At 61.9% G+C, this 57212-nt stretch carries 53 protein-coding genes (1 of these 53 running past the window's edge); 32 read left to right on the plus strand and 21 right to left on the minus strand.

Going from position 1 to position 57212, the window contains the following annotated elements:
- Positions 1-409: 409 nt before the first annotated feature.
- Both ABEA02_RS01115 and ABEA02_RS01120 read right to left on the minus strand, forming a co-directional pair.
- Positions 410-1756 (minus strand): GAF domain-containing protein, encoded by a 1347-nt coding sequence (locus tag ABEA02_RS01115; protein ID WP_345530977.1) that lies wholly within the window; start codon positions 1754-1756, stop codon positions 410-412.
- Positions 1753-2235, minus strand: a complete 483-nt coding sequence (locus ABEA02_RS01120) for a hypothetical protein (protein ID WP_345530978.1) — start codon at positions 2233-2235, stop codon at positions 1753-1755. Before ABEA02_RS01120 ends, ABEA02_RS01115 begins: the two co-directional genes overlap by 4 nt.
- Before the next feature lie 370 nt (positions 2236-2605).
- Between ABEA02_RS01120 and ABEA02_RS01125 the strand changes: the two genes are divergently transcribed.
- Together ABEA02_RS01125 and ABEA02_RS01130 are read left to right on the plus strand one after the other, a co-directional pair.
- Complete coding sequence (locus ABEA02_RS01125) at positions 2606-2773, plus strand: LiaI-LiaF-like domain-containing protein (RefSeq protein ID WP_345530979.1); 168 nt, start codon at positions 2606-2608, stop codon at positions 2771-2773.
- On the plus strand, positions 2770-3873 hold the full coding sequence (locus ABEA02_RS01130) for an aminopeptidase (protein ID WP_345530980.1): 1104 nt from the start codon (positions 2770-2772) through the stop codon (positions 3871-3873). Before ABEA02_RS01125 ends, ABEA02_RS01130 begins: the two co-directional genes overlap by 4 nt.
- Here ABEA02_RS01130 and ABEA02_RS01135 read toward each other — a convergent pair.
- The 4 genes from ABEA02_RS01135 to ABEA02_RS01150 form a co-directional block, all read right to left on the minus strand.
- Positions 3870-4181, minus strand: coding sequence for a flagellar basal body-associated FliL family protein (locus ABEA02_RS01135; protein WP_345530981.1), 312 nt, complete (start codon positions 4179-4181; stop codon positions 3870-3872). The genes ABEA02_RS01130 and ABEA02_RS01135 overlap by 4 nt on opposite strands.
- A gap of 393 nt (positions 4182-4574) precedes the next feature.
- Positions 4575-4880: a hypothetical protein gene (locus ABEA02_RS01140; protein WP_345530982.1), complete on the minus strand. Its 306-nt coding sequence runs from the start codon at positions 4878-4880 to the stop codon at positions 4575-4577.
- Positions 4881-5025: 145 nt separating this feature from the next.
- Entirely contained in the window at positions 5026-5634 is a 609-nt protein-coding gene (locus ABEA02_RS01145; RefSeq protein WP_345530983.1) for a bactofilin family protein, read from the minus strand.
- Between the two features lie 850 nt (positions 5635-6484).
- Positions 6485-7132 carry a hypothetical protein gene (locus ABEA02_RS01150; protein WP_345530984.1) on the minus strand — a complete coding sequence of 216 codons (648 nt, stop codon included), beginning with the start codon at positions 7130-7132 and terminating at the stop codon, positions 6485-6487.
- A gap of 18 nt (positions 7133-7150) precedes the next feature.
- Between ABEA02_RS01150 and ABEA02_RS01155 the strand changes: the two genes are divergently transcribed.
- A complete protein-coding gene (locus tag ABEA02_RS01155; protein WP_345530985.1) occupies positions 7151-7720 on the plus strand; it encodes a hypothetical protein in 570 nt (189 codons plus the stop codon).
- 16 nt (positions 7721-7736) lie between these two features.
- Here the strand turns inward: ABEA02_RS01155 and ABEA02_RS01160 are convergent, their stop codons facing one another.
- A complete protein-coding gene (locus ABEA02_RS01160; protein WP_345530987.1) occupies positions 7737-8663 on the minus strand; it encodes a LysR family transcriptional regulator in 927 nt (308 codons plus the stop codon).
- 134 nt (positions 8664-8797) lie between these two features.
- Between ABEA02_RS01160 and ABEA02_RS01165 the strand changes: the two genes are divergently transcribed.
- The 5 genes from ABEA02_RS01165 (at position 8798) to ABEA02_RS01185 (ending at position 13170) form a co-directional block, all read left to right on the plus strand.
- Positions 8798-9223 (plus strand): DoxX family protein, encoded by a 426-nt coding sequence (locus ABEA02_RS01165; RefSeq protein ID WP_345530988.1) that lies wholly within the window; start codon positions 8798-8800, stop codon positions 9221-9223.
- A gap of 58 nt (positions 9224-9281) precedes the next feature.
- A complete protein-coding gene (gene gstA / locus ABEA02_RS01170; protein ID WP_345530989.1) occupies positions 9282-9890 on the plus strand; it encodes a glutathione transferase GstA in 609 nt (202 codons plus the stop codon).
- A gap of 63 nt (positions 9891-9953) precedes the next feature.
- A complete protein-coding gene (locus ABEA02_RS01175) occupies positions 9954-10667 on the plus strand; it encodes a glutathione binding-like protein (protein WP_345530990.1) in 714 nt (237 codons plus the stop codon).
- Positions 10664-11473, plus strand: a complete 810-nt coding sequence (locus ABEA02_RS01180) for a DODA-type extradiol aromatic ring-opening family dioxygenase (RefSeq protein ID WP_345530991.1) — start codon at positions 10664-10666, stop codon at positions 11471-11473. Before ABEA02_RS01175 ends, ABEA02_RS01180 begins: the two co-directional genes overlap by 4 nt.
- Positions 11474-11688: 215 nt before the next feature.
- Positions 11689-13170, plus strand: a complete 1482-nt coding sequence (locus ABEA02_RS01185) for an AMP nucleosidase (RefSeq protein WP_345530992.1) — start codon at positions 11689-11691, stop codon at positions 13168-13170.
- A gap of 91 nt (positions 13171-13261) precedes the next feature.
- On the opposite strand, the gene ABEA02_RS01190 is transcribed toward ABEA02_RS01185, so the two are convergent.
- Positions 13262-13708, minus strand: a complete 447-nt coding sequence (locus ABEA02_RS01190; RefSeq protein ID WP_345530993.1) for a response regulator — start codon at positions 13706-13708, stop codon at positions 13262-13264.
- A gap of 259 nt (positions 13709-13967) precedes the next feature.
- On the opposite strand from ABEA02_RS01190, the gene ABEA02_RS01195 reads away from it, so the two are divergent.
- The 17 genes from ABEA02_RS01195 (at position 13968) to ABEA02_RS01275 (ending at position 33579) form a co-directional block, all read left to right on the plus strand.
- On the plus strand, positions 13968-15320 hold the full coding sequence (locus ABEA02_RS01195) for an HD-GYP domain-containing protein (RefSeq protein WP_345530994.1): 1353 nt from the start codon (positions 13968-13970) through the stop codon (positions 15318-15320).
- Between the two features lie 108 nt (positions 15321-15428).
- Positions 15429-15932 carry a chemotaxis protein CheW gene (locus ABEA02_RS01200; RefSeq protein ID WP_345530995.1) on the plus strand — a complete coding sequence of 168 codons (504 nt, stop codon included), beginning with the start codon at positions 15429-15431 and terminating at the stop codon, positions 15930-15932.
- An 11-nt stretch (positions 15933-15943) separates the two neighbouring features.
- Positions 15944-18652, plus strand: a complete 2709-nt coding sequence (locus ABEA02_RS01205) for a methyl-accepting chemotaxis protein (protein WP_345530996.1) — start codon at positions 15944-15946, stop codon at positions 18650-18652.
- A gap of 57 nt (positions 18653-18709) precedes the next feature.
- The gene (locus ABEA02_RS01210) at positions 18710-20938 is read left to right on the plus strand and encodes a methyl-accepting chemotaxis protein (protein ID WP_345530997.1); all 2229 of its coding nucleotides are present in this window, start codon (positions 18710-18712) and stop codon (positions 20936-20938) included.
- A 122-nt stretch (positions 20939-21060) separates the two neighbouring features.
- Positions 21061-21963 (plus strand): CheR family methyltransferase, encoded by a 903-nt coding sequence (locus tag ABEA02_RS01215; RefSeq protein WP_345530998.1) that lies wholly within the window; start codon positions 21061-21063, stop codon positions 21961-21963.
- Positions 21932-22555: a chemoreceptor glutamine deamidase CheD gene (gene cheD / locus ABEA02_RS01220; protein ID WP_345530999.1), complete on the plus strand. Its 624-nt coding sequence runs from the start codon at positions 21932-21934 to the stop codon at positions 22553-22555. Before ABEA02_RS01215 ends, cheD begins: the two co-directional genes overlap by 32 nt.
- Positions 22556-22578: 23 nt before the next feature.
- On the plus strand, positions 22579-23664 hold the full coding sequence (locus ABEA02_RS01225) for a protein-glutamate methylesterase/protein-glutamine glutaminase (RefSeq protein ID WP_345531000.1): 1086 nt from the start codon (positions 22579-22581) through the stop codon (positions 23662-23664).
- Between the two features lie 82 nt (positions 23665-23746).
- Positions 23747-24052, plus strand: a complete 306-nt coding sequence (locus tag ABEA02_RS01230; RefSeq protein ID WP_345531001.1) for an STAS domain-containing protein — start codon at positions 23747-23749, stop codon at positions 24050-24052.
- Between the two features lie 200 nt (positions 24053-24252).
- Positions 24253-25911 carry a methyl-accepting chemotaxis protein gene (locus tag ABEA02_RS01235; protein ID WP_345531002.1) on the plus strand — a complete coding sequence of 553 codons (1659 nt, stop codon included), beginning with the start codon at positions 24253-24255 and terminating at the stop codon, positions 25909-25911.
- 250 nt (positions 25912-26161) lie between these two features.
- Positions 26162-27124 (plus strand): chemotaxis protein, encoded by a 963-nt coding sequence (locus ABEA02_RS01240; RefSeq protein WP_345531003.1) that lies wholly within the window; start codon positions 26162-26164, stop codon positions 27122-27124.
- Positions 27125-27138: 14 nt separating this feature from the next.
- Positions 27139-28083 carry a chemotaxis protein gene (locus ABEA02_RS01245; protein WP_345531004.1) on the plus strand — a complete coding sequence of 315 codons (945 nt, stop codon included), beginning with the start codon at positions 27139-27141 and terminating at the stop codon, positions 28081-28083.
- A gap of 13 nt (positions 28084-28096) precedes the next feature.
- On the plus strand, positions 28097-28498 hold the full coding sequence (gene cheY / locus ABEA02_RS01250; RefSeq protein WP_345531005.1) for a chemotaxis response regulator CheY: 402 nt from the start codon (positions 28097-28099) through the stop codon (positions 28496-28498).
- A gap of 45 nt (positions 28499-28543) precedes the next feature.
- The gene (gene cheZ / locus ABEA02_RS01255) at positions 28544-29476 is read left to right on the plus strand and encodes a protein phosphatase CheZ (RefSeq protein ID WP_345531006.1); all 933 of its coding nucleotides are present in this window, start codon (positions 28544-28546) and stop codon (positions 29474-29476) included.
- Between the two features lie 34 nt (positions 29477-29510).
- On the plus strand, positions 29511-31445 hold the full coding sequence (locus ABEA02_RS01260) for a chemotaxis protein CheA (RefSeq protein ID WP_345531007.1): 1935 nt from the start codon (positions 29511-29513) through the stop codon (positions 31443-31445).
- Positions 31446-31639: 194 nt separating this feature from the next.
- Positions 31640-31954 carry a DUF3135 domain-containing protein gene (locus tag ABEA02_RS01265; protein ID WP_345531008.1) on the plus strand — a complete coding sequence of 105 codons (315 nt, stop codon included), beginning with the start codon at positions 31640-31642 and terminating at the stop codon, positions 31952-31954.
- 63 nt (positions 31955-32017) lie between these two features.
- On the plus strand, positions 32018-32926 hold the full coding sequence (gene cysM / locus ABEA02_RS01270) for a cysteine synthase CysM (RefSeq protein WP_345531009.1): 909 nt from the start codon (positions 32018-32020) through the stop codon (positions 32924-32926).
- A 17-nt stretch (positions 32927-32943) separates the two neighbouring features.
- Positions 32944-33579 carry a 3'-5' exonuclease family protein gene (locus tag ABEA02_RS01275; protein ID WP_345531010.1) on the plus strand — a complete coding sequence of 212 codons (636 nt, stop codon included), beginning with the start codon at positions 32944-32946 and terminating at the stop codon, positions 33577-33579.
- Here the strand turns inward: ABEA02_RS01275 and ABEA02_RS01280 are convergent.
- The 9 genes from ABEA02_RS01280 to ABEA02_RS01320 all read right to left on the minus strand — a co-directional run bounded on the left by ABEA02_RS01280 (position 33561) and on the right by ABEA02_RS01320 (position 45747).
- Positions 33561-35249, minus strand: a complete 1689-nt coding sequence (locus tag ABEA02_RS01280; protein WP_345531012.1) for an ArnT family glycosyltransferase — start codon at positions 35247-35249, stop codon at positions 33561-33563. The two genes, ABEA02_RS01275 and ABEA02_RS01280, sit on opposite strands and share 19 nt — an antisense overlap.
- Positions 35250-35393: 144 nt before the next feature.
- Positions 35394-35600 (minus strand): 50S ribosomal protein L31, encoded by a 207-nt coding sequence (rpmE, locus tag ABEA02_RS01285; protein ID WP_345531013.1) that lies wholly within the window; start codon positions 35598-35600, stop codon positions 35394-35396.
- A gap of 83 nt (positions 35601-35683) precedes the next feature.
- Entirely contained in the window at positions 35684-36940 is a 1257-nt protein-coding gene (gene rho, locus ABEA02_RS01290) for a transcription termination factor Rho (RefSeq protein WP_345531014.1), read from the minus strand.
- Positions 36941-37233: 293 nt separating this feature from the next.
- On the minus strand, positions 37234-37560 hold the full coding sequence (gene trxA / locus ABEA02_RS01295; RefSeq protein ID WP_345531015.1) for a thioredoxin TrxA: 327 nt from the start codon (positions 37558-37560) through the stop codon (positions 37234-37236).
- A 123-nt stretch (positions 37561-37683) separates the two neighbouring features.
- On the minus strand, positions 37684-38622 hold the full coding sequence (locus ABEA02_RS01300; RefSeq protein WP_345531016.1) for an AEC family transporter: 939 nt from the start codon (positions 38620-38622) through the stop codon (positions 37684-37686).
- Complete coding sequence (locus ABEA02_RS01305; protein WP_345531017.1) at positions 38615-39160, minus strand: LOG family protein; 546 nt, start codon at positions 39158-39160, stop codon at positions 38615-38617. Before ABEA02_RS01305 ends, ABEA02_RS01300 begins: the two co-directional genes overlap by 8 nt.
- Positions 39157-41223: a YgiQ family radical SAM protein gene (locus ABEA02_RS01310; protein ID WP_425584657.1), complete on the minus strand. Its 2067-nt coding sequence runs from the start codon at positions 41221-41223 to the stop codon at positions 39157-39159. Before ABEA02_RS01310 ends, ABEA02_RS01305 begins: the two co-directional genes overlap by 4 nt.
- A 221-nt stretch (positions 41224-41444) precedes the next feature.
- Positions 41445-42308, minus strand: a complete 864-nt coding sequence (locus ABEA02_RS01315; protein WP_345531019.1) for a response regulator — start codon at positions 42306-42308, stop codon at positions 41445-41447.
- 4 nt (positions 42309-42312) lie between these two features.
- On the minus strand, positions 42313-45747 hold the full coding sequence (locus ABEA02_RS01320; protein WP_345531020.1) for a hybrid sensor histidine kinase/response regulator: 3435 nt from the start codon (positions 45745-45747) through the stop codon (positions 42313-42315).
- A 299-nt stretch (positions 45748-46046) separates the two neighbouring features.
- Here ABEA02_RS01320 and urtA point away from each other — a divergent pair, with 299 nt between their 5' ends.
- From urtA to ABEA02_RS01355, 7 genes are all read left to right on the plus strand, one after another.
- Positions 46047-47306 (plus strand): urea ABC transporter substrate-binding protein, encoded by a 1260-nt coding sequence (gene urtA / locus ABEA02_RS01325; protein ID WP_345531021.1) that lies wholly within the window; start codon positions 46047-46049, stop codon positions 47304-47306.
- A 154-nt stretch (positions 47307-47460) separates the two neighbouring features.
- Positions 47461-48375: an urea ABC transporter permease subunit UrtB gene (gene urtB / locus ABEA02_RS01330; RefSeq protein ID WP_345531022.1), complete on the plus strand. Its 915-nt coding sequence runs from the start codon at positions 47461-47463 to the stop codon at positions 48373-48375.
- Positions 48376-48538: 163 nt separating this feature from the next.
- Positions 48539-49741, plus strand: coding sequence for an urea ABC transporter permease subunit UrtC (gene urtC / locus ABEA02_RS01335; protein WP_345531023.1), 1203 nt, complete (start codon positions 48539-48541; stop codon positions 49739-49741).
- 45 nt (positions 49742-49786) lie between these two features.
- Positions 49787-50530, plus strand: coding sequence for an urea ABC transporter ATP-binding protein UrtD (gene urtD, locus ABEA02_RS01340; protein WP_345531024.1), 744 nt, complete (start codon positions 49787-49789; stop codon positions 50528-50530).
- A 105-nt stretch (positions 50531-50635) separates the two neighbouring features.
- Positions 50636-51325 carry an urea ABC transporter ATP-binding subunit UrtE gene (gene urtE / locus ABEA02_RS01345; RefSeq protein WP_345531025.1) on the plus strand — a complete coding sequence of 230 codons (690 nt, stop codon included), beginning with the start codon at positions 50636-50638 and terminating at the stop codon, positions 51323-51325.
- Positions 51326-51450: 125 nt separating this feature from the next.
- Positions 51451-52680: a formamidase gene (fmdA, locus tag ABEA02_RS01350; protein ID WP_345531026.1), complete on the plus strand. Its 1230-nt coding sequence runs from the start codon at positions 51451-51453 to the stop codon at positions 52678-52680.
- A gap of 56 nt (positions 52681-52736) precedes the next feature.
- Positions 52737-53060, plus strand: coding sequence for an FmdB family zinc ribbon protein (locus ABEA02_RS01355; protein ID WP_345531027.1), 324 nt, complete (start codon positions 52737-52739; stop codon positions 53058-53060).
- A gap of 54 nt (positions 53061-53114) precedes the next feature.
- Here ABEA02_RS01355 and ABEA02_RS01360 read toward each other — a convergent pair whose 3' ends face one another.
- The 4 genes from ABEA02_RS01360 to ABEA02_RS01375 form a co-directional block, all read right to left on the minus strand.
- Entirely contained in the window at positions 53115-54419 is a 1305-nt protein-coding gene (locus ABEA02_RS01360; protein ID WP_345531028.1) for a TRAP transporter large permease, read from the minus strand.
- Positions 54416-55033, minus strand: a complete 618-nt coding sequence (locus ABEA02_RS01365) for a TRAP transporter small permease subunit (RefSeq protein WP_345531029.1) — start codon at positions 55031-55033, stop codon at positions 54416-54418. Before ABEA02_RS01365 ends, ABEA02_RS01360 begins: the two co-directional genes overlap by 4 nt.
- A gap of 231 nt (positions 55034-55264) precedes the next feature.
- Complete coding sequence (locus ABEA02_RS01370; protein ID WP_345531030.1) at positions 55265-56323, minus strand: TRAP transporter substrate-binding protein; 1059 nt, start codon at positions 56321-56323, stop codon at positions 55265-55267.
- A 59-nt stretch (positions 56324-56382) separates the two neighbouring features.
- Positions 56383-57212, minus strand: the 3' portion of a protein-coding gene (locus ABEA02_RS01375) for an amidohydrolase family protein (RefSeq protein ID WP_345531031.1). The gene runs 682 nt beyond the window's last position; the window shows 830 of its 1512 coding nt (coding positions 683-1512); the start codon falls outside the window, past its right edge; its stop codon occupies positions 56383-56385.

Consider the following 57212-nt stretch of genomic DNA (forward strand, 5'->3'; position numbering starts at 1 on the left):
GAGTTATCGAGAACGGGTTGCTTTTCAGGCTTCTGTGGTGAGGCGTTGGCGGCCTGATCTGGGACGTGCGGAAACCTCTTGCCAGCTCTTAATGCCGACCCTTCATGCGCCAGACATCCATGTCGTCGTTCCCGCGCAGGCGGGAACCCAGTGTCTTGAACCGTCGCTGGATTCCCGCCTTCGCGGGAATGACGAGTTATCGAGAACGGGTTGCTTTTCAGGCTTCTGTGGTGAGGCGTTGGCGGCCTGATCTGGGACGTGCGGAAACCTCTTGCCAGTACTTGATGCCGACCCTTCAGGCGCCAGACGTCCATGTCGTCGTTCCCGCGAAGGCGGGAACCCAGTGTCTTGACCGTCGCTGGATTCCCGCCTTCGCGGGAATGACGAGTTATCGAGAACGGGTTGCCTTTCAGGCTTCTGCAGCGAGATCGAGCGGGCGCTGCACGTTGAGGCGGAAGCGTCCGCGACCGGTTTTCTCGATGGCGATGTCGGGGCAGCGCTCGCGCAGGCGGCGGGCGAGCAGTACGAGGCGGGCTTCGAGGTTGTCGTCGATGTCGGGAAGGCGCAGGGCGGGGTCGAGGCGCAGTTCGCGGTTGGTGAAGTCGGCGCGGCCGCTGCGGGTGTATTCGCCGAGCAGCTTCCACAGCACGGCGCCGGCAACGCCCTTGATGAGGTAGTCGTCGTTGGCGAAGACGCAATCGCCATCGGGGTAGTAGCGCAGGCGCAGGGCGCCGGCTTCAGCGGGGGGCCTGGTCGTGGGCGCGGGGCTGGCGGCGTCAAGAGCGTCGCTGCTGTCTTCGTCGCAGGTCTGCATGCCTTGCAGCAGCGCGCCGAGCTGGTGGCTGAGCACGACGAGGGCGTCTTCGTCGAGGTGGTTGAAGCGCATGTCGGCCAGGCTGTCGGCATACAGCACGCCGAGCAGCTGCGTGCCGCAGAGCACGGGCACGGCGACCTGGCTGTGCGGTTCGGCCAGACCGGGAAAGGGCACTTCGGCCGGCGGGTGGTGCGCGGTGTCGGCGGCAGATTCGTGAATGGCGCGCGTGTAGCGGTATTCGCTGGTCATGAAGCCGATGCGGATCGGCTCGCGCTCGGCCGCTGCAACGCCGATGACGCCGATGCCAAGGGCTACCTCGCTGCCGATGCCGGTGGCGTCGTAGCCCCGGCTGGCGACGGTGGCGAGCACGTTGCGGGCGGGGTCAAACAGCAGCAGCATGCTGTGCGGCATGTCGAGCTGTTCGGCCAGCACGCGCAGGGTGGTGTCGAAGAGTTCGTCGAGGTCGCGGCAGCTGGCGAGCTGATCGCTTGCCACGCGCAGCGGGCTGAGCAGGTTGCCGCGCGGTGGCATGGGCGGCAGGCTGTCGCAGTCGACCGTCTCGACGGCGAGCACGCGGTAAACGTCGGCGCCCTGCAGGTGAAAGATGCCTTGCATGCCGGTTTGCGAGGCGATGCCGGCGAGGCGGGCCTTCATGCGTTCGAAGAGCTTGCCGCTGGTGCGCGTTTCGGTGAACTGCAGGCTCAGGCGGTAGCTGGCGCCGGTGTCGGCGTTGGTGACGTAGGCCGTCGCGAAGGGGTGCGCGAGGATGTTGGCGCGCGTCTTGTTGAAGAACTGGAAGCTCAGCGCGACGTGCTCGGCGTCGACGTATTCCATTTGCGACACGTAGCTGATGTTGGGTGTGCCGTCCGGGGCGCAGGTGGCGAGAATGGGGGGGATGGAACCCTCCATGCACTGGCGCAGGGTGTCGAGGTCGAGCTTCATGCGAGGCGGGCTCCGGCGGTCTGGCCGGGTGTCTGGCTGAAGACTTCGTGCGGGGTGAAGCTGATGGCGACGCGGTCGCCGATGCGCGTGTCCATGACGGTACTCAGCAGCTCTTCGCTGAAGCCGAGCGGCATGACCTCGGCAACGAAGGCCTTGAGGTGGGCGTCGCAGCTGGCATGGTCGAAGGGACGCAGCGGCACCACGGCGGCGTCCTTGCCCTTGAGCTGGTAGGTGCGGTGCGTGGTCGGTTCGGTGATGGCCAGCGCGATCTGCCCGCAGGCGGTGATGTCGGCGATAAGGGCGGCGGACTGGCGCTGGCTGACGATCAGGGTGACGCGGCGGCGGTCGGGCGAAATGTGGCAGCCATAGGCGCGCGCCATCGAGGGCTGCAGGTTGGCGTCGCGCGAGGCGACGGCGAGCGAGACGCCTTTATGAACGAAGGCGGCAAGCTCGTCGGAGATGAGCGGGGCGGCGGACATGGGATGGATGGAATTGCGGTGACACTGGCAGCAGGGCTGGCCGCCATTAAACCGCAATTGCCCTGCCTTGTCGTCGGCCCGGCTGGGCAAGTCGGGGGGGGCAGGGGGCCGCAGTTGCTCGAACCCGGCGGCGGGAGCAGGCTGCTTGAACGGATGGCCTTGCCAGTACTGTTCATGCATAACGCATGGCGGGTGACGGCGCGCGGTCTGAACGGATGTTCTGATTGAGGTGCGCGAACAGACAGGGCGGCATCGTGTCTCGCGGTGTGGGCACGGCGGGGGCGTGGACGACAACGTGGCATGCTGGCAAAGTGCCGGGTCGGTTGCCAGCATGCGCTGCTGACCGCTCTGACCAAGGAGGACGCACGTCGTGCAATCCCGTTTCGGCTCCATAGCCCTGATCGTGATCGGGCTGTTTTTCCTGCTGCACAACCTGGACATCCTGAGCTTCCGCTACCTTGGCGAGATCTTGCGTACCTGGTGGCCGGCGATCCTCATCGTGGTGGGCGCCCTGGGCTTGATGGGCAAGCGCAAGTGAATCTGAAGGGCGCCGGCTTGCTTGCAGTGCTGGCCATGCTGACCGGTTGTGCGGGTGATGGCGTCGGGCTCGGGTACTACTGGCAGGCTGTACGCGGGCAGTTCCAGTTGTGGCAGCGCACGCGGCCTGTGGCCGATGTGGCGGCAGACCAGGCGACGCCCGAGGCTTTGCGCAAGCGTCTGCAGCTGGCCATGGAAATCCGTGCGTATGCCAGCCGCGAGCTGGGCCTGCCTGACAATGACAGTTACCGCAGTTATGCGGACCTGCAGCGCAAGTCGGTGGTGTGGAACGTGTTTGCCGCGCCGCCGCTGTCGCTGCAGACGATGAGCTGGTGCTTCCCCGTGGCGGGGTGCGTGGGCTATCTGGGTTACTTTGGCGAGGCGGATGCACGCTCGCGCGCCGACGCGTTGCGCGGACAGGGCCTGGACGTGATTGTGGGGGGCGTGCCGGCGTATTCGACGCTGGGCTGGTTGTCTGATCCGCTGCTCAACACCTTCATCGATTGGCCCGAGGCGGAATTGGCGCGGCTGATCTTCCATGAGCTGGCGCATCAGAAGGTGTATGTGAAGGACGACACCGAGTTCAACGAGTCCTTCGCTTCGACGGTCGAGCTGGTGGGGGTGCGGCGCTGGTTGTCACAGCCGGGCAAGGAGGCGCAGCGGGAGACCTTCGAGCGTGGCCTGGTGATGCAGTCGGATTTCGCGACGCTGGTGCGCCAGGGGCGCGAGCGTTTTGTGGCCTTGTATGCCGAAGCGGAGACGGCGCTGGCACGGGCGGAACCGGCAGAGCGCGATGCGTTGCGGGCGCAGTTCCTGGTGCGCAAGCAGGCGCTCATCGAAACCTTGCAGGCCGAGCACCGCACGATGCGTGATACGCGCTGGAACGGTTACACGGGCTATGACGAGTGGTTCGCCGGCATCAACAATGCGCGGTTGGCGTCGGTGGGGTTCTATCAGGGCTTGGTGCCGGGCTTCGAGGCTTTGCTGAAGGCCGAGGGGGGCGACCTGGGGCGCTGGTACGCGCGGGTGGAGAAGCTGGGTGAGCGCAGCCCGACGGAGCGGCGGACTGCGCTGCAGGCGAATGTAACGCCGATTCCCTAGTTCCCCTGCAGGATGAAGCTGGTGAAGAAGACGTCGTCGATGCCGGTCTTCTCGTCGAGCTTGAGTACCTTGTTCACGCGTTCGATGATGGCGTCGGCGAGTTGGTCCTTGCCGTCCGGCGCGCGCAGCTCCTTGATGCTGAAGCCATTGATGGTCAGATGGATGTGGTGCGTGATCATCGGCTTGTAGAGGTCGAGCTCGTGCTGCGCTTCGGGTTTGGCGGCGTGCAGCACCAGGGTCACCTGCAGGATGCCGCCACCGGTGGGGGTCTCACGGGTGAAGGGGCCGACGTTCACGGTGAATTGCATCGGCGCGGGGCCAGCTGCGCCGCCACCGCCGTTTGCCAGGGCTGGCTGCGCAAGCAGGGCAGCGAGTGCGCACGCAAACGTGACAAGAATGCGGCTTGGCCTGCGAAACAGGGCGTGGCGAACGGAGTTCTGCAGGACGCCAAGTGGGGAACGAGGCTGCGAGTGAAGTTGGAAGTGAGGCTTCAAGATGGGCTCCGCGACGCAAGGAGTGGGACGGGATGAACCGGAAATGGAGCGGCCCGGGTCAGGCCATCACTTGTTATCGGCGCGAGGCGGAGTGTCTTGATGAGTGGAACGGCTTATCAACGGCTTTTCTGTTTCACAATCCGGAAGTGGGCTGAGGAGTTGCGCTCTGGCTGCCTCGGCTTGGTGCGAGGCAGCAGGCACGACGGTTCAGGATCGTGCGCCGAAGGCGTAGCGCTGCGATTGCAGGGCGGCACCGGCGCTGGTGACAGAGCTCTTGGCAGGGCCCTTGGGAGTGCTGTCGCTGGATGAGGGAGTGGTCAGCCAGCCGAGTTTGTCGCGCAGGTCCATGGCGATGCTGACGAGCTCGACGTCTTCGCACTCTTCCGCCAGATCAAGCACTTGGCCGGCATAGGTCTGCTCAGCGAAGAAGCGCTGGGTGTTCAGGGAAATGTTCTGAACCTGACGCAGACGGATCTTGAGGCGGGCGACGAGTTGAATAAGTGCGTTGTCCATGAGATGCAGTCCTGTGTAGCGGGAACCCTCTCTTAGCAATCGATATGCCCGAAGGAGCAGGTCTCGTGAAGGACTGCACGGCGTCCGTGACGGATTTTGGTTTCCGACCCGCGCCGGGCGGGTCGGAGCCATCGTCACTGAACGTTCAACTCGCCAGCGCCGTCGCGACGACCTTGGGCAGAGCCGGGGTGCTGGAGGTGGATTTGAGACCAGTGGTTTCGCGTGTTGACTGGATGTCGCCGGACAGGATGCCGCCGCTCTCGATGAAGACCTGGCCGTAACGGATCTGCCCGCGTACGCGGCCGGTGGCGTGGATGATGAGTTGCTGCCGGGCAGTGAGTTCACCTTCGAAGTCGCCGTGGATCTCGGCGATGTCGATGCCGACCTTGCCACGGAAGGCGCCGCCCTGGCTGATGCGGATGACGCGGCTGTCCATGGTGGCCTCGACGCTGCCTTCGACGATCAGGGTGTCGCAGTCCTGGATCTCGGCGCCCTTGAGTTTGACGTCAGGGCCGACGATGAGGCGACTGCCGGCTTCGTCGTCAGCAGCGCGCGGGGTAGTGCTGGCGGGCGCGACAGCTGCCTGGGCGGACTTCTGTTCGATCATGTTGCGGACTTCTTCGAGATGGGCGCGCGCACCGGGGGAGAGCGAGGTGCTGCCCGAGGTCGCGGGTGACGCCATGGCGGGCTGTGTGCCGACGCCTGCGCGATCCTGCTGATGCTTGCTGAGGATGGATTGCTGCTTCTCGAACATGAGTCTTCCTTTCCTGATTGTCCTGATGGTTCTGGCCGGAACCCGATGGCGCCCGACGAAGGTGAAATGGCAAGCGACGTGCCATGCAGGACTAAGTGCCCTGAAAACAGTTGCTTGGCGGTTTCTGCCCGGCGCGACGCAAAGCAATGTGACGGGATGAGCGTTGCTGATGCACGACACAACTTTAAGTTGTTGCATTAAACGACTGATTAAAAACAAATAACCGGTGTTGGCGTGTGACGACTATGCGCCAAAGAAGCTTGCAGATCGCTGATTGCAAACCGGTTTTTGGGGTCAGTGCGGAATGCAGATGGCCTGACTGTTGGCCTGGGCGAATGTTCGCGACGCCCCACCACAGCCTGGACCGGGCGACGAGGCAAAAAAAACGGCACGCGGAGGAGTGCGTGCCGTGGAAGCCGGGTGGTGTGTGGGCACCACGCCGAGGGAGAAATGGGTACGCGGAATGTGGGTTCCTGTACCCGTCCGCACGCAGGGGGATCAGCCAGCATGCGGACAACAAAGCAGAGTGCGGTGTGGGCAACCTCCTTGAGGAATTGAGCAGTTCAAGCGCCGTAAGCGCCGCCGGGCGAGCCGGACGTAATGCCTAACGCAATCGATGTGCCAGAAATAATGTTTTTAATTAAAACAAAGACTTGGGCTGCATTGGCGACACATTACGGCGCCCGTGGCGCAGCAAGCTGTTGCTGGTTGGCGACAGCTATGGGCGGGGGCGTGAAAAAGCCCTGTGAATACAGGGTTTGGGATGTCGCTGATTGGCGACAGGTGGGCGATGTTGCGTCAGTCGGTACGACAGGGTGCCGTGCCTGTACGACTGCAACCGGGTCCGCGATCAGCTGCTCTTGGGCAAGCCTTTGGCGGGCGGTACGACGGCTGGGGCATTGATCAGCGTGGCATCTGGATCATTATCGGCAGCAGCCTGGCTGGCATTGAGGCTGAACAGCTGTAGCTGGCGTTCACGGATTTGTCGGGACAATTGACACAGTTCGCCGTGGCCGGTTTCGACCGCGAGGTCGAGGACTTGGGCGGCGTATTCCGGCTCGGTGGCAAAGCGCAGGACATCGACCTGAAAATCAAGCTCTTGCATCAGGAACATGTTCAGCCGCGTGAGGTATTGATGGACGATGTGGTCCATGTGGATGATCCCGGGTGATGCTTTGTATGGTTGTTTCGGCGCAAGCCGCATGCCCAGTTGGATGACGCGCACCGCACAGGCTGTGATGGAAGTCACGTCTGTGCCGATGAATGGTGAAAGTGCGTCACAATGGCGCGATTTAACCGCGGAAAAGCACTCAAAACCATGGCCAATTCTGATCAGCGGAATGTTTTGCCGCAGGATTCCCTTCTGTCTGTAGTGCCGCGTGATGCGCAGCAGCAAGCTGCGCGGCTCGTTCAGGAGGCTTTTGCTGCCGCATTTCGTCTTTCGGTCGAGGCGAGTGCCGAACAGCGTCAGCCTGCTCTGCAAAAGCTGTCGGGCCATCTGCTCGCCTGGAGCAACATGGCCACCCGCGAAGAGGGTGTCGCGCGCCGCGCCTTGCTGCTGACCGGACTGGACCAGTGGGGGCTGGCTTTCAGCCAGGCCTTCGGGCCGGGCGGGCTGGACGGCCTGAGTGAGCTGGTCGGCCTGCTGCGCGACGGTATCGACATCAGCGAAGAGGCGGCCTGCCAGCGCTGGTTCGAGGAGGTACAGAGTCAGGAAGACACGGCCTTCGACTTCAAGGTGTTGCTGCGCCGTGAGCTGCACCTGGCGCTGTGGCACGCCATGGTGGCGTCGGAGGAGCGCGAGGAGGCCGACGTGGTGCTGCGCCACCTGGGCGGGATGATGCTGGCACTGGTGGAGCAGATGCCGCAGCATGGCTGGCGCTTGATCGCCGATGCGCTGGCGTCGATACAGATGCGTTGCCTATCGCAAGGCATTGCGCTGGAAGGCATCGGCCAGGAGGCGACGCAGACGCTGTTTGCGTCACTGGCTGCAGCCTTGCCCGAGGCGGAGCGCGAACGCATCATGCAGCAGTCGTCCGAGGCCGTGCGCGCCTGGCAGGCTGCACGGCGCGGGCCGCAGCACTGAGTGCGCCCCGCCGTTCCTACTCTCCCGGGAACCCATCTTTCTTGCCGTAGGGGCAGTGTGACTGCAGCCATTCCTGCAGGAAGCTGACGAAGCCGCGTACCTTTGCCGAAAGGTGACGGCGGCTGGGGTAGGCGGCGTAGATGTTGAGCAGGCCGGTGTTCCATTCCGGCAGGATCTCGACGAGGCGCCCTTCCTCTACTGCAGATTGCATGACGAAATCCGGCGCGCGGCTGATGCCGAGGCCTTGCGCGGCGAGCTCGCGCAGGGCGATGCCGTTGTTGCCGTGTGCAGGGCCGCTGACGTGAACGACTTCGGTCTGTTCATTGGGGCCCTGATATCTCCAGTTATGCGGGTCTGCGTTATAGGCGTAGGTGAGGCAGGCGTGGTGGCGCAGGTCGGCGGGGTGCTTGGGGGTGCCGCGCCGGGCGAGATAAGCCGGAGAGGCGCAGGTCATCAGGCGGGCCTTGCCGATGGGGCGTGCGACGAGGTTTTGCGTGCCGAGTTCGCCGATGCGGATGGCCATGTCCAGCCCGGCTTCGACCATGTCGACCTGGTGGTCGGATAGGGACAAGTCGATTTTCACGTCCGGGTGCATGGCGCAGAAGTCGGCGAGCGCCTGCGGCAGCTGCCAGATGCCGAAGCTGATGGGGGCGGTAAGGCGCAAGGTGCCGCGCAGGCTGGCTTGCGAGTTGCCAACCAGTTCCTCTGCTTCTTCCAGGTCGGTCAGCAGTTGCAGGCAGCGCTCGTAGTAGGCCCGGCCGTCGTCAGTGAGGCTGAGGCGCCGCGTGGTGCGGTTGAGCAGGCGTGCCTGCAGGTGGGCTTCGAGCTGTGCGACCTGGCGCGACACGGCCGAGGTGGAGATGTCGAGCCGGTCTGCCGCCGCTGCGAAGCTGCCGAGCTCAACGACTTTGCAGAAGATCTGCATGGCTTCCAGTCTGTCCATAGCGTATCAGGTATCGGGTTGATTAGAGGTCAATTGTCCCACGTGTCGGGACAATGATTTGCTTTGACTGTTCTTTATCTCTGGGTGTGTCGGGAAAACAATGCACACACTTTCCAACACCGATGGAGATTCAAATGATCGATACACGTACCGCTGAGTGGGGCGCCTTTGCACTCCGCGTTACCCTGGGCGTCATCATGATTGCGCACGCTTGCCTCAAGATTTTCGTTTTCAGCGTGCCCGGCACCGTGGCCTTCTTCAGCTCGGTCGGCTTTCCCGGCGTGCTGGCCTACCCGGTGATCGCCGCTGAACTGTTCGGCGGCATTGCGCTGGTGGTGGGGTTCAAGACTCGCCTCGCTGCCCTGGGCCTGGTGCCCGTGCTGCTTGGTGCCACGTTCGTGCATTTGCCCAATGGCTGGGTGTTCAACGCACCGAATGGCGGTTGGGAATATCCCGCATTCTTGACCATCGGTGTCATCGTGCAGGCCCTGCTCGGTAGTGGCGCGCTGGCACTGGATGCCCGTCGGCCAATGGTTAATCCCGCACTGGCTCAGGCCTGAGTTTGCCCCAGCCTTCCTGACATCACATTTTTCTGCACCCCAGTCACAGGAGAACATCATGAAACTGTATTTCGCCCCCGGCGTCTGCTCGCTGTCCCCCCATATCGCCCTGCGTGAAGCCGGGCTGCCGTTCGAACTGCAACGCGTCGACACCAAGACCAAGGAAATGCACGGTGGTGGCAACTTCCTGGAAGTGAACCCCAAGGGTTACGTGCCGGTGCTGCAACTCGATAACGGCGAGCTGCTGACCGAAGGCCCGGCCATCGTGCAGTACATCGCCGATCTCAAGCCCGAGGCGAAGATCGCCCCGGCCAATGGCACGCTTGAACGCTACCGCTTGCAGGAGTGGCTGAACTACATCACCGCCGAGCTGCATAAGGGCTTCTCGCCGCTGTTCAAGCCGAACACGCCGGACGAGTACAAGACCATTGCCCGCGAGAACCTCGTCAATCGCATCAGCTATGTGGCCGAAAAGCTGCAGGGCAAGACCTGGTTGCTTGGCGACCAGTTCAGCGTGGCCGACGGTTACCTCTTTGTCGTGCTGGGCTGGGGCAAGTTCGTAGGTGTCGATGTGGCCCAGTGGCCGGTGATCGTCGATTACCTGGCGCGCGTGGCGGCACGCCCTGCGGTGCAGGAAGCTTTGAAGGCCGAGGGCCTGCTGAAGTAATTCATAGCTCGACCCATTGGCCCCGACCGTGATGTCGGGGCCAATCCGCTTGAGGGTAAACACATGATCGACCTTTACTACTGGACCACGCCGAACGGCCACAAGATCACTCTGTTCCTCGAAGAGAGCGGATTGCCGTACCGCATCGTGCCGATCAACATCGGCCGGGGTGAGCAGTTCGCGCCGGACTTCCTGCGCATTGCCCCGAATAACCGCATTCCGGCCATCGTCGACCATGAGCCCGCAGAGGGTGATGCGCCGCTGTCGCTGTTCGAGTCGGGGGCGATCCTGCAGTATCTGGCCGAGAAGACAGGGCAGTTCCTGCCGCAGGATCTGCGTGGTCGCCACGAGACGCTGCAATGGTTGAACTGGCAAATGGGAGGGCTTGGGCCGATGGCTGGTCAGAACCACCACTTCACGCAGTACGCGCCGGAAAAGCTGCCTTACGCCATCGAGCGCTACGTCAAGGAGACGGCGCGCCTCTACGCCGTGCTCGACCGGCGTCTGGCCGACCGCCCCTTCATCGCTGGTGATGCCTACAGCATTGCCGACATGGCGAGCTATCCGTGGATAGTGCCGCACAAGCGCCAGCAGCAGGATCTCGCCGATTTCCCGAACCTGCAGCGCTGGTTCGAGGCAATCCGCCAGCGCCCCGCGACCCAACGCGCCTACGCGCTCGCCGAAACCATCAATCCGGGCACCCCCGGCCCGGATCAGCAGTCCCGCCAGCATCTGTTTGGTCAGGATGCCGCGACCGTGAAAGGCAAAGCATCATGAGTACTCCTTCAACCCTGCGCATGCCGACGCTGTTCGTCTCGCATGGTTCGCCGATGCACGCCATCCAGGCAGGCGCGGCGGGCGAAGCCTGGCAGGCTGCGGCGAATGCCGTGACGGAGGCCTACGGCAAGCCGCGAGCGATACTGATGGTGTCGGCGCACTGGGAGACCAACATCCCCATGGTCACGGGCAGCGCTGCGCCCGAGACCATCCATGACTTCGGTGGCTTCCCGGCCGAGTTGTACCGCATCCAGTACAAGGCTCCCGGTGATCCGGCGTTGGCCGAGCGCATCCAGTCCTTGCTGCGCGATGAGGGTATGTGTGCCGGCATCGAGGCGCATCGCGGTCTGGACCATGGCGCCTGGGCACCCTTGCTGCATATGTGGCCAACGGCGGATGTGCCGGTGTTGCAGCTGTCGGTGCAAAGCGCGCTGGGCGCGCGGCATCACCTTGGCATGGGGCGTGCGCTCACGGCCTTGCGTGACGAGGGCGTTTTGATCTTTGCGTCGGGGCACATGACGCACAACCTGCGCGACTTCTTCACGTCGCGTGGGCAGCCTGCAGACGCGGGTTACGCGCAGCAATTCCGCAACTGGGTCGACGAGCGCGTGCGTCAACGCAAGCTCGAAGAGCTGGTGGATTGGGATGTTGACGCACCTTACGGTTTGCGCGCGCATCCGACGCCCGAGCACTTCCTGCCGCTATTCGTCGCGCTGGGTGCGGCGGGCGAGGGCTACGCAACGACGACCTTGTTCAGTGGCATGGAAGGTAGCGTGCTGGCGATGGATGCCTATCGTTTCGATTGAAGGTCTGGACTGATCACAGGGGCGAATGGCCGAACTGCTTTCACTTTGTCTGACAGTTCCGGCCCCGCGAAGCCTCGCTTCACGGTAAGGTAGTGGTGACACAGGCGCCGATCCCCCACGCGGTGCTTCGGCCCCCGTTCTGCAGGTGACCTGTGCATCGTGAAACCCGGAAACAGGGAACTGCCATGCCGTATCGCCCGCCATTCATCGCCCCAATGCGTTTCAGAGACCCGGACGCCGCATTGGCCCAGGTCCAGTTCATCTACAACACCAGCGTCAATCATCTGCGCGAAGCGCTCGACCGCTTCGTGGCGGGTGAGGATATGCCGCCGGACGAAAAGGGGCCGGCGCGTGTGCGTGCCTGCTATCCCTTCGTACGCATCCACGCCGACTCCAAGGTCGGCAAGGCGCGCGGTGCCGACAAGCACTTGTCCTTCGGCTTTGTGGCCGGACGCGGACACTACGAGACTTCGCTGACGCGGCCCGACATTTTCGGCAACTATTACCGCGAGCAATTCCGGCTGTTGTTGCAGAACCACGATGTCGATCTGGAGATCGGCACAAGTTCTCAGCCCATTCCCATCCACTTTTCGTTCGGCGATTACGATCACATTGAAGGCAACATGACGCGCGAGCGTCGCGCGCTGATGAAGGATGTTTTCGATCTGCCCGATCTCACCGTGATGGACGATGGCATTGCCAACGGTACGCACCAGCCGCGCCCGGGCGAGGCGCAACCGCTGTCGCTGTTCACCGCGCCGCGCGTCGACTACTCGCTGCAGCGCCTGCGGCATTACACCGGCACCTCACCCGAGCACTGCCAGAACTTCGTGCTGTTCACCAACTACCAGTTCTACATCGACGAGTTCGTGAGCATGGGGCATGCCTTGATGAACGATCCGGCGAGCCCTTACATCGCATTCGTCGAGCCCGGCAACGTCGTCACGCGCAAGGTCGGCACCCCCCCGGGTGAGAACGATGCGCTGGGCAAGGCGCCGCCGCGCCTGCCGCAGATGCCCGGCTATCACCTCGTGCGTGAGGATGGCGCCGGAATCACCATGATCAATATCGGTGTGGGCCCGGCGAATGCCAAAACCATCACCGATCACGTTGCCGTGCTGCGTCCATTTGCCTGGCTGATGCTGGGGCATTGCGCTGGTCTGCGGACGACGCAGGAGCTCGGCGACTACGTGCTGGCCCACGCTTATGTGCGCGAAGACCATGTGCTCGACGAAGAGCTGCCGGTATGGGTGCCGATTCCGGCGCTGGCGGAAATCCAGCTCGCGCTGGAGGCGGCGGTCGAGGAGGTGACGGAGCTGTCAGGGGCCAAGCTCAAGCGCATCCTGCGCACCGGCACCGTGGCGACTACCGACAACCGCAACTGGGAGCTGTTGCCCGACAACACGCCGCAGCGTCGCTTCAGCCAGAGCCGCGCTGTGGCGCTGGACATGGAAAGCGCCACCATCGCCGCGAACGGTTTCCGCTTCCGCGTGCCCTACGGCACCTTGCTGTGCGTCAGTGACAAGCCGCTGCATGGCGAGATCAAGCTGCCGGGCATGGCCAACCACTTCTACCGCGAGCGTGTCGACCAGCATCTGCGCATCGGTATCCGCGCGCTGGAGATTTTGCGAGAACGCGGTCTCGACGCCCTGCACAGTCGCAAGCTGCGCAGCTTTGCGGAAGTGGCGTTTCAGTGAGGGCGTTGTAGCCTGGCAGGGCCGACTTCAGTGGGTCGGCCTGCTTTGTAGTGCGACTGAAGTCGCACCTACAGGTAGGCGGGGCGCTATTTCAGCGCGCGGCTTGGCAGGCTTCGTTCAGCGTCAGCCAGTAGGTGGCCAGCGTGCCAATGGCCTGCAGGAACTGCTCGAAATCCACTGGTTTGCGAATGTAGCTGTTGGCGCCCAGGCTGTAAGCCTCGTGGATGTCGCTGGCTTCGCGCGAAGTCGTCAGCACGATGACCGGCAGTAAGGCTGTGCGCGCATCGGCACGGATGCGGCGCAGCACTTCCAGGCCGTCCAGGCGTGGCAACTTCAGGTCCAGCAGCACGAAGGCGGGCAGGTCGGCCGGGTTGCGGCCGGCGTGTGGGCCCGTGCCAAAGATGTAATCGACCGCCTCCACGCCGTCACGGGCTACTACCACGCGGTTGGGAATACGCTGGCGGTTGAAGGCCCGCAGGGTCAGGGCTTCATCATCGGGGTTGTCTTCGACCAGCAGGATAGGGCGTTCGGTGCTCATCTGGGCTCTGTGACGGTGCGGGTGGTGAGTCGACCGATTCTAGCCCGGCAGCGCCCCGGGCCGGTCGTCGATCGCGTGTGGCGGCGTGCGGGGCCTCTGCCCGAAAGGGCAAATCGGGGGCTGAGGCAAGCGCCATCAAGGAATTCCCTAAACCATTGTCGTAGCGTGGCCGTAAAGCCTCCTTAGCTAAGGCCGCACCGGCTTGCCTGCTGATCATTGATGCGGGCTATTGATACGTAGCTTTTTCTGGGGAGAGCCCATGACGAGCAGCGACATTCCAGAACTGCCCACGCAGGCGAACCGCCATTTCATGGGGGCGGTGGTGAATATGGCAGACAGGCAGGAGGTCGTGCTCTCTGAGGACGTGTACTCTGAAAAAGGGGTGAAGCTGCTGGCCAAGGGCGCAAAAGTCTCTTCGACCACCTATGAAAAGGTGGTCAGTCATCGCCTCTCCAAACCCATCGAATCGAGTCTGGTGAGTGCTGAGCAACCCTCGGGCAATCTGCTGGTTCGCATTGGCGAGGAAGCGCTGGAGACTTACCCGTTGCTGGCCAACCTCTGCAATTGGTCGCAAGGCCGGGTCACGGCGCTGGGCATGCTCGCCAAGGCCAGGCTCAATCCGGCTGCCGGGACTCTGCTGAATGTCACTTTCGAGCGCAGCGAACATGCACCGCGACATGCCGTGATGACGTCCATGATCGCCATGAGTCTGGCCAATGCCCATGCCTACAACGACCACGCGTTGATGGCGGCTGTGTGCCTTGGCGGCTTGTTCCATGATGCGGGTGAGCTGTATGTTGATCCTGCCGTGATGCAGGCTGGGCGTCAGCTGACGGCTAACGAGTGGATGAGCTATGCCTACCATCCCGTCATCGGAGCGGCGTTGGCGCGGGAGATCTGCGGATTTGATGGACCAACACAGCGAAGCATTCTTGAGCACCACGAAGCAGATGATGGTTTCGGCTACCCGCGTGGTGTGCGCGGCAGGGGGATTTCGACCGGGGGAAAGCTGATGTCCCTGGCCGAGATTCTGGCTGCGCTGATAGTCAAGCCATCTGCCGAAGACCGCATTGCGATAGCGTTGAAGGTCATGCCGACTGAACATGAATCGGCGCTCACCAGCATCATCCATGAGCTGCTGCGCGAGAGCCGCCAGATGTCCCGCACCGAAGTGGCGGATGACGATCTGCAAGAGGTGGATGCGAAGGCGCAGGAAGTATTCATGCGCATTGCAGAAATTCTGGGTGTCTATGACTCGGTGATGCAGACTCCCGGCCTGTCGCAAGGCTGCAAGGACGTCATGACTTCAGCGTTTGACCGGTTCATTCTGGTGCAACGTGCCTATGCCAGCACGGGCATCGCCGCGCTGGCTGAGCTGGGGGCCAGCCTGAGTCAGGAAGAGCTACGTGAATCGCGCTTCGAGGCGCAATGCGTTTTGCATGAAATTGCCTGGCGAATGCTGAAGATCTCGCGCGAACTGGTGCTCAAGGCGGCCAAATTCCCGCCGGGCGAGGCGCAAGCGATGAACACGTTGGCCCATGCCCTTGCGGGTACCCAAGGCGCAGCCGTCGCCGGGATGCCAAGGGCCGGGGTAACCGCCGAAGCCCTTTGACTCCACGGTATAGATTTTCCGGAGCCCGAGGCTGCCTCTCGGACTCAAGTCCCCCATTGCGTCTGCCGTTAGCTGCATACGGACGACCATTCCTGCAAGGGGGGAAAAATGCTGGGAGCCATTGACAGCGGGGCCGCGCAACCGATTCAGGCTGCAGGCCACTCGGGGGAATACCTGACCTTCACGCTGGGGCAGGAAGAATACGCCATCGACATTCTCAAGGTTCAGGAGATCCGTGGGTATGACTCGGTAACCCGCATCGCCGGTGCGCCAGCATTCATCAAGGGTGTCATCAACTTGCGCGGCACCATCGTTCCCATCATTGACCTGCGCATCAAGATCGGCGTGGGCGATGCGGACTACAACGCCTTTACCGTGGTGATCATCATGCACGTTGGGGGTCGGGTTGTTGGCGCGGTGGTTGACGGCGTTTCGGATGTCATGGCCCTCGCCAGTGACGGCATCAAGCCGGCCCCGGAGTTCTCTTCCTCTGTGGGTGCCGAATACATTGCCGGTCTTGCCTCGGTGGGTGAGCGCATGCTGATCGTGCTGGATATCGAAAGAATGATGATGTCCTCAGACATGTGCCTTATTGACAGCGTCATTCACTGAGCGGAGCTGAAATGGACGTCCTGATCGCACCGCTAACGCGGTTCATGAACAAGCTGGGCATTGAACGAAAGCTTCTGGCCACCGTAGTGGTGATGTTTGCAGCAGCAGCAGCGGTTTCTGTACTTCTCGTCAAACGCATAAACAACGACGTTGCCTTTACCGCCCGCGAAGAGCTGATGACGCCTGTCTACAGACCCGCGCGTCTGCTGGTCCAGGCCATGCAGGAGCACAGGGGCGTGATGCAAGCCGTGATAAGCGGTAACACCAACATGACCTCGCGCCTGCCGGATATTGAATCGCGTGCTCGCGCTGCCAGTGCTGAGGTGAGCAAGGCGGTGTTGAGTCTGGAGGGCGGCACTGCGCTGACTGACTGGCAACGTATAGCGAAGACTGCGGAAGCAGTGTTGTCGCAACGCGGTGCGACAGCGGCTGACAGCTTCGCTGCCCACACTGATCTGGTGGGGGCAGCGATCAACTTCATCGTCAAGGTGGCAGATGAAACAAACGCGACCCTCGATCCCGAGATCGTCAGCTACGCGTTGATGGATACGTTCGTGACCTCCTTGCCAGCGAATGCAGAACGTATGGGACGGGTACGTGCAAAGGCAACCTTGCTGGCGACGACAAAGCAGGCGCGCGAGGCAGATCTTTCGGCCTTGCGCGTCAATCATGAAGTTGCGCTGATTACTCAGGCCCAGGCCAAGTCGATGCTTGCCAAGGCAATCGCGGCAGCGCCTTCATTGAATGCCAGGTTCGAAACGGTCATCCAGACCTATTTGTCCGCAACCAAAGACTTTGACGAGGCACTGAAGACCCAGGTCCTGGGCGAGCGAATCACGGCAGAACCTGCGGAGATTTTTGGCAAGGCGACCAAGGCAATCGATGCTGCGTATGCGTTGGCGGATCTTGCGGCGAATGAGTTCGATTCGCAGATCGAGACTCGTCTGCGGTATCTGAAGGCGGAGCGAAACCTGGTGTTCGCCGTCTTGGGGGTTTCGACGCTGTTGGCGCTTTTGTGTTTCATCGCGGTACGCAGGGGCGTACGGCGTTCCGTCGATGTACTGACGCGAGCCTGTTCGCGTCTTGCTTCTGGCGAAATGGACGTTGACTTGAGGATGGAGTCTCGTGACGAGTTCTCTGCCATTGCCAGAGACGTAAGCGAGGTCGTGAAAGCTTTGCGGACCATCGTCTTGCAGCAGAAGCGCATCTGCGATGAGCACGAATCGGGAAACATCAGTTATCGCATCGACCCGGCGGGCATGCTCGGGGCTTACGCCGAGATGGCTCGTGGAACAAACGCTCTGGCGCAAGGCCATATCGACACCAAGATGAAGTTTGTCGAAGTGCTCAAGCAATATGCCGACGGCAACTTCGCTGCCGATATGCCCGAGTTGCCGGGTCAGAAGATGGTTATTACCAATGCAGCGCGAGATATCAAGCGCAAGCTGCTTGGGGTGAGTAACGAGATCGGTCGCCTGGCTGACGCTGCGGCGCGTGGTGACTTTTCGCAGCGCGGTGACGAGACAGCCTTTGCGAACGGATATCGCGACATGGTGGTGAGTCTGAACCGCCTGACACAAGTGGCTTCGAATGGATTGACCGACGTGATGCGCGTCGTGAAGGCCATGGCGGCGGGCGACCTGACCCAGCACATCCATGCTGACTACGAGGGGATGTTTGCCGAGCTCAAGCAGGATGTGAATGCCACAGTCGAGCGTTTGCGTGAGGTCGTGCAACAGATCGAGACGGCGACACATGCGGTCAACACGGCTGCGCAGGAGATTGCCAGTGGCAACGCTGACTTGTCGTCGCGAACCGAGGAACAGGCAAGCAGCCTGGAGGAAACCGCTGCGAGCATGGAAGAGTTGAACTCCACGGTAAAGCAGAACGCCGAGAGTGCCATGCGTGCCGAAGAACTGACGACAGCTTCGAACGATGTGGCTGTCAAGGGGGGGGAGATGGTGCAGCGTGTGGTGGAAACCATGAGCGCAATCCAGGCCTCCAGCCAGAAAATGGCGGACATCATCGGCGTCATCGACTCGATTGCCTTCCAGACCAACATCCTTGCCCTCAATGCAGCTGTCGAGGCGGCGCGGGCGGGTGATCAGGGGCGGGGCTTTGCGGTGGTGGCGAGTGAAGTTCGCAATCTTGCACAGCGCAGTTCCCAGGCCGCACGGGAGATCAAGACCCTGATCGACAATAGCGTGGAGACTGTCACTACCGGTAGCCAACTGGTTGCCGAGGCGGGCGACACGATGAGCAGCCTCGTGAGCAGTGTGCAGGATGTGTCCGGTCTGGTCAGCGAGATCGCAGCCGCCAGTCGCGAGCAGGCAGAGGGCATCGCACAGGTCAGCAATGCCGTTACGCAGATGGATGAAGTGACGCAACAGAACGCTGCATTGGTCGAGCAAGCGGCGGCGGCGGCGGAGAGTCTTGAAGATCAGGCTCGCCAGCTGAATGTAGCAGTGGCGCAGTTCAAGCTTGGTAACACCACAATCAGGACAGGCGTGGTGCGCGAATCGGTGAAGCCTGCGGCCGCTGCAGTACCCAAAGCTGTCCGTGCGGACAAGCCGGCGGTTGTGGCGCCTGATGCCGCTCGACCTGCCAAGCTCGACAGGGCATCGAAGCCAAGGGCTGCTGCGCTATCCCGCCCGGTCGGGAATGGCAAGGCAAAGGCGTCCGCTGCAGCTTCCGGACACGATGAGTGGACAGAGTTTTGACGATTTTTCAGTAGTCTCCGAACTGGTTGATGGCTTCACCTGAAGCGGGAGGATCCCATGCGTATCAACATGCCTGTGACGAATCACGAGTTGCCCCTCGGGCAGGACACGATGATCGTGTCCAAGACCGATACGAAGGGTCGCATCACCTACGTAAACCGCGACTTCATCGACATCAGTGGCTTCACCGAGACTGAACTGATCGGGGCGCCACACAACATTGTGCGCCACCCGGACATGCCGCCCGAGGCCTTTGCTGACCTCTGGCGCTCCTTGAGTGAGGGTCTGCCCTGGATCGGCATGGTCAAGAATCGCTGCAAGAACGGCGACCATTACTGGGTGGAGGCGCATGCTGCGCCGATGTTCGAGAACGGCGTCGTAACCGGCTACATCTCGGTCCGTCGCACGCCGACGCGAGCGCAGGTCGAGTCGGCCGAGCAGGCCTATCGTGAATTCCGCGAGGGGCGTGCGAAGGGCCTGTGTGTGCGTCGAGGGCGGGTGATTTCGAAGAACAAGGCGAGGATCGAAGATCTTGCTGATCGCTTCAGCATGCAGGTACGCGCACTGATGGTGTACGGAGTGATGGCCGCGATGATGCTTGTTGCGGTGTGGCTGGGGCTGGATAAGGCCGAGGGTGGCGAGCGCACTGCGCTGATCGGTCTGGGGGGCGCCGGCCTGGCCCTCGGCGGCTTGATGAGTTGGTGGTTCTCACGCTATGTGGTGGTTCCGTTACAGCAGGTGACGACGGTAGCGCGCGCTGTGGTGATGGGCAACTACACCAGTCGCATGGAAATTACGCGCAACGATGAAGTCGGGCGAGTCTTCCATGCCCTCGAAGCGATGCAGAGCCGGTTGGGCTTCGATCTGGCCGAATCGCGCCGCGCAGCCGAGGAAACGCAGCGCATCAAGATCGGTCTGGACAACGTGGCGACCAACGTGATGATTGCCGACCGTGACTACAACATCATCTACATGAACCGCGCCATCGTGCAGATGCTGTCTGCTGCCGAAGCGGACATCAGGCGCGATTTGCCCGCCTTCAATGTGGCAACGCTGATGGGGAGCAACATCGACGTCTTCCACAAGAATCCGGCGCACCAGCGTGGCATGCTGGCCGGTTTGAAGAGTACGCACAATGCCACCGTCAAGCTGGGTGGTCGCACTTTCTCGTTGGGTGTGACGCCGGTATTCACCGACAAGGGGGATCGCATCGGCACCGCTGTGGAGTGGGTCGATCGCACGGATGAAGTGGCGGCCGAGGAAGAGGTTGCGGGTCTCATTGAGGCCGCTGGCAATGGTGACTTCACCCGTCAGTTGTCGGTGGTCGGCAAGAGCGGCTTCTTCAAGACTTTGGCTGAAGGCCTGAATCGTTTGACCGGAGCGGTGTCCGCGGGGCTCGCAGATGTCGCAAGCGTACTCAAGGCAATAGCCCAGGGCGACCTGACGCGGCAGATCACGGCGGATTACCGGGGCACGCTCGGCCAGATCAAGGCGGATACGAATGCGACAGTCGAGCAGTTGCGTGAGGTTGTAGGCGGCATCCAGCATGCTGTTGAGGCCGTGAGCACGGCATCGGGCGAAATTGCCAGTGGCAACGCGGATCTGTCTTCGCGTACAGAAGAGCAAGCCAGCAGCCTGGAAGAGACGGCGTCGTCGATGGAAGAGCTGAACGCGACGGTCAAACAGAATGCAGGCAATGCGGTCGAAGCGCAGCGCCTTGCGGAGGCATCGAACGAGGTTGCACGTCAGGGCGGCGAAATGGTGCGCGAAGTCGTGACGACCATGGCCGAGATCCAGCAGTCGAGCAAAAAGATTGCGGACATCATCAGTGTGATCGACTCGATTGCTTTCCAGACCAACATTCTTGCGCTCAACGCTGCGGTGGAGGCCGCACGCGCAGGCGAGCAGGGACGCGGCTTTGCTGTGGTGGCCAGCGAGGTGCGCAATCTCGCTCAGCGCAGTGCGCAAGCTGCACGCGAGATCAAGGGCTTGATCGCTGATTCGGTAGCCCGGGTGGATGGAGGCGTTCAGCTCGTTGAGCAGGCTGGCGGCACCATCGGCAGCCTGGTCGAGCGTTTCCAGTCTCTGTCGGCACTCGTCACTGAAATCGCCCAAAGCAGCAAGGAGCAGGCTTCGGGCATCGAGCAGGTAACGCAGGCGGTTGCGCAGATGGAGTCGGTGACGCAACAGAACGCGGCGCTGGTTGAAGAGGCTGCAGCGGCGGCAGAAAGCCTGTCTGACCAGGCGCGTACGCTGCGCGACGCGAGCTCGATCTTCACGCTTTGAGCGAGCGCGCCAAACCACATTATTGATTCAACATCTGGAGGGATCTGCACGTGGTTCAACCACTCAAGCCATCATTGGCCAGCGCACCGGAGAGCCATACCCGCAGTGCAGGCCTTACGGGAATGTCCGGTCTGGATGCTGCCCGCAAGTTGCGCGAAAGCCTGGAGACGCGTCCTGCAACGTCTGACATCGGTACGCGAGAGTTCACCTACACGGCTGCCGACTTCGAACGCGTACGCAAGCTGATCTATCAACGCGCGGGCATCTCTCTGTCTCCAGTGAAGCAGGACATGGTCTACAGCCGTCTTGCCCGTCGCCTGCGTGCCAAGGGTCTCAAACGCTTCGTCGATTACCTTGACCAGTTGGAGAGCGGGCACGACGCAGCCGAGTGGGAAGCATTCGTCAATGCGCTGACGACCAACCTGACGTCCTTTTTCCGCGAGGCTCATCACTTCGAAATTCTCGGCGAACATCTGCGCAAGATTTCCGATCGCCGGCCGATCCGCATCTGGTGCAGCGCGGCTTCGACGGGCGAAGAGCCCTACACGCTGGCCATTACGGCCTGCGAGGCGTTCGGCAGCATGACGCCGCCAGTGCAGATCATCGCTTCCGATCTGGATACTAACGTGCTTGCGCATGGCGAGCGTGGCGTCTACACAGAGGACCGTGTGGAACGCATGGAGAAAGCGCGCCTGCAGAAATTTTTCCTGCGTGGCACGGGTGCGCAGGATGGGCATGTGCGCGTGCGGCCTGAGCTGCAGAAGCTCATCACTTTCATGCGCGTCAACCTGCTCGACAACCGTTGGCCCTTGCAGGGACAGTTCGACGTGATCTTCTGTCGCAATGTGATGATTTACTTCGATAAGCCAACCCAACACGCCATTCTCGAGAAGTTCTTGCCGTTGCTGCGTGATGATGGCCTGCTGTTCGCCGGGCACTCCGAGAACTTCATGCACGCGGCAAAGCTGTTCCGCTCATTGGGAAGAACCGTGTATGCGAAAGCAGGTACTGGCGCTCGCCCCTGAGGGGGGCGCTGCTAACTTCGCTACGAATCTCTACTTCGACCGGGTCTTTGGCTGCGAGACGGCCAAGATCCTGCCCGGTGAGTATTACGTGACCACCGAGAATCTCGGCATCGTGACGGTGCTGGGGTCCTGCGTTTCGGCTTGCCTGCGTGACACACGCCTCAACATTGGCGGCATGAACCACTTCATGTTGCCTGAAGGTGGCAGTTGCGGCCTCGATTCCGGTTCGGCTCGTTATGGCACCTTCGCGATGGAGGTGTTGATCAACCACCTGCTGAAGCTAGGCGCTCGTCGCGAAAACCTCGAGGCCAAGGTATTTGGTGGCGCACGCGTCATGGATGCGCTGTCCAGCTCACAGGTTGGTGACAAGAATGCGCATTTTGTACGCGGGTTTCTCGCGTTGGAGAGGATCCGTGTTGTTGCCGACGACATGCTGGATATCTACGCACGCAAGGTCTACTTCTTCCCCCGGACGGGCCGCGTGATGGTCAAGAAACTTGTCCAGTTACGCAATGAAACCCTGTTGCAACGCGAGCGCGAGTACGCGGCAAGTTTGCGGCAACCGATTGGTGGCGACGTGGAGCTCTTCTGAGGCGCGGCGCAGGAGGTGATGAAATGAAGATCAAGGTGCTTGTCGTGGATGATTCGGGCCTCATGCGGGCAGTGCTCACCGAAATCATCAATAGCGCGCCTGATATGCAGGTCGTGGGGGCGTCGGCCAGCGCATCGCAGGCGCGCGAGGACATCAAGGCGCTCAATCCGGACGTGATGACCCTCGACGTCGAAATGCCGGGCATGGACGGTCTGGATTTTCTTGACAAGGTGATGCGCTTGCGACCGATGCCGGTGGTGATGATTTCCAGCCTGACAGCGCGAGGTTCCGAAGTCACCCTCAAGGCTCTGGAGCTGGGTGCCGTGGACTTCATTTCGAAGCCAAAAGGCATGACGGCTACCGGCATCCAGGCTGCCGCCGACGAAATCTGCGAGAAGATCCGCGCGGCCTGGCAGGCGCGCCGGAGCATCGCCACAACCTACGGATCTGCCAACGTGAGTGCCAGACAACAGAGCGCAGCGACCAGTCAGCCAGCGTCACCCGCAACAGCTTTGAGTGGGCGGGCTTTGTCCGATCGCTTCATCATGATTGGCGCCTCGACCGGTGGCACCGAGGCAATCAAGGAGGTGCTCTCACCCTTGCCGGCGGAGATGCCCCCGATCCTGATCGTGCAGCACATGCCCGAGATGTTTACCGCCTCATTTGCCAAACGTCTCGATTCGGTCTCGCGGCTGGCGGTCAAAGAGGCCGAGGATGGAGAGCGCATTCGTTCCGGTGTCGCTTATCTGGCACCCGGACATTCGCATCTGTATCTGCGCAAGGCGGCGGGTGGCGGTTTTGTCTGCGGCTTGTCGGACGCCAACCCGGTCAACAGGCACCGCCCTTCGGTTGACGTACTGTTCAATTCCGCCGCTGAACTGTTGGGAAGCAGGGCTTTGGGGGTGTTATTGACGGGCATGGGGAAGGATGGCGCACAGGGTATGCTTGCCATGAAGCAAGCTGGCGCCTGGACGGTTGCCCAGGATGAGAAAAGCTCGGTAGTGTGGGGAATGCCGCGCGAGGCCGCGATGATTGGGGGCGCCAGCGAAGTGGCGTCCTTGAAGGATATTCCCGGCCTTCTGACCGAAAAGTTGCGTAACATTCGCTGACTTTGCGGCCAGCTCAGGTTGGCCTCAAGGCTGTTTGAGAAATGACGTTAACCGGGTTTACAGAAGCAAACGGAGGTTGTGCATGGATACGAGTGTGACAGTGAGCGACAGCGCGGCGACCCTGCGTCTCGTGGGGCGCTTCGATTTCAAGGCGCATCGTGAATTCCGCGAGGCTGTCGAGAAGCTCCTGCAACAGTCGGGAGCTCGCGCGGTCAAGGTTGACATGGCCGAGGTGTCCTATCTCGACAGTTCTGCGCTGGGCATGCTCCTGATGTTGCGTGATAAGGCCAAGGCGGCAAGCCGCGATGTGTCGCTCGTCGGCGTGAGCGGTAGTGTTCGCCAGGTGCTGGATATCGCCAACTTCTCCAAGCTCTTCTCGATCAACTGATCCAGGCGATCGGCGCGCGTCGCCGGTCGGTTGCCACGGGGTTGCCGCAAGCTGCAGGGCTTGCGGCAACCCTTTGTATTTTCAGGCGCTGACGGCGGGCTCAAGTCTCCTGCCCATGAATCCGATAACACTCGAATGAGCACCATTCCCGTTGCAGGCTTCGGGGGATTGGACAAGGGGGAGACATGGGCGGGACCGGGTTGTCGTTACTGCTTGGCTGTGTGGCCGCACTATGGTGCGCAGCCAGTTTGACCCTGATCGGCATGGGTTGGCCCGGTTTGTTCGCTGCCGGATCTGGCGTTGCAGCAGCCGTTTATTTCGCGTTGCGCTGGGCAGGCCAGCGTGCCGCGGCCGGGCCAACGAACGCGTTGGGGCTGCTGCAGGCGGTACATCGCGACGGCGATCTGTCGCGCCGTGCACCTGAAGGTCAGGACGCAGCCGGACGTTTGGGCGCAGCGCTCAATACCTTGCTGGGATCGATGCAGAGTGCCTTTGGCAAGTCAGTGGCCGACGCCAACCAGCTCGATGAGCGCGCCAAGGCTGTGCTTGAGGGAGCCGATGCGATCATGGCGAGCTCGACAAAACAGCGTGATCAGGCGGTGCAGACAGCGGAGTCCATCCATCGCATGGGCGCTGAAGTGCAGCATATGCAGGAGCAGGTACGGACGGCTGCGGGCATTGCGCGTAACGCGGCGGCACTTTCCAGCGAGGGGCGCGAGGCTGTGCGGCAGAGCGTCAGCCAGATGGAGGGGCTGGCGCGTCAGGCCGAGGCCTCGGCCGCCATGATGACCGGGCTGGATGCTCACGTGAAACGGGTCATCGCGTCGGTCGACGAGATACATGCCATCGCCGACCAGACCAACATGCTTGCGTTGAACGCCGCCATCGAGGCTGCGCGGGCGGGCGAGCAGGGGCGCGGATTTGCTGTGGTGGCTGACGAGGTGCGCGGTCTGGCCGAACGGACGACACGGGTGACCAGCGATATTGGTGGCGTAATACAGATCATCCGGCAGGAGAGCCGTACCGTTATGGAGGCCATCTCCGGCAGCATGGAGGAGGCGGCCCAAGGGGCGCGTCTGGTGCATGAAATTGCTGGACGATTAGAGCGCATCGAGGCGGGCGCTCGCGAGACACAGGATTGTGTGGGCAGTGTGGTGACGGCTCTGGACGAACGTGGCAGGGAGGCCGAGCAACTGAATACCCTGATCGACGAGACGATTGCCGGCGCAGCCACCAATCAGGATCTTGCCGGGCAGGCACAGCAGCGCGCCAGCCAGTTGCGGCTGCAGGCAGCCAACATGCTGGAGGTTGCCAATGTCTTCAAACTGGGCGCACAGGGCGAAGATGCCACGCGCATCCACGCGGCAATGCCGGAGATCGTCGTCGCGGCCGCCCGCGCGGTGTCGGCAGCTCTCGATCAGGCGGTAGTGAGCGGTCGCATCCGGCTCGAAGATCTGTTCGACGAGAACTACATCCCGATCCCCGGCACGCAGCCGCAGAAGTACAAAACCCGGTTTGACAGTCTGACTGACGAAATCCTGCCGGCAATCCAGGAGCCTGTGCTGGAGCGCCATGCCCAGTGTGTCTATGCAGGCGCAGTGGATAGGCGAGGCTACTTTCCCACGCATAACCGCCGCTATACCAAGCCCCTGACGGGCGACCCGGCGGTAGATATTGTGCATAACAGAACCAAGCGCATTTTCGGGGATCCGGTCGGGCGCCGTTGCGGAGCGCACGAGCAGCCTTACCTCGTGCAGACCTACCGCCGTGATACCGGTGAGGTCCTGCACGACATCTCGGCGCCGGTCTATGTTCAGGGACGCCACTGGGGCGGTTTCCGCATCGGTTTCCGCGCCTGACACACCTTTTTACCTTGGCTTGCAGCCGGCTCGCTCGGCGCGGCACATGTCTTCGCGAACCCTCATCCTGACTGGCTTTGCGACGATCTTTCCCGCTTCTGGCGAGGGACGGAAACGGTTGTGTAGCAAGGCCCGAGAGCACGCGAGATCCGGGGTTCAAGTTTGTGATTCGGGAGCCGTAAAGCCTCTTGGGTTGGCGCGATTCACAGAGTGGCGCTGACACCGGGAACGACACACACCGGAGATGACCATGTCAGAGCTGTTGAAGAACATTGATGCGAGAACCCGCCTGGCCGGGACGAACAAGCTGGAGATCTTGTTGTTCACCCTGGGTCTGGACTCCCGAACCGGGCGTCGAGAGAGCTTCGGCATCAATGTCTTCAAGGTGCGCGAAGTCATGAAAACGCCGCCGATCACAGCCGCCCCGGACATGCCCTCGGGCGTCGAAGGCATGGTCTCGCTGCGTGGCCAACTGGTGCCGGTTGTCGATCTCTCGAAGTACTGTGGCGTCACGCAGGAAGCCAGGCGAGAGATCATGATCGTCACCGAATACAACGGTCACACCCAGGGCTTCCTCGTCGAGGGTGTGGATACCATTCTGCGCCTGGACTGGTCGCAGATGCGCGTGCCACCAGACATGCTGACCAACCGTATGGGTGGTCTGGTCACGGCGGTTACGGAGATTGAGCCTGACAAACTGATCATGATGCTGGACGTCGAGAAGGTGCTCTCCGAGACCTCCGGTTACGACGAAGAGTCGGTCTATCGCGACATCACGCCGCTCAACCGTGATTTCACTGTTTTCTACGCGGATGACTCATCTGTCGCTCGTCGGCAGATCGAGCGCACCCTGGCGTCTCTGGGTGTTCGGGGGGTGGCAGCGGTCAACGGACGCGCGGCCTGGGATGAACTGGAGCGCATGGCCAACCATGCCGAAACGACCGGCCGCAAAGTCTGGGAGTTGGTGCACCTCGTCCTTACCGACGTCGAGATGCCTGAGATGGATGGCTACATCCTGACCAAGAAGATCAAGTCCGACACGCGCTTCGACGGTGTGCCCGTGCTGATGCATTCGTCGCTGTCATCAATGTCGAACCAGACCCTCGGGAAATCCGTGGGTGTGGATGCCTATGTCCCCAAGTTCGAGCCGCACCGTCTGGCTGACGCCATTCGTTCGATGCTGGCCCCGGACAGTGTCCATCTTGCAGCCTGAGTTGAGAGGAACGCATGGAACGCGCTGATAACAATCTGCTCGAAGCGGTCGATGCCCGCACCAAACTGGTGGGCTCCAACCGCATGGAGATCCTGCTCTTCTCGCTCGGATCGAGCGAAATTTTCGGGATCAACGTCTTCAAGGTTCGCGAGGTGTCGAAAGCCCCCTTCGTGACCCGTTCGCCCAACATGCCCCACGGCGTCGAAGGCCTCATTTCGCTGCGCGGCAATGTTATCCCCGTGCTGTCGCTGGCGAAGGTGATCGGCATCGCCAAGCCGGGTGAGCCGCTGGGTGGTTCGATGATGGTGACCGAGTACAGCAAGCGCACGCTGGGCTTCCTGGTGCACGAGGTGGATCGCATCATCCGCGTTGACTGGGACAAGGTGCGCCAGCCAGACAACGTTCAGGCCGGTGCCAATTCATTCATCACCGCAATCACCGATCTGCCCGATGGCAAGCTGGTTTCCATCCTCGATGTCGAGACCATCCTTGCGCAGACCTTCGGTGAGGCTCCGATTGGCGCAATCCAGCCGATCGACAAGACGCGCGATATCAACGTGTTCTTCGTCGACGACTCGGCTGTCGCGCGCAAGAAGATTGCCGAAGTGCTCGACAAGCTGGGCGTATATCACAAGCATGCAATGAACGGGCTGGAGGCCTGGACGCGTCTCGAAGGCATGGCCAATCACGCGCACCAGCAGAAGCGCCATCTCGCTGACGAACTGACGATGATCCTCGTCGATGCCGAGATGCCTGAAATGGATGGCTACGTGTTGACGCGCAATATCAAGAACGACCCGCGTTTTGACGGTATTCCTGTTGTGATGCACTCATCGCTGTCTTCAGAGGCCAACCGCTCGATGGGCAAGTCAGTGGGTGTGGATGCCTACGTAGCCAAATTTGATGCAGATATCTTGTCCGATACGCTGCGCCCCTACCTCCTTCGTAACCGCGACTAACCGGAGAACAGTCATGTCGGATCCCAAAATGAAGTTTCTTGTCGTCGATGACTTTTCCACGATGCGCCGGATTGTGCGCAACCTGCTCAAAGAGCTCGGCTATACCAATGTCGACGAGGCGGAAGACGGTGTCGTGGCCATGCAGAAGCTGGCCGCAGGCGGCTTCGAATTCGTCGTGACCGACTGGAACATGCCCAACATGACGGGCATTGAGCTGCTCAAGAACATCCGCGCCAACTCGCAGCTGCAACATCTGCCCGTGTTGATGATCACGGCCGAGGCGAAGAAGGAAAACATCATTGAAGCTGCGCAGGCAGGTGCTTCAGGCTACATCGTCAAGCCTTTCACCGCGGCGACGCTGTCAGAGAAGCTCGGCAAGATTTTCGAGAAGCTCGACAAGAAGGCTGCGGCCTGATCCTGGCTTGCCCACGAACCTGAAAAGCATACGAGGAGCGTAGCCATGGCCAAGCGGCTAACGACAGATGAAGCGGGCGACAACGCCGATCTGCAAGCGTTGTTCGACTCAATTACGGAAACTTCCACAAAGCCCCAGCTGGAAGTTGTAGCGTCGGCAGACGGTGCCGGCGATAACGACGAACTGCAGGATCTTTTCGATTCAGTAGCCAGTTCGCAAGGCAAGCCGGTTGCCGCTGCAGCCCCCGCTGCACCGACAGCAAAGCTGGATGAATCAGGGGATTCGAGCGAGCTGGAAGAATTGTTCGATCAGGTGTCGAGCAAGGCAGGTGCCAGCACTGACGCTGATCACACAGTTCTTGATGACGAGGTCAGGCAGGACAAGGCATTCAACCGTATTGGCCAGATGACGCGTCTGTTGCATGACACGATTCGCGAACTGGGCTACGACCGGATGCTTTCGGAGACGGCGCAGAAGCTGCCTGATGCTCGCCAGCGCCTGTCCTACATTTCCCAGATGACTGAACAGGCAGCCAGCCGGGTGCTGAATGCCACTGACGTGGCCAAGCCTGTGCAGGACAAGGTCGAGGCGCATGCTACTGCGCTCAACAAACGTTGGGAAATGCTGTATGCCAAACAGCTGTCGGTGGACGAATTCAAGCAACTGGCTGCCGAGACCCGTGAGTTCATTGGTCAGACTGCGCAGGACAGCAAGCTCGTCAACGCACAGCTGATGGAAATCATCATGGCGCAGGACTTCCAGGATCTGACGGGTCAGGTGATCAAGAAGATCGTAGACATGGCCGCCACGCTGGAAGCTGAACTGCTCAAGGCCTTGATCGAGTTCGTGCCGGAGAACAAGCGCACGCCGGAACACGAGGGCTTGCTCAATGGTCCGGTGATCAATGCCGAGGGACGCACTGACGTGGTGACCGGGCAGGAGCAGGTCGATGACCTGCTCGAAAGCCTTGGTTTCTGATGCAGACCAGTCGAACGAAGAACGGGAGCACAAGATGAGTGATTTTTCCGGGATGGAAGACCTGCTGCAGGACTTTCTGGTTGAGGCAGGTGACTTGCTGTCCGGTGTCGACAACAAACTGGTCGATCTGGAGCGCACGCCACATGACCGGGCGTTGCTCAACGAGATTTTCCGCGGTTTCCACACAATCAAGGGCGGGGCAGGCTTCCTCAACGCGACCGAGATGGTCACGCTGTGTCACCTGACCGAGAACCTGTTCGACCTGCTGCGCAACGGGCAGCTGACAGTTACGCCGGAAGTGCTGGACGTGATCCTGCTGGCTACTTCGTCGGTTCGCACGATGTTTGGTGAGCTGGAGCGGGGCATGCAGCCTAAACCCGCAGCCCCCGAGCTGATCAGCTCCCTGCGACTCGCCATCGCTGGTGAGCTCAAAGGCGGCAATGCCAGCGCGCCGGCTGCACCGGCGGCTCCTGTGGCTGCTCCGGTTGTGCCGGTCGCAGCGGTGATGCCAGCCGCTGCGTCGACGGATCTGGACTGGAATGGCCTCTACGCGGCAGTGACGGGTACCCCTGCTCCTGTCGCCGAACCGGTGGTCGTTGCAGCGCCAGTCGTCGCTGCCGACAGCGGACTCACGGACTCCGCAGCAGAGCAGATCATCAAGAATGCCGTAGGCCGTCGTGAAACCGACAAGCCCGGCTATCAAGGCCCCCCTGGCGGTCGCCGTGACAGCGAAAAAGTGCGCGATAACTCGATCCGCGTCGATACCGCACGGCTTGACCAGGTACTCAACCTGTCCGGTGAAATCGGCCTGACCAAGAACCGCCTCAACGCGCTGCGTAGCGACATCCTCAACGGCAAGTCAGATACCGACACGCTGCATGCGCTGGACGTGGCTGTGAGCCAGCTCGATTTGCTGGTGTCCGATCTGCAAAACGCTGTCATGAAAACGCGCATGCAGCCGATTGGACGCCTGTTCCAGAAATATCCGCGCATTGCTCGCGACCTTGCACGTTCGCTGGGCAAGGATGTCGAGATGGTGCTGACAGGTGAAGAAACCGAGATCGACAAGACCATGATCGAGGATTTGTCCGATCCCATCATCCACCTCATCCGCAACGCAGTCGACCATGGCGTCGAAGCGATGCAGGACCGCGCGGCCGCGGGCAAACCCGAAAAGTCCATCGTGCGTCTCGAAGCGCGTCAGGAAGGCGATCACATCCTGATTCTCGTGGCAGACGACGGACGCGGCATGAACGCCGAGAGGCTGCGGGCCAAAGCTGTCGAGAAGGGCCTCATCACCGATGAGGAAGCCAATACCATGGATGAGCGTCAGAGTTTCAACCTCATCTTCCTGCCCGGCTTCTCGACTGCGGCCCAGATTTCCGACGTGTCGGGTCGCGGTGTGGGCATGGATGTGGTGCGTACCAACATCCAGAAGCTCAATGGCACCATCGACATCCGCTCCGAACAGGGCAAGGGTACGACCTTCATCATCTCTCTACCGCTTACGCTGGCTATCCTGCCGGTGTTGCTGGTTTGCCTCAATGAGCAACCTTTCGCCGTTCCGCTGTCTATGGTGCGCGAGATCCTGCCGATCCATTCGGCCGAAGTGCAGGAGCTGGGCGGGCGGGCCACGATGGTCGTGCGTGGCGAGGTGTTGCCGATAGTCACGCTCGCTGGATTGCTGGGCTGGCCACAGGATCGTGTGCCTGAGTACGGCGTGCTCATGCAGACGGCCGAGCAAAGCTTCATCCTCGCCATCGACAGTTTTGCCGGTCGCGAAGATGCGGTCATCAAGTCGCTGGACGACTTCCGTCCCAAGGGCGTGGCAGGTGTCTCGACGCTGTCCAACGGCCAGATCGTATTGATCCTCGACATGAAGGAGCTGCTGGGGGGGATGGGCGACCAGCGTAATGTCACGCGGGCCCAACTGCTCCTCGAACACAAATCCTTCGCTCTGGCAGCCTGAAGCCGCTGAACCCTTTTTCACCTGTCAAAACAGAACGGCCGCGCAAGCGGCCGTTTTCGTTGCTGCGTGCGGGATGTCGCGCTGAACGCTGCCATGTGGCATGTCGCTTTCTTGAACCGTTACCAGTCGCCAAGTAGCATCAAGGTAAACCAGACCTGAATAACGACGAGTTTCGATGCGATTGGAGCCCTGACATGCCCGAAGCGGAATTTGATTTTGACTACTGGAGCCAGCTGGCCCGCCGTGACCCGGCAACATTCTTTGCCGAGCGCGAGAAGTTGATCCAGGACTTCATCGACTCTGCGCCACCTGAGCATCGTGAAACCCTGCTCGCGACCCAGCGCCTGATCGATGGCACCCGCGCCCAAGCGGGTTCGCCCTTGAAAGCTGTGCGCCAGATGATGGGCATGATGGCCGACCACCTCGAAGCCATGCGCGGCCAACTGGAGCAACTGCGACAGGAGACTGACCGCCTGGGTGAAACCGTAGGGCGCATTCAGCAGGGCTGAAGCGGCAGCGTGAGAGGGCAGGGGTTATCATTGCGCCGCCAGCGCTGAAGAATGATGATCCCCATGGCCTACACCTACCCAACACTTGAAGATTATGTCGGGCGCACCCCACTCGTGCGCCTGAAACGCCTGCCCGGCGCCGAGGCCGAACGTCGTAACAACGTCGTCCTGGCCAAGCTGGAAGGCAACAATCCTGCTGGTTCCGTGAAGGACCGGCCCGCCCTGTCGATGATCGTGCGTGCCGAAGCGCGCGGCGACACCAAGCCCGGCGACACCCTGATCGAGGCCACCAGCGGCAATACCGGCATTGCGCTGGCGATGGCTGCAGCCATCCGTGGCTACAAGATGATTCTCGTGATGCCGGAGAACCAGAGCATCGAACGCCGTCAGAGCATGCGTGCCTATGGCGCCGAACTCGTGTTGACGCCGCGCGAAGGTGGCATGGAGCTGGCCCGTGATGTGGCGGAGCGCATGCGCAATGAGGGCAAGGGCATCATCCTTGACCAGTTCGGCAACCAGGACAATCCGCTGGCGCACTACGAGGGTACGGGACCGGAGATCTGGGAGCAGACCGGTGGGCGTATTACCCATTTTGTCAGCAGCATGGGTACGACGGGCACCATCATGGGCACTTCGCGCTTCCTCAAGGAGGTGAGTCCCGCGGTGCGCATCATCGGTTGCCAGCCCGCCGATGGCGCGCAAATTCCGGGTATCCGCAAATGGCCGGTCGAATACCTTCCGCGCATCTTCGATGCCAGCCGCGTCGATGAAGTGTTCACGGTAGAGCAAGCCGATGCGGAAGACCTGACGCGTCGGCTGGCGAGCGAGGAGGGCATCTTCGCCGGCATTTCTTCTGGTGGTGCGATGAGTGTCGCGTTGCAACTGGCGCAGAGGCTGGAAAACGCCGTGATCGTGTCCATCGTTTGCGATCGTGGTGATCGCTACTTGTCGACGGGCGTGTTCCCCGCCTGATACGGAGCGCTGTGTTCTTGAGCACTACCACTCTGGCTTTTCGTCTGGCTTGCGAGCCCGACGTAGCAGGTCTGCGCGCGTTGCATGCCTTGCCAGCCGGGCTGTCGGACTTCCAGGTCATCGAATACGCATTGCAGAAGCAGCGCGCTGCCGATAAGCCCGACAGCTTGCCGGCGGCCTTGCAGCGGGTCGTGGCGCTGGCGGCGATCGAACACGGTGCCGACGGCATGCGCTGCCATCAGTGGGCGCTGGAGGGTGGCAGTGAGCGTGAGCTGTTGCAGCAGTTCCTTGCGCGCATCAATGCCGGAACCCGGCTGGTGTGCTGGAGCGCTGCAGAGCTGCCCATCCTGTTGCAACGTGCCTTGTTGAACGCTTGTGAGTCCGTAAGCTGGCCAAATGCCCTGCGGCTTGCGCCAGCCTTGGCCGAAGGGCAGGAAGCCGAGCCTCAACTGGAAGTGTTGGCAAGCCTGGCGGGCATAGGGAGTGCTACGGCAGAAGGGCTTACTGCGATCCAGCGCTGCCGGGCCGAAGTGGTGCTCATTCAGCAGATCTTGCTGCGCTATCGATGCTTGCACGGCGAGCTGACCGCTGTGGATTTCCAGCAGGCCCTCGCAGCGCTCGCGGCGGCAGAAAATCAGGAACGCGGGCGCTGAGCCCCCGCCGGACTCAGGCCTGGCTCAATACGCCTGTAGAGATGGATCTGCTCGCGGAAGCGGCCACGACCCTTGTCGATTTCCTGGATGCGAATCCAGCCTGCAGGTGCTTCAACCAGCGCATTTCGGCCGGATGCGTAGCTCACCAGCAATGTGCAGCGCATGTCGCCCGGCGCATAGGGCAAGACAGTCAGCTGGGTGAAATAGTCCAGCGCCGCAATCTGCGAAGCACCAACGTTGAGTGTTGCCACGCAGGCCGGTGCAGGGCCTGCATGCGCTTCGATCTCCTGCATGACGCGGGTGTAGTTGCGGTCGTGGTCGAACCAGTCCAGCCACAAGGTCGTCAGCAAGCCCCAGGTCAGCGTGATGCCAAGCGCCCAGTGCAGTGCGGGCCGCAGCGCGAATCGGGGCAGGCGCCAAAGTGCGATGAGCCAGCCCAGCGAGAGAGTGAGCGCGACGACAACGGTCCAGGGCTCGACTTCGCTGACGAAGCCGGGCACCAGGCGAACGATATTGCGTGACAAGCCTTGCGGCCAGCCGAAATGCAACGCGATCCAGGCCAGCCAGATGAACAGGCCGCTCAGCGTGAAGGTGATGATGCCGAACCAGTCCAGCCAGTTCACCGCGCCGCGCCGCAGGCGTGTGAGCTCTGAGGCTGCCAGCAGGACCAGCGCGGGCAGAACGGGCAGTGCGCTGGCCGGGCGTGTCGGGCCGGTCAGAACAACGATCAGGAGCGCAGCGACGAGACTGGCCAGCGGGATGGCGTACTCGGCCTGCCTGAGCTGGCTGCGACGGTTCCATAGCGCCCAGCCAGCGACAGGCCACAGGGGCCAGGCAAACCAGCTGAGCAGGCCAAGGGTGTTCGACAGGCGCTGCGGGCTGAGTTGCGGCACGATGTCGAGCCACTCCTGATGCCACCAGAGATGGACCAGCAGCGGATCCTGGAAGGCCAGCAGCAGCGGCCAAAGCGACAGCAACCCAGCCAGCAACAGCAGCCCGGGCCAGATCTCCTGGAGCAGCGGCAGCCCCGGTTTACGCGCCAGCCAGGCCGCGGTGACGAAAACCGGCCCGCAAAGTATCAAACCCGGCAGCCCCATTGTCAGGAATGCGCCGCCGGTTGCCGCGCCCAGGATCATGCTACCAGTGCGCAGTTCGCGCTGCATCCAGCCCGCACCGAGCAGGCTGCTGGTCAGCATGGCAAGCAGGGTGATCTGAGGCTGGGCTTCGTGTGCGTGCAGCAACAGGCCCAGCGAGCCTATCGCCAGTAGCAGGCTGCCGTTGCCCTTTGGATCGTGCGGTAGCAGGCTGCGCGCAGCTCGACGCAGTACCCACAGACCAAGGAAGCAGGTCGTGACGGTCGCGAGGCGGATCGCGTCATGGAGCGGCAGCAGCCAGCCGAACAGCTTGCCGAACAGGGCGCCCAGCCAGTAGTGCAGCGGCGGTGCATCGAAGATCGGTGCGCCGGCGACATGTGGCAGCAGCCAGTGACCATCGCGCAGCATGCCCGCCGCTGCCGCGATATGGATGAGGTCGTCACCACGCCAGGGTACATGCCCCAGGCTGCCCGGCAGCAGATATGCCAAGCCCAGCAAGATCAGGCTCCAGCCCGGCAGACGCACTTTCTGCGTGAAGGGCGTGGTCGTGAACTCGATGGCGGGGGTTTTCAGCATGGGCAGGTCTGGCAATTCGCTTGGCGAATTCTAACGGTAGGCCCCTGCGCGACGCGCGAGGCGGGCAAACAATAGCTAAAGCAAGCACAAGGCGGGTAAACAAAAAAAGGCAGCCAAAGCTGCCTTTTCCGTTGTCGCTGCAAATTACTTGGCTGCGTACTTTTGCTTGAAGCGCTCGATACGGCCGGCGGTGTCCAGCACCTTTTGCTTGCCAGTCCAGAACGGGTGACATTCAGAGCAGACTTCAATGTGGTAAGCCTGCTTGCCCATCGTGGAACGGGTGGCAAACTTGTTGCCGCAACTGCAAGTCACTTGCACTTCGACGAAATTCGGATGGCCTTCTGCTTTCATGATTTTCCTCGTGCGGGCGGAAGGTGTAACCGCCCATTTGTAAAGTCCGCGATTTTGCCACGGACTTTCAATCAGATCAAGGCTTAACGACGCATTGCATCGAAGAACTCGGCGTTGGTCTTGGTCTGCTTGACCTTGTCGAGCAGGAAGTCCATCGCCGCCAGATCGTCCATGTTGTAGAGCAGCTTGCGCAGCACCCAGACCTTCTGCAGCACGGCCGGGTCGAGCAGCAGCTCTTCGCGACGGGTACCGGACGGATTGACGTTGATGGCGGGGTAGATCCGCTTCTCGGCCATGCGGCGGTCGAGGTGGATTTCCATGTTGCCAGTGCCCTTGAACTCTTCGTAGATCACGTCGTCCATACGGCTGCCGGTGTCGATCAGGGCGGTGGCGATGATGGTCAGCGAGCCGCCTTCCTCGATATTGCGTGCGGCGCCGAAGAAGCGCTTGGGCTTCTGCAGGGCGTTGGCGTCCACACCACCGGTCAGCACCTTGCCGGAGGCCGGGATCACGGTGTTGTAGGCGCGTGCCAGACGGGTCAGCGAGTCGAGCAGGATCACGACGTCGCGCTTGTGTTCGACCAGGCGCTTGGCCTTCTCGATAACCATTTCGGCAACCTGCACGTGGCGTGTGGCGGGTTCGTCAAAGGTCGAAGCAACGACCTCTCCCTTCACCGAACGCGTCATTTCGGTCACTTCTTCGGGACGCTCGTCGATGAGCATCACGATCAGGAAAACGTCCGGATGGTTGGCAGTAATCGCGTGGGCAATGTGCTGCAGCATCACGGTCTTGCCGGACTTCGGCGGGGCGACCAACAGGCCGCGCTGGCCCTTGCCGATCGGCGCGATCATGTCGATGACGCGGCTGGTGGTGTTCTCTTCACCGCGCATGTCGCGTTCCAGCTTCAGCGGTTCGGTGGGGTGCAGCGGGGTGAGGTTTTCGAAGAGGATCTTGTTCTTCGATTTCTCGGGTGGTTCGCCGTTGATCTTGTCGAGCTTCACCAGCGCGAAGTAGCGCTCACCATCCTTGGGCGTGCGGATCTCGCCCTCGATCGTGTCGCCGGTGTGCAGGTTGAAGCGGCGGATCTGCGAGGGCGAGACATAGATGTCATCGGTGCCTGCGAGGTACGAGATGTCCGGCGAACGCAGGAAGCCGAAACCGTCGGGCAGGATCTCCAGGGCGCCATCGCCGAAGATGGGTTCGCCGCGCTTGGCGTGATTCTTGAGCAGGGCGAAGACCAGTTCCTGCTTGCGCAGACGTGCCGCGCCTTCGATGTCCTTGGCGATGGCCATTTCGAGCAGTTCACTGACGTGAAGCGCCTTCAGTTCGGAAAGTTGCATGGAGAACCCTGAGGGAAGTAAGCGGAACGCCGGTTTGGCGGGTGCGCGGAGAGAACGGTTGGGGGTAGAAGAACGGAGCCGGGCTACCGGATGTCAGAACAGCGTGCTGGATTTTTTGCTGGTTTGCTGGCGGATTTTCTGTCGTTTTTACTGGCAGTCGACCGGTTCGGTCCGCCGGGCTCGACCCGCAACACGTGGATGTGGCAGGGAGCTTCAGGTTGTGCGGGACTCTAATCGCGCGAGTCCCGCCCTGTCAAGCGCAGCGCGGCTTCGCGCCGCGCCAGCTGCGTGGATTACAGGTTGCCGTCGAGGAATGCCGACAGCTGGGACTTGGCCAGAGCGCCGACCTTGGTGGCAACGACGTTGCCGTCCTTGAACAGCATCAGCGTCGGAATGCCGCGCACGCCAAACTTGGCCGGGGTTTCGGCGTTGTCGTCGATGTTGATCTTGGCGACGGTCAGCTTGCCGGCGTATTCCTTGGCAACTTCGTCGAGGATCGGGGCGATTGCCTTACAGGGGCCGCACCATTCCGCCCAGTAATCGAGAAGCACCGGGCCTTGCGACTGCAGCACGGAGGCGTCAAAGGTGGCGTCAGTGACGTGAAGGATGTTTTCGCTCATGGTTCCTCGCAATGAAAAACGGCTGCAATTGCAGCCTTTGGTGGGGGCATGCTAAACAAAATCGGGGCGGTTGGGAATTGCGCAAGAGGCATACCGCTATATCGTGATGATGACCCCAAACTATCAGAATGCGGCGAGGGTCAGGGCAAGAGGGGTACTGACGACAGATAGCACGGTCGTCAGGACAAGGGCCGAAGCGATGGCGCCCTCCATGACCTTGAACTGGCGCGACATCAGGTAAACATTGGCGCCGACCGCAATGGAGCCGAGCAGCACGACAGCCTGCGTTTCGACCTTGGGCAGGTCCATCAGGCGCGCCAGCAGCCAGATCACGAGCGGCTGGACGACGAGTTTGAGACTCGTGATGGCTGTACTGTGCTGCCAGCCGGCGCGCACACCGAATTCGGCCAATCCCATACCCAGTGCGATCAGCGAAAGCGGGGCGGCTGCTTGCGCGAGCATGGAGATGGGGGCGTCGATCACTTTGGGGATGGTCCAGCCCGTGAGGCCAATAAGCGCGCCTGACAGAATCCCGACGATGAGCGGGTTGGTCATTACATTCCTGGCGGTTTTGCCGAAGCCTTCGATCGACAGCGCACCATGTCTGGCCCATTCCACCGAGATCGTTACCAGCGTCCACAGCGTCAGCGCATTGAAGACCAGCACCAGGGCCACGGTGGGCATGGCTGCCGGCCCGATCAGTTCGCGCGCCAGGGGGATGCCCAGCATGGCGTTGTTGGAGAACACGCCGCCCAGCGCAAACACCGATCCCGAGACGCCATCCAGCGCAAAGAAGCGTGCGGCTACGAGGCGCCCGATGGCGAAGACGATCAGGCAGCTGCCGAAGAAGGCGATCAGCACCCGCATGTCAACCGGCGGCAGACGGGACATGTCGCTCATGGTGTGGAACAGAAGCGCAGGCAGGGCGAGCGCGAAGACGAAGCGCGTCAGCGCATCGGCCACGACCTTGGGCCAATGTCCCCAGCGCATCAGGGCATAGCCCAGCGCGATGAGAATGAACAGCGGCAGGGTCAGCTCGGCGCGTTGCAACAACTCAAGCACGCAGCGACTCCAGCAGATCAATCAATGCGCCGGCGTCATCGGCACGGTGAAGCATCGTGGCGTGCTCGCCACGCAGGAATCCTTCGTCCTGCATGTGCTGCACAGCGCCCAGCAACGGGTCGAAGAAGCCTTGCACGTTGAGCAGGCCGATGGGCTTGGCATGCAGCTGCAACTGTGCCCAGGTAAGGATTTCAAACAATTCGTCGAGCGTGCCGAAGCCACCGGGCAGGGTGACGAAGGCCTCCGCGCGCTCGGCCATGGCGGCCTTGCGCGTGTGCATGTCGGCGGTAACGATCATCTGCTGGGCGCGTGGATGGGCCAGCTCACGGTCGACCATGAACGAAGGGATGACGCCGTAGACGCGACCGCCCGCGTCGAGCACGGCATCGGCCACCACGCCCATCAATCCGACGTGTCCGCCGCCCCATACGAGCTCAATATCGCGTCGCGCCAGTTCTTTGCCAAACGCCGCTGCAGCGGCGCGATAGAGTGGGTTCGTGCCTGTCGAGGCGCCGCAGAACACGCACAGTGATCTCATGGTTTGCGCCTCGCGTTGCGTGATGGTGCCGCGCTTTTGCGCGGGCCGGCTTTGATGGCGTGAACGAAGTCGTTGCTGTGGCGGCCTTTGTTCTGGCGTTGCAGTCGCGCCGCCGGTGCACGCGGCACGAGGTGGTGCGGGCTGTTGCCGATCAGGTCGTTGCGGCCGATTTCCAGCAGGTATTCGCGGATCGCATCGTGGCCGGCCGGGTCGTGGTAACGCAGCAAGGCCTTGTGCAGCTTGCGTTGCTTTGCGGTCTTCGGTGTGTCGACGTTTTCCGAATCTGCCGCGACCTTGCGCAGGGGGTTCTTGCCACTGTGGTACATCGCGGTGGCCATCGCCAACGGGGTTGGCGTGAAGGTCTGTACCTGGTCCGGGCGGAAATTGTTTTCCTTCAGCCACAGTGCGAGGTTGAGCATGTCTTCGTCGGTTGTGCCCGGATGCGCAGCGATGAAGTAGGGCACCAGGTGCTGCTTCTTGCCGGCTTCTTTCGAGAACTTGTCGAAGAGCTGCTTGAAGCGGTTATAGGTGCCGATGCCCGGCTTCATCATCTTCGACAGCGGGCCGTCTTCGGTGTGCTCGGGCGCAATCTTGAGCAGGCCACTGACGTGATGCGTGACGAGTTCTTTCACGTACTCGGGCGAGCGTACGGCGAGGTCGTAACGAAGACCGGAGCCGATAGTGATCTTCTTGACGCCCGGAATGGCGCGCGCCTTGCGGTACAGCGATATCAACGAGGAGTGATCGGTGTTGAGGTTCTCGCAGATGCCGGGATAGACGCAGGAGAGCCGCCGACAGGACTCCTCGATGGTCTTGCTCTTGCAGGCCATGCGATACATGTTGGCCGTGGGGCCGCCAAGGTCGGAGATATGGCCCTTGAATTCGGGAATCTTGTCGCGGATGTCCTCGATCTCTTTCAGGATCGACTCGTGCGAACGGCTCTGGATGATGCGGCCCTCGTGCTCGGTAATCGAGCAGAAGGTACAGCCGCCGAAGCAGCCGCGCATGATGTTCACCGAGAAGCGGATCATCTCCCAAGCAGGAATGTGTGCGTCGCCGTAGCTGGGGTGCGGTGCGCGCGCATAGGGTGCGTCGAACACGTAATCCATCTCTTCGGTCGTGAGCGGAATCGGTGGCGGGTTGAGCCATACATCGCGCTCGCCATGGCCCTGCACCAGCGCGCGGGCGTTGCCGGGATTCGATTCGAGATGGAAGACCCGCGAGTTGTGTGCGTAGAGCAGCTTGTCTTCGGCCACGGCCTCGTAGGCTTGCAGGCGCACTACGGTTTTGGCGCGCTGTGCCTTGCGTGCAGCGATGCGCGCGGCGGCAGGCACAATCTGCACGGGTGCCGAGCCGTCCTTGTTTGGCGCCGTGGCTGTCTGCTGCGGCTCCATCGCGTAAGGGTCCGGATGCGGGTCGATGCGGCCCGGGCGGTCGAGACTAAGCGAGTCGACCTCGACCCAATCCTCGCCCGGTTTCCAGCCGCGCTTGACCATGAAGGCCGTGCCACGCAGATCGCGGATATTCTCGATCGCTTCGCCGGCCGCAAGGCGATGTGCGAGATCGACGACGGCGCGCTCTGCATTGCCATAGACGAGCATGTCGGCCTTGGAGTCGGGCAGCACCGAGCGGCGCACCTTCTCGCTCCAGTAGTCGTAATGCGCGATGCGGCGCAGGCTGGCCTCGATGGAGCCGAGCACGATGTTGGCTCGCGGGAAGGCCTCACGAGCACGCTGTGCATACACGGTGACCGCACGATCCGGACGCTTGTTGGGCGCCGCGTGCGGCGTGTAGGCATCGTCCGAACGCGGCCGACGGTCGGCCGTGTAGCGATTGATCATGGAATCCATGTTGCCCGCCGTGATGCCGAAGAACAGACGCGGGCAGCCCAGCGCACGGAAGGGCTCGGCCGACTGCCAGTCGGGCTGCGCGATGATGCCGACGCGAAAACCTTGCGCTTCGAGCATGCGGCCGATCAGCGCGGCGCCGAAGCTGGGGTGATCGATGTAGGCGTCGCCTGTGACGATGACGATGTCGCACGCGTCCCAACCCAGCTGGTCCATTTCGGCACGCGTGGTGGGCAGGAAGCGGGTGGGGCGCAGTTCAGGGCGGAAGCGGGGGTAGTCGCCCAGGGCGCGTGGCGCGCCGTCTTCAGGCAGGGCGGTTTGCTGCGGAGTCATCTGAGCATTCTAGCCGAAGCCCGCCATCCGCCCTACGCAAAATTTTCCGCTTTTGCTTGAAATTCAGTTACTTGAAGGCTGGTTTCGGGTTGCGGTCGGTCTGCTCAGGCCAGGTTCATCTTGCGAGCTGCGTCGGCCGCCGCGGTGCGGGTTTCGACACCCATCTTCTCGAAGATGTGTTCGAGATGCTTGTTGACGGTGCGCGGACTCATGCCGAGGATGTCGGCGATATCGCGGTTGGTCTTGCCGCGTGCAACCCACATCAGCACTTCGCCTTCGCGCGCCGTGAGCTGGGGAGGGCGCCAGTCGGCCGGCCTTCGCGCCTGGGCCTGCAGGCTGACGACGACCACGGAGTCCTGCACATCGCTGATGCGCTGAGCTTCAAACAAATGCCCGGCGTGTTCGAAATGCGCACTGCGATCCTCGCTCGTGTGCAAGGCCAGCAGGCTGGACGGCGCGCGGTGGAAGGGCAGGGCATTGCCCTCGCTGGTTGGCAGCAGTTGCGCGGCCGCGTCGTTGATCCACAGTAGTGCGCCGTCTGCATCGAACGCCAGCATCGCCGCGCTGCTGGCATTGATGGCGTCGCGCGTGGTGCGCACGAGGCTGGCGGTGCGCGTGTGGGCCTGTATGCGCGCGACAACTTCGGCTAGCACGATGGGCTTGGTCACATAGTCGTTGCCACCCGAGGCGAAGCCTTTGACGATGTGCTCCGTTTCGCCCAGCCCCGTCATGAAGATGACCGGGGTCTCTTCGCTTTGCTCGCGGATACGCGTGCAGGTCTCGAAGCCGTCAAGGCCGGGCATCAGGATGTCGAGCAGGATCGCCTCCGGCAGATGAATGCTCAGGTGCTCCAGGGCCTCACGGCCGCTGCTGACACCATGTACGCGGTATCCGAGTGCGCCGAGTTCCTCTGTCAGAAGGCTGCGGGCGTCGGTGCTGTCGTCGACGACGAGAAGTTCACAAGGCATGGTGTCAGTGCAGGGCATGATCTTGCAGTGAGTCGGACAACGAGCGGGTGAGCCCGTCGGGATCGATGGCGAGCAGACGTTTCATCTGCTCGGCCCAGCGGGCGTGGTGAGGTTGCTCTTCGGCAAGCTCGTCAAGGCGTGCGGCCAGCGCGCGAGTGAGGCCCGCGGCCGACAAGCCCAGCAATTCGCGCAGGTGCTCGCCACCGGGAGGCTGCCCGTGCGCGTCGCCGTGCTTGATCCACCGTAGTTGCAGCGCCTGCCCGATGTGGGCGAGCAGGTCTGCTTCGATGACGGGCTTGCTCACGAAGCCGTGCACATCGTGCTGGCGACGGCGCAGCTCGGTGTTCTCGTGCGCATTGGCTGACACCATGATGATGGGCAGGGCCGGAAAACCGGTGGTGCGGATGCGGTCACACACTTCCCACCCGGTGCCGTCGCGCAGGTTGATGTCGAGCAGCAGCAGGTCGGGCGGCGCATCGACAATCTGTGCGACGCAGGCTGCGGCGCCGTCGGCTTCGGTCACTGCAAAGCCTATGGCGACCAGCATCTCGCGCAACACGCCACGGTGTGCGGGTTCATCGTCGGCGACGAGGACGCGTCGCCGCGGGCCCTCGTAACCGACGATGGGCTCATGAGCGGCATCGGCATTCTGGTGAATGATGGCAGGCAGGTAGACGCGCACCGAGAAGCAGCTGCCCTCTCCGGGTGCGCTACGCAGGCGTATGTCGCCGCCCATGAGGTCGACGAGCAGTCGCGTAATGGTGAGCCCCAGCCCTGTGCCCTCGATGCTGACGCGTTCGCTGGCGCGTTCGAAGGGCAGGAAGATACGTTCCTGGTCGGCAGGGGCGATGCCGCTGCCCGTGTCTTCGACATCGATGTGGGCGATCTCGCGGCGATAGCGGACGCGTACGCTGACGCTGCCGTGCTCGGTGAACTTGATGGCATTGCCGAGCAGGTTGATGAGGATCTGGCGCAAGCGCTTGGGGTCGGCATGCACATTGGCCGGCAGGTTGGGGTCGATGTCGACGTGGAAGGCCAGGCCGCGATCCTCGGCCAGAGGCTGGAACATCTTGACGATCTGGTCGAGGAAGTCGCGCAGGTCGAGTGAGCTCTGCTCGAGACGCAGCTTGCCCGCTTCGATGCGGGCGAGTTCGAGCAGACCATCGACCAGACTGGCGAGATGTTCGCCACTGCGGTGGATGGTGCTGACCGCATCGCGTTGCTTGGCAACCAGTGCTCGCTGGCGCAGCAGCACCTGCGAGTAGCCGAGAATGCTGTTGAGCGGCGCGCGCATCTCGTGACTCATGCCGGTGACGAAGCGGCTCTTCGCAAGGTTGGCACTCTCGGCCAGTTCGCGCGCGCGTTCGGCCTGTTCCTTGGCCAGTTGCAGGGCGGCGTCGGTCTGGCGGTGGGCGTCGATTTCACGTTGCAGGAGCTGGTTCTGGCGCTCCGACTCCTGCTGCGCGACGTGGCGACTCTCGTTGGCGAGCACCAGCCACCACGTGGCGACGGCAGTGAGCAGGAGCAGGCTGGCGAAGATCTTCCAGAACAGCGTGTCGAGGTCAGCCATCAACAAGGTGGGCTGTGCTTCGATGTGCAGGCGTTCCTGGGTGTAGAGCAACCACAGCACGACACCAAAGGTGGCCACCATGGCGCCCAGCACCAGCAGGTAGTGACCGAAGCGGCGAGCGATGGCGGGTGTAACGCGATGGGGCAGTATGTGCGTGAGCAACTGCGCAAGCTGCTCGTGCATGCTCGCCCCGGGTTTGCAACGGTCTCCGCAGCGCGCGTCCAGCGTGCAGCACAACGAACAGATGGGGCCGCCATAAGCCGGGCAGTGCGCCATGTCGTCGGACTCGAACTGATTTGAGCAGATCGCGCAGCGCTGCATGAGCGGTTCGCTGCCGGCAGCCGGGGCAATGCGAGCCAGTGCATAACGCTGTCTGGTTGCCCAGGCGATGAAGGGTGAGGCGATCAGCGGGACGACGAGTGCGATGCCTGCTGAGGCAGGGTGAAGCGTGTCGCCGAGCGCGCCGGCGTAAGCCGCGATGGACAGCGCCGAGCCGAGTGCCATGCCACCGAAGCCGGCGGGGTTGATGTCGTAGAGATAGGCGCGGCGGAACTCGATGTGCTGAGGGGATAGACCCAGCGGTTTGCTGATGACGAGATCGGCGAACAGCGCGCCGACCCAGGCGACGGCCAGGTGTGCATAGAGCGCGAGCACGCGCTCCAGGGCTTCGAAGACGCCCATCATCATCAGCAGGATGGCGATGGCCACATTGAAGGCCAGCCACACCACGCGACCAGGATGGCTGTGAGTGAGGCGCGCGAAAAAGTTGGACCAGGCCAGCGAGCCCGCGTAGGCGTTGGTGACGTTGATCTTGAGCTGCGAGACGATGACGAACAGCCCGGCGAGGAAGACGGCCAGGCCGCTGTGCCCGACAACCTGCTGGAAGCCGACCAGGTACATCTGCGTCGGTTCCAGTGCCTTGGCAATTCCGACTTCGTTCTGCAACACCAGGTGGGCGAGGAAGGCGCCGCCGGCCATCTTGAGTCCGCCGAGCACGATCCAGCCCGGCCCCGCGACAATCACCGCGCCCCACCAGCGCAGCCTTGTCTGCGGAGTGGGCTCGGGCATGAAGCGCAGAAAGTCGACCTGTTCGCCGATCTGCGCGATGAGCGCAGCGGCCACGGTCGCAGCAGAGCCGAAGGCCGCCCACGAGAAACCGTCGTTGTCGACGAGTCGACCGTTGAGCGAGCTGAATGCGACGAAAGCCCCGGGATCCTTGATGGCCACGGCGACGAAGGGCAGTACCAACAGGATCAGCCACAGCGGTTGCGTCCAGATCTGCAGACGGCTGATGAGCGTCACGCCGTGCGTCACCAGCGGGATCACGAGCAGAGCGGAGACGAGGTAGCCGGCCATGCGTGGAAGGTCGAACCAGAGCTCGAAGGCCTGCGCCATGATCGCCGCTTCCAGCGCGAAGAAGATGAACGTGAAGCTGGCGTAGATGAGCGAGGTGATGGTCGAGCCGAGATAGCCAAAGCCTGCGCCGCGCGCGAGCAGATCCATGTCCAGCCCGTGGCGTGCCGCGCGGTAGGCGATGGGCAGGCCGGTGATGAAGATGATCAGGCTCACCACGGCGATCGCCCACATCGCACTCGTGAAGCCGTACGACAGCGTGATCGCAGCGCCGATGGCTTCCAGTGCGAGGAAGGAGACCGCACCAAAAGCGGTATTCGCGACGCGGAACGCGCTCCATTTCCGGAAGCTGCGCGGCGTGAAGCGGAGCGCGTAGTCCTCCAGCGTTTCGTTGGCCACCCAGCGGTTGTAGTCGCGACGGATCTTGATGATGCGCTGCACGGGCGCCGCTTCGCGCGGGGTGGCGGGGGGCGGGGCAGCGGCGTCGAGGCTTGAGGTTGTTGCGGCAGCTGGCACGAGAGGCTTGGGCACAGTGATCACTGGAGTCCGTTCAGGGATGGGGTCAGCAAGTCGCGTGCCGACTGCGGCTGCATGGGAAAGATCACGGCAAAAAGTATCGCGCGCGCGTTGTTCACGGCGCTGATTGTGCTGAGGGGGCCTGCGTATCGCAGTACGTCAATTGACGTATTGGTCGATACGCGTCGGGCGACCGAGGATGCGTCCAAGCCACAAAGGATGCGGCCCCTTACGACGGGACGCACGACGCGACTGCTTGAACACCGGCGTTTTGCCCAATGCACAGACAGGAGAGTTCCATGAGCGACTTTGACCATCGCGATCCGTTTTCCAACCACCGTCGTCGCCTGATGCAGGGCCTCGGTGGCTTGTTGATGGCGGGCATGACCAGTATCAGCGTTGCCCAGCAGTTTCCGACGGCGAAGGTCAATACGACCAAGCTTGCCGTGACCGACACCGAAGTCGTTGTGGGTCAGTTGCACTCCGCAACCGGCACCATGGCCATCTCGGAAACAGGTTCCATTCAAGCCGAGCAGCTGGCCATCGACCAGATCAACGCCATGGGCGGGGTGCTGGGTCGCAAGATCCGCGTGATCAAGGAAGATGGCGCATCCGACTGGCCTACCTTCGCAGAGAAGTCGAAGAAGCTGCTCATCAACGACCGCGTTGCGGCCGTGTTCGGCTGCTGGACTTCCGCTTCACGCAAGGCCGTGCTGCCGATCTTCGAGAAGGAAAACGGGATGCTCTACTACCCGACCTTCTATGAAGGCCTGGAGCAATCCAAGAACGTGATCTACACGGGTCAGGAAGCCACGCAACAGATCCTGTGGGGCCTCGACTGGGTGTCGAAGGAGAAGAAGGCCAAGACCTACTTCCTCGTCGGCTCCGACTACATCTGGCCGCGCACTTCGATGAAGATCGCCCGCAAGCACATCGAAGGGCACCTGGCCGGCAGCAAGGTGGTGGGTGAAGAGTATTACCCGCTGGGTCATACCAACTTCAACTCGCTGATCAACAAGATCAAGGTGGCCAAGCCTGATGTGATCTTCATCGCCGTGGTCGGTGGCTCGAACGTGTCGTTCTACAAGCAGCTCAAGGCTGCCGGTGTGACGGCTGCCAAGCAGACCCTGCTGACCATTTCGGTGACCGAAGACGAAGTGCTCGGCATCGGCGGCGAAAACATGGCCGGCTTCTACGCCTCCATGAAGTACTTCCAGTCGCTCGACAACGCCAACAACAAGAAGTTTGTTGAAGCGTTCAAGGCCAAGTACGGCGCCAAGGCTGTGATCGGTGACGTGACGCAGGCCGCTTACCTCGGCCCCTGGCTGTGGAAGGCAACCGTCGAGAAAGCCGGCAGCTTCGATGTCGACAAGATCGCCGCAGCCTCCAAGGACATCGAGTTCAAGGGCGCTCCGGAGGGCTACGTGAAGATCCACGAAAACCATCACCTGTGGAGCAAGACGCGTATCGGTCAAGCCCAGGCAGATGGCCAGTTCAAGGTGGTTGCCGAATCGCCTGACCTGATCGAACCGAACCCCTTCCCTAAGGGCTACCAGTAAGAGGTTCTGCTCGTCATCCCCGCGAAAGCGGGGATCCAGCGGCGTTCGAACAGTCACTGGATTCCCGCTTTCGCGGGAATGACGGCAAGCCCGAATCGCTGCACCAGATTCACCTTGCAACTGTCTTCAAGGTCTTCAAGCGGAGGTACGCACCATGGCATTCGCCGACATGATGAATATCGCAATGATGCAGGGCTTCGCGGGTCTGAGCCTGTTTGCAGTGCTGCTCCTGATGGGGCTGGGTCTGGCGATCATCTTCGGCCAGATGGGTGTGATCAACATGGCGCATGGCGAGTTCATGACCATTGGCGCCTACACGATTTTCCTGTGCTCGACGATCAGCGAGAACTACTTCCCCGGCTTCGTACAGTCCTACTTCGTTTTTGCCATCGTCGCGGCGTTCTTCATCGCGTTCATTCTCGGCTGGTTCATTGAGTGGGCGCTGATTCGCCATCTCTACAAGCGTCCGCTGGACACCTTGCTCGCCACCTGGGGCGTGTCGCTGGGCATGCAGCAATGCTTCCGTTCCTTCATCGGCCCCAAGGAAGTCAGCCCCACGCTGCCGGACTGGCTTATGGGGTCCTGGTCTCCGCATGAGGGGCTCGACATTCCCATCAACGGCATGTTCGTGATGGGCCTCACCCTGGTGGTGACCGCTGGCGTGTTGCTGGCCCTCTACAAATCGCGCTGGGGCTTGCGTGTTCGCGCCACGGTGGCCAACCGCAGCATGGCCAACGCCATCGGCATCAACACCAAGAAGACCGACCGACTCACCTACGCGATTGGTTGCGGCATCGCCGGCGTGGCCGGTGCCGCCTTCACCACCATCGGTTCGACCGGGCCCACCAGCGGTTCGCTCTACATCGTGGATGCCTTCCTGGTCGTGACTTTCGGCGGCGCAGCCAGCCTGCTGGGCACCGTGGCATCGGCTTTCGGTATCGCCCAGATGCAATCGATCAGCGAGTTCTTCATGACGGGCTCGATGGCCAAGGTGCTCACGCTGCTGACCATCGTGACCATCCTGATGATGCGCCCACAAGGCTTGTTTGCTTCAAAGATCCGCCGTTAGGAGTCAAGCATGAAAAACCCAGGCCCGCTCGTTCATGCCCGTCATTCCCGCGCAGGCGGGAATCCAGCGACTTTCAACGCCACTGGATCCCCGCCTGCGCGGGGATGACGGCCAAAGCTGTAACGCAAGACAGTCTGTAACGCGAGTACCGGAGAAACGCACCATGCAAAAGATCAAGACCTGGATAGCCCAACGCGACCTCGGCAATTTCGCCATCCTCGCCGCAATTCTTCTGATCGTGTTCCCGCTGGCGATGGACATCTTCCGCCTCAACCTGGTGGGCAAGTACCTGACCTACGGCTTTGTCGCCATCGGTCTCGTGATGTGCTGGGGTTACGGCGGGGTATTGAGCCTGGGGCAGGGCGTGTTCTTCGGTCTCGGCGGTTATGCGATGGCCATGTTCCTGAAGCTCGAAGCGTCGGATCCGATCAGCACCAAGATCCAGTCGACGCCGGGCATTCCCGACTTCATGGACTGGAACCAGCTCACCGCCTTGCCGATCTGGTGGAAGCCTTTCGAGCATCTGCCGTTCGCCTTGCTGGCGGTGCTGCTGGTGCCCACGCTGCTGGCTTTCATCATCAGCTTCGCCATGTTCAAACGGCGCGTCGGCGGGGTGTACTTCGCCATCATCACGCAGGCCGTGGCGCTGATCATGACCGTGCTCATCATCGGGCAGCAGGGCTACACCGGTGGCGTCAATGGCATCACCGACCTCAAGACCATGCTGGGCTGGGACATCCGTACCAACAGCGCCAAGTACATCCTCTACTTCGCGACAGCTTTCCTGCTGCTCGGCTGCATCTACCTCTGCACCTGGATCCAGAAGAGCAAGCTCGGCACGCTGCTGCTTGCCATGCGCGACAAGGAAGACCGCGTGCGCTTCTCCGGCTACGACGTGTCGATGTTCAAGGTGTTCGCCTTCTGCCTTGCCGCGCTGTTGTCGGCCATCGGTGGTGCGATGTTCACGCTGCAGGTCGGCTTCATGTCGGCGAGCTTCGTCGGCATCGTGCCGAGTATCGAGATGGTGATCTTCGCAGCGGTGGGCGGGCGCATGTCACTGATTGGTGCGGTGTATGGCGCCTTGCTGGTGAATTTCGGCAAGACCTATTTCTCCGAGAGCTTCCCCGATCTCTGGCTGTTCCTCATGTCGGGCCTGTTCATCGGTGTGGTGATGGCGTTCCCGAATGGTCTGGCTGGCGTCTATGTCAGCTATGTCAAACCCTGGCTTCTTCGCCGCTGGGCGGCGATGCGCAACAAGACCCCCAAGGTCGCTGCGGCACCTGACGGGACGGCACCTGACACCGCAAGTGGCAAGAGCAAGTTGCCGTCAGCCATGAGTGGTGGGATCCAGGGCCAGTCTGCCTGATCACCAGCACGACAACATCATTCATTACGCAAGCGGGAGCGCGCCATGAGCAATACCGATTTCGTACTTGCGGTCGAGGACCTTACGGTGTCCTTCGACGGTTTCAAGGCCATCGATTCGTTGAACCTGTATGTCGACAAGGGTGAGCTGCGCGTGATCATCGGCCCCAACGGTGCCGGCAAGACCACGCTGCTTGACCTCATCTGTGGGCGCACCGCAGCGAGTGCCGGCAGCATCAAGTTCAAGAACAACGAGATGACGCGCCTGCCGGAGTACAAGCGCGTACGTTCCGGCATCGGTCGCAAATTCCAGACGCCGTCGATCTACGAAAACCTCAGCGTTTTCCAGAACCTTGAGGTTTCCTTCCCGCGCGGCCGTGGTGTGTTCGGCGCACTGGCCTTCAAGTGCGATCAGGCGGTCAAGGATCAGGTGCAGAAAGTGGCTGACGAAATCGGCCTCGGCGAGGTGCTGGAGCTCGAAGCAGGGCTGCTGTCGCACGGCCAGAAGCAGTGGCTGGAGATCGGCATGCTGCTGATGCAGGACCCCGAGCTGCTGATGCTCGACGAACCCATCGCGGGCATGAGCGCTCGCGAACGCGAGGTAACGGCCGAGCTGCTCAAGCGCATCTGCAAGAACCGCTCGATGATCGTCATCGAGCACGACATGGCGTTTGTCGCGCAGATCGCCGACAAGGTCACCGTGATGCATCAGGGAAAGATTCTCGCCGAGGGTTCGATGGAGAAGGTGCAGAGCGATCCCAAGGTCATCGACGTCTATCTGGGCCACTAATTTCCACGTCATTCCCGCGAAGGCGGGAATCCAGTGACTTTGAACTCATGTGTAACGCCGCTGGATCCCCGCCTGCGCGGGGATGACGGCAAAGGGAGAGAAATCATGCTGAACGTCACCGACCTCCACGTCGCCTACGGCCAGAGCGAAGCCCTGCATGGCATCTCGTTCGCCGCCAACAAGAACGAAACCGTCGCCATCATGGGCCGCAACGGCATGGGCAAGACCACGCTGTTCAAATCGCTGATGGGCGTGCTGCCCACCAAGAGTGGATCGATCCAGGTGGCTGGCAACGAGGTCTCGAAAGACGAGAGCTATCGGCGCGTCGCCAAGGGTATCGCCTATGTGCCGCAGGGCCGCATGATTTTCCCGACGCTCAGTGTTGAAGAGAACATCCAGACCGGTCTTGAGAACGCTGCGGTGAAGAAGGTGCCCGAAGAGATCTATGCACTCTTCCCCGTGCTTTGGGAGATGCGTCGTCGCAAGGGCGGCAATCTTTCCGGTGGTCAGCAGCAGCAGCTCGCCATCGCGCGCGCGCTCGTCACCAACCCGAAAGTGCTGCTGCTCGATGAGCCCACCGAAGGCATCCAGCCCTCAATCATCAAGGACATCGCCAAGGCCCTTAACGAGATCCGCAAGCTGCGCGAGATCAGCATCGTGGTCTCCGAGCAGGTGCTCAGTTTTGCCATGGATGTGGCCGACCGACTCTTCGTCATTGAAGGCGGACGCCTTGTGCATGAAAGCCCACGCGCTGAAACCGACGTGGCAAAGATCAAGCAGTTTCTCTCGGTGTAGTGAGGAAAAGCGTGCATTCACATCGTTTGAGAGACGCGTGGGAATGCCCGCTCTACTAGCAGCCGGGAGCTTTTTATTCAGAGCCCGGGGTGCCCAGCACCCTGTTCAAATCAAGGAGGTGTGCCATGCCTGAAACGTTGATCAAAGTCGATCTTGAGCAGTCGCCGTACGAGAACGAGAACATCCATAACCGCTGGCACCCGGATATCCCGATGGCGTGCTGGGTCAATCCTGGTGACGATTTCGTGCTGGAGACGTATGACTGGACCGGGGGCTACATCAAGAACAACGACAGTGCCGACGACGTGCGGGATGTGGATCTCTCCACGGTGCACTTCCTCTCCGGTCCGGTCGGCGTCAAGGGCGCCGAGCCGGGCGATCTGCTGGTTGTCGAGCTGCTCGACATCGGCGCCAAGCAGGACAGCCTGTGGGGCTTCAACGGCTTCTTCTCGAAGAACAATGGCGGCGGATTTCTCGTTGATCACTTCCCGCAGGCGCAGAAATCGATCTGGGACATTGAAGGCATGTTCACCAAGAGTCGCCACGTGCCGGGTGTGCGTTACGCTGGCCTGATCCACCCCGGCCTGATCGGTTGCCTGCCCGACCCCAAGATGCTGGAGATGTGGAACACGCGCGAAGTCGACTTCATCGCCACCCAACCCGACCGTGTGCCGCCGCTCGCCAACCCGCCGTTTGCCAAGACCACGCACGCCGGCAAGGCCAAGGGCGACGTCGCTGCGAAGATCGCTGCGGAAGGCGCACGTACCGTGCCGCCGCGCGAACACGGCGGCAACTGCGACATCAAGGACCTGTCACGCGGCTCGAAGATCTTCTTCCCGGTCTACGTCGATGGTGCCGGCCTCTCGGTCGGTGACCTGCACTTCTCGCAGGGCGATGGCGAAATCAGTTTCTGCGGCGCCATCGAAATGGCCGGCTGGGTACACATGAAGGTCTCGCTGCTCAAGGGCGGCATGGCCAAGTACGGCATCAAGAACCCCATCTTCAAGCCCAGCCCCATCACGCCGAAGTACGACGATTACCTGATCTTCGAAGGCATCTCGGTCGACGAGCACGGCAAGCAGCACTACCTCGACGTGCACGTCGCGTATCGCCAGGCCTGCCTCAACGCCATCGAGTACCTCAAGAAGTTCGGCTACTCCGGCGCGCAGGCCTACTCGATCCTCGGCACCGCGCCTTGCCAGGGCCACATCAGCGGCGTGGTCGACATTCCGAACGCCTGCGCCACGCTGTGGTTGCCGACCGACATCTTCGAGTTCGACATCAACCCGTCTGCGGCCGGGCCGGTGAAGTACCTCGACGGTTCGATCGACATGCCCCTTTCGCCCGACCTCTGACCGAAGCACGCCGAAGCCGCGCGTGCCCGCAGCGGCGTGCGCGGCAGGAGAACGCCATGCCCCTCTACGACTTTGAATGCCCTCATTGCGGCAGCTTCGAACTGATGCGCAGTATCGCGACCCGTGACGAATCTGCGCATTGCCCGCATTGTGGCGCGCAGGCCTCACGCCTGGTCGGCGTGCCGTCCTATGCGCTGATGGATGCGGGTGCGCGAACTGCCCACGCCACCAACGAGCGCGCACGGCACGAACCCAGGCTCGCCTCGCAGCATGTGCACGGCCCCAATTGCGGTTGCGGCAAGCCGAGCCGCAGTACCGTACGTACCCCCGAGGGCGCGAAGACTTTTCCCAGCAAGCGGCCCTGGATGATCAGTCACTGATGTGACAGGCAGAGAAAAGCCGGGCCTGGTGCCCGGCTTTTTCTATCCAGATAGCTAGCTGAAGCTTAATCCGGGTAGCCACAGCGCAATCTGCGGGAAGTGGATGAGCAGCGCCGTCATCAGGATCATGGTGAGGAAGAATGGGATGGTGCCGTCGAACACCTCCTTGATCGTGCCTTCGCCGCGTACGCCCTGGATGACGTAGAGCGTCATGCCCACCGGTGGGCTGATCAGCGAGATCTCGCACATCAGCACCATGAACACGCCGAAGAACACCGGGTCGATGCCCGCCGCCGTGATCAGCGGGAAGACCAGCGGCACCGTGCCGACCAGCATGGGCAGGGTTTCGAAGAAGATGCCCAGCAGCAGGTAGAAAATCGCCAGCACCCACAGCAGCTGCACGGCGGACACATCCAGCGATTGCACCAGCGAGGCCAGCGATTGCGTGACGCCCAGCAGACCCAGCACGAAGTTGAGGTAGAAGGCCATGGTCAGGATCAGCACGCTCATGGCCGTCAGCCGCAGGGTGGCGCGGAAGGATTCGTGCATCATCTTCGTGTTCAGCTGGCCGTAGGCCCAGGCGATGGGCAGCGCGACGACGACGCCCAGCGCGGCGCTCTCGGTCACCGTGGCCCAGCCGGTGTAGATGCAGCCCATGACCACGCCGAACACGATCAGGGGAGCGAGCAGGTGCTTCAAGCGGCCGAGCTTTTCGCGCAGCGGCGCTTCCGGCTCCTTGGCGCCTGTCAGTTCCGGCTTGTAGAGGCTGATGGCGAGGATGGTGCCCATGAACAGCAGGGTCATCAGCGCGCCGGGGATGATGCCGGCTGAGTACAGCCGCCCTGCGGAAGTGTTGGTCATTGCACCGTAGATCAGGAAGGCGATGCCCGGCGGGATGAGGTTGCCGAGGCTGGCGCCTGCTGCAATGGAACCCAGCACCATGCGCACGTCGTACTTGCGTGTCTTGAAGGTCGGCAGTGCGACGGTCGAGATGGTTGCGGCCGTCGCCACGGACGAACCCGACACGGCCGAGAACAGCGCCGAGGCGCCGATATTGGTGTGCAGCAAGCCACCGGGCAGGAAGTTGAGCCAGTCGGCCAGCGACTTGTACATCTTGTCGGTCGCACCGCTGCGCACAAGGATCTCGCCGAGCAGGATGTAGAGCGGGATGGACAGCAGCACATAGTCTTCGTTGGCAGCCCACAGCTGGTTGCCCACGGCATTCACTGCTGGCATGCCGAGGTACATCACCGCACCGATGATGGCCGTGATGAACATGGTGGTGGCGACATGCAGGCCCATGAACATCAGGACCAGCATGATGAGGAATCCGATACCGATTTCGACGGGGCCGATCATGCTGCCGCTCCCTTCTGCTTCTGTTCTTCGCGCAGCTGCTCCAGCACTTCGCCGGCCTCGCTCTCGATTTCTTCTTCCAGCGTCTGTGGGCCGTAGGCCTTGTTCAGCGCCTCGGTTTCGCCGCGCACCAGCAGCCAGACAGCGTGTCCAGCCAGGTACACGCAGATCACCGCGAAGATGATCCAGCCGGTGAACCAGATGCTTTGCGGCACCCACATCGGCGTCTGTAGCGGCGTGGTGGAGTGGCTCTGGAATTCAATGGATTCCGACAGCACGACCCAGCCGCGCAGGATGCAGAAGATCGCCATGGCGGCGAGCGTCACCATGGCCAGCGCGTTGAGCGCGGCGCAAGCCTTGGCCGGTAGCTTGCCGACGAGGAAGTCGATGCGTGTGTGGCCGCGCGTGATCAGCGTCCAGGAGTAGCCAATAGCGGCGCACACGGCCAGTGTGTAACCGCCCACTTCGTCGATGCCTTGCAGGCTGAAGCTGAACAGCTTGCGCGTCACCATCTCGATGCAGGTGAGGATGGAGAGAATCACCAGCCACCAGCCGACGATGATGACCAGCGTGTCGACGAGGCGGGTGAGGGAGCGGGAGAAGAGATTGGGGGGCATGGTGTGCTCTTGATAGTGTGCTGCGCGGTGTGTTCCGCTCTGTGATCACGTGGCCGAATGCTGTACCTGTTTGCAGACCCTGCTGGTGTTGTAGGTCCGACTTCAGTCGGACTGCCACGCGCTGAGTGCGACTGAAGCCGCACCTAGGGGACTTCCGCGCGTGGTGTGCGACTGAAGTCGCACCTACAACAACCGGCTGGCCCTGCTTTGCCAGCAGTGCTTCGTGCATTCCTAGTTGATCTTGTAGCCCCGTGCCTTGCCGACCGTGTCGTTCCAGATCTCGGTGCACTTCGGGTCAATCTTGTTGCAGCTCTCTTTCCACAACGGCAGTACGACCGTGCCCACCGCGTTCTTGACCTTCTGCGCATCGGCAGGCGACACGGTGACGAGGTTCATCTTGAACTTCACGCCTTCCTTGCAGGGCTCGGCGCCGACGTTGCAGTTCATGGCATCGGCGTTGGCCGTCTCAGCCAGCGCCCACATCTGGTCTTCCATGTTCTTGAAGGCGGCCAGCGTCTTCTTCTGTGTTTCGGGGCTGAGCTTGTTCCAGTAGTCGAGGTTCATGAAGTGGCCTTGCACCGAACCCGACACCGACAGCGGCAGGAAGTGTGTCGTCACTTCAGGCCACTTGCCGGCATTGCCCGATGTGGGTGAGGTCACGCCGCAGTCGGCCACGCCACGTTGCAGGGCCGGGTACACCTCGGAGAACTGCAGGGTGACCGGTGTGGCGCCCAGGCTCTGGATCAGCGCAGCCATCGACGGGGTGAAGCTGCGCACCTTGAGGCCCTTCACGTCGTCCAGCGTCTTGATCGGCTTGTTGCAGTAGAAGACTTGCGGGCCGAAAGGCCACAGCGTCATCACCTTGGCGTTGAAGCGTTTCTGCAGGCGCTCGTCGAAAGCGTGCCGATAGGCATCCACGGCGGCGCGCAGATCCTTGAGGTTGGTCGACACGCCGATGAGGTCCACGCCCTCGAAGAAGGGGTCGTCGCGTGAGGCCATGCCGATCTGCACGCTCATCACATCGAAGGTGCCGGAGCGCAGCATGCGGAGGGCGTCAGCCGCCTGCACGCCGACGGCGTCCATGGGGTTGTAGTTCACGCTCAAAGGGATGCCGAGGATCTTGGGCAGATTGGTGAAGAAGGGGCGCTCGATGTTGTCGACGTGCTTGGTGTTCGATGAGAAATTGCCGGCAATGCGGATGGCAGTCGGTTCGGCGATTGCCGCACTGCTGGCAAGGCCAAGCACGGCGGCGGCACAGAGGGAGGCAAGCTGTGTGAGCGGGTGTTTCATGGATGACTCCTGGTTGAATGGTGTGAAGTGGGTGGGAGCAGTTTGAGACGGGGCGCAGTTCAGTGATCGATGCGGCGCTTGAGCCCCACGTCGCGTTGCGACGCGCGCAGGAACATTTCGCGATAGGCCGGCGCAAGCTGCGCGGCTTCACCGCTGGCGTGGGCCAGCGTCGTGCTGTAGTCGGCCATCAGCGCGCGGGCTTCAGCACGCAAGGCTTTGGCATTCACCTGTGTAGCGACGCCGCCTTCGCAGACCACTGCGCCATTCACGATGGTGGCGCGCACCGAGCTGCCGTCTTCGCAGAACACCAGCTGGCGGTGCAGGTCGTTGAGCGGGGTGAAGGCGTGCGTGTCGAGGTCGAGCAGCGTGAGATCGGCAAGCGCCCCGACGCGAAGTTGCCCCAGCTCATCGCCATAGCGCATGGCGCGCGCGCCGCCGTGCGTCATGGCGTGCAGGATCTCGGGCGCCTTCGGCCAGTCGAGGTAATCGGGCTCGGCGATGTTTTGCAACAGGGCGGCGGTCTTGCCGGCCAGCCACAGGTTGGTGGTGTCGTCGGTGTTCATCTCGTCGGTGCCGATGCACAGTGGCACGCCTGCGTTGCGCAGTTGTCGCCAGGGCATCGCTCCGCTACCCAGCCGCAAGTTGCATACCGGGTTGTGGGCCACCGACGCGCCCGCTGCGGCGATCAAAGCGATGTCTTCAGAATCGATCCAGATGGCGTGGATAATCATCATCCGGGCATCCAGCAGGCCCAGGTCGTGCACATATCGCACGAGTGATCTTCCATATTTGTCCTCGCCCAGCACGCGTTGCAGCTTGGTTTCGAGGATGTGGATGTTGAAGGGCAGGTCGTGCTGGCGCGACAGGGCAGAGAGGCCCTCGAAGTAGT

Origin of the sequence: Viridibacterium curvum, from assembly GCF_039544165.1 — a bacterium.
GTDB lineage: Bacteria > Pseudomonadota > Gammaproteobacteria > Burkholderiales > Rhodocyclaceae > Viridibacterium > Viridibacterium curvum.

Bases quoted from the DNA above. Each gene is read 5' to 3' on its own strand.
- ABEA02_RS01245 (WP_345531004.1), top strand. From the start codon at position 27,139: ATGGAACGCGCTGATAACAATCTGCTCGAAGCGGTCGATGCCCGCACC.
- cheZ (WP_345531006.1), top strand. From the start codon at position 28,544: ATGGCCAAGCGGCTAACGACAGATGAAGCGGGCGACAACGCCGATCTG.
- urtB (WP_345531022.1), top strand. From the start codon at position 47,461: ATGGCATTCGCCGACATGATGAATATCGCAATGATGCAGGGCTTCGCG.
- urtA (WP_345531021.1), top strand. From the start codon at position 46,047: ATGAGCGACTTTGACCATCGCGATCCGTTTTCCAACCACCGTCGTCGC.
- gstA (WP_345530989.1), top strand. From the start codon at position 9,282: ATGAAACTGTATTTCGCCCCCGGCGTCTGCTCGCTGTCCCCCCATATC.
- ABEA02_RS01200 (WP_345530995.1), top strand. From the start codon at position 15,429: ATGCTGGGAGCCATTGACAGCGGGGCCGCGCAACCGATTCAGGCTGCA.
- urtD (WP_345531024.1), top strand. From the start codon at position 49,787: ATGAGCAATACCGATTTCGTACTTGCGGTCGAGGACCTTACGGTGTCC.
- rho (WP_345531014.1), bottom strand. From the start codon at position 36,940: ATGCAACTTTCCGAACTGAAGGCGCTTCACGTCAGTGAACTGCTCGAA.
- ABEA02_RS01175 (WP_345530990.1), top strand. From the start codon at position 9,954: ATGATCGACCTTTACTACTGGACCACGCCGAACGGCCACAAGATCACT.
- ABEA02_RS01260 (WP_345531007.1), top strand. From the start codon at position 29,511: ATGAGTGATTTTTCCGGGATGGAAGACCTGCTGCAGGACTTTCTGGTT.
- ABEA02_RS01240 (WP_345531003.1), top strand. From the start codon at position 26,162: ATGTCAGAGCTGTTGAAGAACATTGATGCGAGAACCCGCCTGGCCGGG.
- ABEA02_RS01195 (WP_345530994.1), top strand. From the start codon at position 13,968: ATGACGAGCAGCGACATTCCAGAACTGCCCACGCAGGCGAACCGCCAT.
- fmdA (WP_345531026.1), top strand. From the start codon at position 51,451: ATGCCTGAAACGTTGATCAAAGTCGATCTTGAGCAGTCGCCGTACGAG.
- ABEA02_RS01280 (WP_345531012.1), bottom strand. From the start codon at position 35,249: ATGCTGAAAACCCCCGCCATCGAGTTCACGACCACGCCCTTCACGCAG.
- rpmE (WP_345531013.1), bottom strand. From the start codon at position 35,600: ATGAAAGCAGAAGGCCATCCGAATTTCGTCGAAGTGCAAGTGACTTGC.
- ABEA02_RS01150 (WP_345530984.1), bottom strand. From the start codon at position 7,132: ATGGCCCGACAGCTTTTGCAGAGCAGGCTGACGCTGTTCGGCACTCGC.
- ABEA02_RS01215 (WP_345530998.1), top strand. From the start codon at position 21,061: ATGTCCGGTCTGGATGCTGCCCGCAAGTTGCGCGAAAGCCTGGAGACG.
- ABEA02_RS01365 (WP_345531029.1), bottom strand. From the start codon at position 55,033: ATGCCCCCCAATCTCTTCTCCCGCTCCCTCACCCGCCTCGTCGACACG.
- ABEA02_RS01185 (WP_345530992.1), top strand. From the start codon at position 11,689: ATGCGTTTCAGAGACCCGGACGCCGCATTGGCCCAGGTCCAGTTCATC.
- ABEA02_RS01155 (WP_345530985.1), top strand. From the start codon at position 7,151: ATGGCCACCCGCGAAGAGGGTGTCGCGCGCCGCGCCTTGCTGCTGACC.
- ABEA02_RS01210 (WP_345530997.1), top strand. From the start codon at position 18,710: ATGCGTATCAACATGCCTGTGACGAATCACGAGTTGCCCCTCGGGCAG.
- urtC (WP_345531023.1), top strand. From the start codon at position 48,539: ATGCAAAAGATCAAGACCTGGATAGCCCAACGCGACCTCGGCAATTTC.
- ABEA02_RS01165 (WP_345530988.1), top strand. From the start codon at position 8,798: ATGATCGATACACGTACCGCTGAGTGGGGCGCCTTTGCACTCCGCGTT.
- ABEA02_RS01180 (WP_345530991.1), top strand. From the start codon at position 10,664: ATGAGTACTCCTTCAACCCTGCGCATGCCGACGCTGTTCGTCTCGCAT.
- ABEA02_RS01265 (WP_345531008.1), top strand. From the start codon at position 31,640: ATGCCCGAAGCGGAATTTGATTTTGACTACTGGAGCCAGCTGGCCCGC.
- trxA (WP_345531015.1), bottom strand. From the start codon at position 37,560: ATGAGCGAAAACATCCTTCACGTCACTGACGCCACCTTTGACGCCTCC.
- ABEA02_RS01310 (WP_425584657.1), bottom strand. From the start codon at position 41,223: ATGGACCAGCTGGGTTGGGACGCGTGCGACATCGTCATCGTCACAGGC.
- cheD (WP_345530999.1), top strand. From the start codon at position 21,932: ATGCGAAAGCAGGTACTGGCGCTCGCCCCTGAGGGGGGCGCTGCTAAC.
- ABEA02_RS01160 (WP_345530987.1), bottom strand. From the start codon at position 8,663: ATGGACAGACTGGAAGCCATGCAGATCTTCTGCAAAGTCGTTGAGCTC.
- ABEA02_RS01360 (WP_345531028.1), bottom strand. From the start codon at position 54,419: ATGATCGGCCCCGTCGAAATCGGTATCGGATTCCTCATCATGCTGGTC.
- ABEA02_RS01140 (WP_345530982.1), bottom strand. From the start codon at position 4,880: ATGGACAACGCACTTATTCAACTCGTCGCCCGCCTCAAGATCCGTCTG.
- ABEA02_RS01115 (WP_345530977.1), bottom strand. From the start codon at position 1,756: ATGAAGCTCGACCTCGACACCCTGCGCCAGTGCATGGAGGGTTCCATC.
- ABEA02_RS01305 (WP_345531017.1), bottom strand. From the start codon at position 39,160: ATGAGATCACTGTGCGTGTTCTGCGGCGCCTCGACAGGCACGAACCCA.
- ABEA02_RS01370 (WP_345531030.1), bottom strand. From the start codon at position 56,323: ATGAAACACCCGCTCACACAGCTTGCCTCCCTCTGTGCCGCCGCCGTG.
- cheY (WP_345531005.1), top strand. From the start codon at position 28,097: ATGTCGGATCCCAAAATGAAGTTTCTTGTCGTCGATGACTTTTCCACG.
- urtE (WP_345531025.1), top strand. From the start codon at position 50,636: ATGCTGAACGTCACCGACCTCCACGTCGCCTACGGCCAGAGCGAAGCC.
- ABEA02_RS01205 (WP_345530996.1), top strand. From the start codon at position 15,944: ATGGACGTCCTGATCGCACCGCTAACGCGGTTCATGAACAAGCTGGGC.
- ABEA02_RS01190 (WP_345530993.1), bottom strand. From the start codon at position 13,708: ATGAGCACCGAACGCCCTATCCTGCTGGTCGAAGACAACCCCGATGAT.
- ABEA02_RS01120 (WP_345530978.1), bottom strand. From the start codon at position 2,235: ATGTCCGCCGCCCCGCTCATCTCCGACGAGCTTGCCGCCTTCGTTCAT.
- ABEA02_RS01230 (WP_345531001.1), top strand. From the start codon at position 23,747: ATGGATACGAGTGTGACAGTGAGCGACAGCGCGGCGACCCTGCGTCTC.
- ABEA02_RS01225 (WP_345531000.1), top strand. From the start codon at position 22,579: ATGAAGATCAAGGTGCTTGTCGTGGATGATTCGGGCCTCATGCGGGCA.
- ABEA02_RS01135 (WP_345530981.1), bottom strand. From the start codon at position 4,181: ATGCAATTCACCGTGAACGTCGGCCCCTTCACCCGTGAGACCCCCACC.
- cysM (WP_345531009.1), top strand. From the start codon at position 32,018: ATGGCCTACACCTACCCAACACTTGAAGATTATGTCGGGCGCACCCCA.
- ABEA02_RS01355 (WP_345531027.1), top strand. From the start codon at position 52,737: ATGCCCCTCTACGACTTTGAATGCCCTCATTGCGGCAGCTTCGAACTG.
- ABEA02_RS01145 (WP_345530983.1), bottom strand. From the start codon at position 5,634: ATGTTCGAGAAGCAGCAATCCATCCTCAGCAAGCATCAGCAGGATCGC.
- ABEA02_RS01315 (WP_345531019.1), bottom strand. From the start codon at position 42,308: ATGCCTTGTGAACTTCTCGTCGTCGACGACAGCACCGACGCCCGCAGC.